Here is a 57,671-nt window from a genome sequence, read left to right as displayed (position 1 = left end):
GGAGCAGGCCGTGAAGAACGCAGCAGCCCTTGCCAAAGCCGCGGAGAAAGCCGAACAGGAACTGGAGAGAGCTGCAAACAAGAAAGCCAGGAAGGCAACGCGCAAGCGTACGGCCAGCAAACGCAAAGCTGCTCCCAAAACAGAAGCAGCGCCCGCGAAGCCCGCGAAAAAGAAGGCCGCCACCAAAAAGAAAGCAGCCGCTAAACAATCCACCCCTAAGGCGGCCGCACCCAAGAAGGCAGCCCCCAAGAAAGCAGCCCCCAAGAAGGCAGCGACGGGTGGAGCTGCAAAGAAGGCGGTCGCAAAGAAAACACCGGCAAAAGCCAGCCCGAAGAAGGAGGCTCCACGCAAAGCCGCAGCGAAGCCGACGCCCGTCGAGAAGGCTCCGGTGAAAACGGTCGCCCCCGCTACCGCACCTGAAAGGGCACCGGCCACACCCCAGCCCAGTGCGGGCCAGCAAGCCGCCCCCAGCAGTGCAACACCCGAACCGCAAACCACCAGGCCTCAGCAGGAAGCGCCGGCCATGGTAAGTGACCCGGCCATTCGCCGCGAGACTGATCGTCAGACCTTCCAGTCGCCAGCAAGCGATCTGGACCAGAACAAACCCGCGGAGACCACGCCGCCCCGTCAACCCGAGCCGAACGAAACCAGCCCTCTGGAATCCGCTACGCGGACAGCCGAAAAGCCCGAAGAGAAGGTCGAAGAGAAGCCCACCACAACCGAGCCTGCCGAACAGCGCCCGGTCTCGAGCTTCCCCTACACACCCGGTTCACTCTTCGGCAACGCCGGGTCCACAGATACCGGCTCGGACGAAAACGAGTAAGCCCATCATCACAATAGTAGGCTGTTGAAATGGCCTGGCAGCCGAACAGGGATGTTCGGCTAGCGAGGTGCGCACGCAGCTTCGCTCTCTTGGCTTTTGTGCCGCACCAAGGTCAGATCTGCCTCATCGCACTGCGCAGCAGCTCCAGCGCCGTCTCGCCCACTTTGCCCGCCCCAAGACTCTCCAGATAGAACTGCGCGTTCGCGGTCGGCCGCAGATCATGGGCCGGGACTCCCTCCACCTTGCTGAGCAATGCCAGACTGTGCCGCTCGGCGAGCAGCTCGGCCTCTTTGATCCGCGCCCGTACTTCACCGACCAGATCTTTCCCGCCCGCAGCTGGCTTCAGGCTCCGGCGCAGCTCGCGCAGAGGAAGCACGGCCAGGGCCGTCCAGTCGGCCGTCGCGCGCGCGGCATTGTGCAGGGTGGCGGACTCGAGTTTTTGCCCGCGGCTCTCCAGCCAACAGGCCCACAATAGAATCACCACGTCAGCACCATACTCATCCTGGAGCTTAAGCGCCGTTTCCTCGACGCCCGGACTGCTGTAGAGTGCGAGCGCGAATTCCCACAGGGATTCGGCCGCTTTTATTTGCTCTTTCACCAGGTCACCTATCCGTTCCGATGATTCAATTTCAATCCGTCAGTTTACACCGCGGCAGCAAGCAGCTTCTGTCCGATGCCAACCTCAGTATTCACGCCTGTGAACGGGTAGGGCTGGTGGGCTCCAACGGCAGCGGCAAATCCAGCCTTTTCCAACTGCTGTTGGGCCGGCTGGACGTGGACCAGGGCCACTGGCAGATTCCGGTCGAGTGGCGGATCGGCCACATGCGTCAGGAGATTGAAGACAGCGATCGCTCTGCTCTGGATTTTGTAATGGATGGCGACCAGGCGTTACGTCGGGTTCAGGAGGAGCTTGCCGGTCACAGCGGCGACGACGTCAAACTGGCGGAGCTCTATGGGAAGCTTGAAGACCTGGACGGCTACACGGCGGAGCCGCGCGCGGCCAGTCTGCTGCACGGGCTCGGTTTCGCGCCCGGCGACGAAAAGCGCCCCGTGGCGGATTTTTCCGGTGGCTGGCGAGTGCGCCTGGCTCTCGCCCAGGCGCTGATGACCCCCTCGGACCTCCTGCTCCTGGACGAGCCCACGAACCATCTGGACCTGAGCGCGACACTCTGGCTCGAGCAGTGGCTTAAGAGCTACCCGGGGACGCTGGTCATCGTGTCTCACGATCGGGACTTCCTCGACAATGTCATCAACCGGGTGGTACACATTGACCACACCCGACTGGAAACCTACAGCGGCAACTATTCGGATTTTGAGCGGCAGAGGGCCGAACGTCTGGCCCAACAGCAGCAGCTCTTCCTGAATCAACAGGCGCGGATCAAGGAGATCACCCGCTTTGTGGACCGCTTCCGAGCCAAGGCAACCAAGGCCCGACAGGCCCAGAGTCGACTCAAGCAACTGCAGCGAATGGAAGTCATTGCACCGGCTCATGTGGATTCACCGTTCAGTTTCAGCATCCCCTGCGCGGACAAGGTTCCGCAAAATCTAGTCACGCTTACGGACGCAGTTGTGGGATACGACAGCGAGCACCGGGTGGAGGGCATCAACCTCAGTTTGCACGACTCCTCGCGCATCGGCCTGCTCGGCGCAAACGGCGCCGGCAAGTCGACCCTGCTGAAGAGCCTCGCGGGAGAACTTCCCCTGCTCGCCGGAGAGCGGATCTGCGGGGACGGTCTGAAGATTGGCTACTTCGCCCAGCACCAACTCCAGAATCTGGATCCCGACGCCTCCGCTGCATTGCATGTGCAGCGCCTGTCGCCGACCGCATCGGAGCAGGCCGTTCGCAACTTCCTCGGTGGCTTTGATTTCCAGGGAGATCGGGCGTTTGAGCCGGTCCGGCACTTCTCCGGCGGCGAGAAAGCCCGCCTGACGCTGGCTCTGATCGCCTGGACCAGACCCAACCTCCTCATACTGGACGAACCCACCAACCACCTGGATCTGGAAATGCGCCACGCCCTGACCGTTGCGCTGCAGGGCTACGAGGGCGCCGTCGTTTTGGTGTCCCACGACAGGCACCTGATTCGCAACACGGCCGATGAGTTGCTTCTGGTGGCCAATCAACGGGTGGAAGCCTTCTCGGGCGATCTGGAGGAGTATGAAAGCTGGCTGGCCCAGCAAAGCGGAGGTGCGGCAGAAGCACCAAAGAGTGCACCGGTCGGCAGCAGGAAGGAACAGCGCCAGCGAGCGGCTGATGCCCGTGCCGCACTCAAGCCCCTCACTGATCGCCTGAAGAAGCTGGAACGGCAATTGGATAAACTCCATCAGGAGGAGGGGCGCGTGGGCGAAGCACTGCTGGACGGCACTCTCTACGAAGATGGCAACAAGGCGCGCCTGCAGGAACTCCTACAGGAACAAATCCGGATCAAACAGACCCTGAGTCAGACGGAAGAGGAGTGGCTCGAGACCCAGGAAGCCCTCGAGCAATTGCAAGTCTGACCGCCACCAGGCCCGCCAGGAAGGAGTCAGAGCATGGCCAGATCGCTGTTCGTGATCATCGATCCCACTCAGGACGAGCAACCGGCACTTTCCCGGGCCGCAGCACTGCTGGGCGAGAGCGGTGGCCACATTCACGCCTTCTGCTGCATTTACGAGGAGGACTTTTCGGCGTTCAGTTCCCGCCGTGACGGTAAGCGCGCCCTGCGGGAGCAAGCCCGGGAGCGCGTTGAAGGGATGCTCGCCCCTCTCCAGTCGGGCACGACGACCACAAAAGTTGAAATCTACTGGAACGACGACTGGTCCGACTCCGCTGTGCAGGCCTGTGCCCGAACCGGGGCGGACTTTCTGCTGAAAAGCACCTTTTCCCATCGCCGCGGATCCCACATCCTCTCCAAACGTTCGGACTACCACATCCTTCGTCATAGTCCTTGTCCGGTTCTGCTTAGCAAGACGGTCAACCACCAGCCATACCGCCGGGCGCTCGCCGCAGTGGCTTTGGAAGACAATGACGAGCGCCACGAACACCTGAACAATCGGGTTATCGCCCAGGCCCAGCGAATTTGCCGGTACAGCGGCGCCGAGTTGCATGCGGTTACGGCTCTGGAGGGCGCCCCGAATATCGCCCAGCTCCTGAAGATTACCGAGGATGAGGACGAAGAAAAGCTTTCCGGTGAGCAGATGATCAGCCAGCGCTATGGGATCGACATGAACAAGATTCACATCGACTATGGGCCGGCGAAATCGGTCATCGAAGAGACCGCGAAGGCCATCGGGGCCGACCTGCTGATAATCGGCACCATCGCCCGTCGCGGCGTATCCGGAGCGATCGTGGGCAACACGGCGGAGAAGGTGCTGGATAACCTGGGGCTCGATATTCTGGCGGTCAGCTAGCCGTGTTGGGTTACGGAGTGTTGGGTTACGGCTTCGCCTAACCCAGAATTGCTGCACCATCCCGTAGGTTGGGTTAGCGCAGCGTAACCCAACAGCAATGGCTTAACCCACCTTGCTATACAGCAGGTCCCAGACTCCGTGGCCCAGCCGCGCGCCACGCTGCTCGAACTTGGTCATGGGGCGAAAGGCGGGGCGCTCAACGAATGGCGACGTCCCGGCTTCACTGACCAGGCCTTCGCCGGCTTCCAGCACTTCCGCCATTTGCTCCGCATAGTTCTCCCAGTCGGTGGCGAAATGCAGCAACGCACCAGGTTTCAGCTTGCGGCGCAGTAACGCGAGGAACTCGGGCTGCACGATCCGGCGCTTGTGGTGTTTCTTTTTGTGCCAGGGGTCCGGGAAGTACAACTGAAAGCGATCGAGGCTTTCATCGGCGATGCAGTCTTCCAGCACATCCACCGCGTCAGCCATGTAGACCCGCAGGTTTTTCAGATCCGCTTTGCCGGCCATATTGATCAACCGGCCCACGCCCGGGGGATGCACCTCGATGCCGATGAAATCCTTGTCGGGCTCTGCTTCGGCCATGGCGAACAGTGAGTCGCCCATGCCGAATCCCACTTCCACAACCAGCGGCGCGCTGCGTCCGAATTCCCGCACGGGATCGAGAGCTCCAGCAAAGAGGCTCAGGCCCAAATGGGGCCAGTAGCGGTCAAAGGCCGTCTTCTGGGATTCGGTCATGCGGCCGCCGCGAATCACGTAGCTGCGTACCGCCTTGCGTTTGAATTCCGGCTTGATGCGGTCGGAGATAGATTCTTCAGTAGGGGACATGGAGCAACTGTTCTGTCAGGCGCGGATCGCGGCAACAAAGAAGAGCAGCCAACCCGCGAGGAAGGCGACGCCGCCTATGGGAGTAATCGGGCCGAGCCAGCGCGGTCCGCCCAGCGCCAGAACGTAAAGACTGCCACAGAAGAGCAGCAGCCCCAGGACGAATGCATACCCGCTGGCGACCAGCAGGGCCTTCTCACCCCAGCGCTGCATCAGCAAGCCGAGGCCCAACAATGCCAGTGTGTGATAGAAGTGATACTGCACCGCCGTTTCAAAGGCGGACAGCAGGGAAGTGCTCAGCTTGCCCTTGAGGCCGTGGGCTCCGAAAGCCCCGAGCGCAACAGCGACAAAGCCGTTGAGAGCGGCGACGATAAGGAAGAGTTTGGCGGTCATGGGCAAAACACAAATAAAAAGCCGCGTCGTAACGCGGCTTTGTTCAGCAGAATTGAACGGAAGCGCAATCAGGCTTCCATATGAACGCGGACCTTTTGCATGGCATTCTTTTCCAGCTGCCGGATGCGCTCCGCGGAGACCTTGTACTGGGCTGCGAGCTCGTGCAGGGTTTCCTTGTCGTCGTTCAACCACCGACGCTGCAGAATATCGCGACTGCGATCGTCCAGCGCTCCCATGGCCACCTCCAGCTTGTTCACGCTGCTGTGATGCCAGTCGGCATCTTCGAGTTGTACCGCGGGGTCGTAGCGCTTGTCTTCCAGGTAATTCACCGGCGCCTGGTAGGCGGTGTCGTCGTCATCATCGGCACCCGCATCGAAGGCCGCATCATAGGAAGACAGCCGACCTTCCATTTCCCGGACATTCTTCACATCCACATTCAGGTCGTCGGCAATCGCGCTGGCTTCGTCGTTGGTCAGCCAGGCCAGGCGCTTTTTGGCGCCGCGCAGATTAAAAAACAGCTTGCGCTGGGCCTTGGTAGTGGCGACTTTGACGATGCGCCAGTTACGCAGGATGAACTCGTGAATCTCCGCCTTGATCCAATGCACAGCAAAAGACACCAGGCGAACACCCTTCTCGGGATTGAAGCGTTTGACGGCCTTCATCAGACCAACATTGCCTTCCTGAATCAGGTCCGCCTGGGACAGGCCATAGCCCGCGTAGGATTTGGCAATGTGCACCACGAAACGCAGGTGGGCGAGAATCAGTTGCCGCGCCGCTTCCACGTCTTCGTTGTAGTAGAGATCCTCAGCCAGGCGCTTCTCTTCCTCGGCGCTCAGCACAGGGAAGCTGCTCACAACCTGCATGTAGGCGTTGAGATTGGCCCCAGGCGCCAGGCTGTCGATCGCTAAGAGGTTTTTGCCCATAGTTTGTGAACCTCCGAAATAAGCCGTGCTAGTTTAGCACGCTTGAATGCTTGACCACATACGGTCAGATTGGCGCCTTAGAGGCCGCCAGCGAGCGAAAGTTCGTCTTTTCTCAGCCATTTCAGTTATTTAGGGATTAATCACGAAATTTCAAGTGATTAGGCGCAGGCCGTGCCACCCCCAGCACAGCCAAGCCTCAATTAGGCTCTATGGTATGCAAGTGCTTACCCACGGCAAGCGCTGCCCCCGACAAGCCCAGTACACCCGAGCCCAGCAGAAGGGCGAGGCTTTCCCGTGCATCCAGCCCCTGCAGACGCACATTGCTTTGATAGAGGTCGGCCAGTCGGGCGATGGGCTCGGAGAGCCACTGCACGCCCGCCAGCAGGAGCAACCAGGCAAAAAGCCCGCCCCCGAAGCCGTACCAGAAACCGGTGTAGAGAAACGGGCGCCGAACGAAGGAGTTGGTGCCGCCCACCAGTTTGACGATGACGATTTCGTCCCTGCGGCTTTCGATGGCAAGCCCGATGGTGTTGCCGATCACCAGCAGAACGCCGAGCGCCAGCAGAGCGCCCAGCGCGGCAACCATGCGCTGACCGATGGCCATCATCTGGTGCAGCCGACGAACCCAGTCCATGTCCAGGCGGGCGTCGTCCACCAGCAGATCCTCCGCCAGGGTCGCCTGCAGTGCCTCGAGTTGCTCCGGGGCGCTGTGGTTCGGGGCGGGATGCACCACCAGCACGCCCGGGAGCGGGTTCTGATCCAGGGTCTCCAGAACGCGGCCGAGGCCCGACGTTTCCTGGAACTCCCGGATGGCCTCGTCGGGGCTGATGTAGTCAACCGCGGCAATTGCGGACATGGCCGACCAGCGCTCCCGCAATTGAGCGGCCGCTTCGTCGCGGGCGCCCATTTTGAGAAAAACGGAAATCCGCGGCTGGGTCTGCCAGTTTTCCCCCACCGCCTGGAACTGAGCGAGGGCAAGATAGAGTACCGCAGGAAGAGCGAGGGCAATGGCCACCACCAGCCAGGTCAACAGGCTCTGGACCGGGGTTCGCAACAGGCGCAGCAGACTTTCCCGGGCCACGCTGCGATGATTCGCCCAGTAGGCACGTAGCTTGTCGCCGATGCGGGTCTTGCTGTGGCTCGCCCCGGATCGCGGCTCGGCCGTCCGACGTCTAGGCGATGACACTTTCACGTTCCAGCACTCCGTCGTGGACCAGTTGACCCTCGTCCAGGGTCAGCACCCGCCGTTGCATGCGCCGGATCAGCGCGATGTCATGGCTGGCGATGAGGATGGTTACACCCACGTCGTTGAATTGCTTGAACAGACGCATGATGTCCGCGGAAAGCCCCGGGTCCAGGTTACCCGTGGGCTCGTCCGCCAAAAGAAGGGGGGGTTTGTTGACCACCGCGCGGGCAATCCCCACGCGCTGCTGTTCGCCGCCGGAGAGCACGATGGGATTCTGTTTTTCCTTGTCCAGCAGTGCGACCTTGTCCAGGGCCGCGCGCACTCGCCGGGCCAACTCACGAGGCTCATAACCAGCAATCTGCAAGGGAAGGGCGACGTTGTCGAAAACCGTGCGATCAAACAGGAGCTGGTGGTTCTGAAAGACCACCCCCACCCGGCGCCGGTGCAGCGCCACTTCCGAACCTTTGATCCGGGTCAGGTTCTTGCGGCCCACGAACACCTGACCGGTGGTGGGGCGTTCCATCAGCATGATCAGTTTGAGCAAGGTGCTCTTTCCGGCCCCGGACCGGCCGGTGAGAAACACCATCTCGCCGGCCTCGATGCCCAGGCTTAGGCCGGACAGGGCTTCATGGCCGTTGCTGTAACGTTTGCTGACTTCGTCGAACCGGATCATTCGTTATTTTGCTTCTCTGCACTGGCGAACAGCGCGTCGACAAAAGGAGCGGCCTGGAATGTCTGCAGATCCTCGACCGCTTCGCCGACGCCGATATAGCGGATCGGCAGGCCGAAGCGATCACTGAGCGCGAAAATGACGCCCCCCTTGGCTGTCCCATCGAGTTTGGTGAGGGCAATGCCGGTAACACCCACAGCTTCAATGAATTGTTCCGCCTGATTCAGGGCATTCTGGCCCGTGCCCGCGTCCAATACCAGCAGTATCTCGTGTGGGGCGCTGCTGTCCAGCTTGCCCATGACCCGCTTCACTTTGGCCAGTTCATCCATCAAATGGCTCTTGGTATGAAGCCGGCCGGCCGTGTCGGCGATCAGGATGTCGGTGCCACGGGAGCGGGCGGATTGCAGAGCGTCGTAGATGACCGAGGCGCTGTCGGAGCCGGTCGCCTGGGCGACCACCGGCACATTGTTGCGCTCACCCCAGACCTTGAGCTGCTCCACGGCGGCCGCCCGGAAGGTGTCGCCTGCGGCGAGCATGACGCTCTTGCCCTCGTCCTGAAAGCGGCGGGCAAGTTTGCCGATGGTGGTGGTTTTGCCCACGCCGTTGACACCCACCACCAGTAGTACAAAGGGCTTTTCACTGCGGCTGGTGTCCAGCGGCCCCTCAACCCTGATGAGGATGTCCGCAAGGCTTTGCCGGAGGGCCGCGTAAAGCGCCTCTCCGTCCGCAAGCTGCTTGCGGGCTACCTTCTGGGTCAGGTCATCCACGATCTTCGCGGTAGTGTCCACGCCCACGTCCGCCATAAGCAGGTGGGTTTCGATCTCCTCCAGAAGCTCGTCGTCGATCTCCTTCTTGCCGAACAGAAGGCGGCCCATGCCCTCACCGAACTGACTGCCGGTACGGGACAGGCCCTGACGAATCCGCGCGAACCACCCCCGATTGCCCTCCTGGGTTTCGGGCTCGGGTTTTGTCTCCCGGGTCGGCTGAACTTCGTCTGCTTCCGCGGCAGGGGCGTCGCTTTCCGGCTCCGGGACTGGTGGCTGCTCGCCTTCCGGCTCGAGGGCCGACGGCTGCTTCTCCGCGTCCTGAGGTTCAGGCGTTTTCTTCTTGCGTCTAAAAAACTTCATTCGCGTCCTGGTGGTGAAGTGGAAAAACGTAGGGCTGGCAGGCACAATCGCTCGCGGCGCCTGCCGGCGCGCACAGCTCCTGCACCCTGATCCAGACCTGAGGCATGAACCCTTGAAAAGCTCCCCCCGGCGACCGGCCCGCAACCAGCTGCGTATTATCGGCGGTAAATGGCGCGGGAGAAAGCTCGATTTCCCATCGCTGGAAGGATTGCGCCCCACGGGCGACCGAATCCGCGAAACATTGTTCAACTGGCTGGCGCCCACCTTGCCCGGAGCCCGTTGCCTCGATCTGTTTGCCGGCTCCGGAGCCCTGGGCCTGGAAGCCCTTTCCCGGGACGCAGAGGAGGCGGTGCTGCTGGATGCCGACCCCCGGATAGTAGCCACACTTCGCGGCCACATGGCACGTCTCGAAGCGAACAACGGCACGGTGGAGCAGGCGGATGCTCTACAATGGCTGCGGCGAGGTGGCACGGGCCCTTTCGATGTGGTGTTCATCGACCCGCCGTTTCAGGCCGGCCTGCTTGAGGACGCAGCAGAGGCGCTCAACGACAGTGGCAGTCTGGGAACGGGGGCGTTGGTGTACGTGGAACATGATCGAAAGCAGAGCTTCGCCGCACCGGTCAACTGGACCTTGCTGAAGCACAAGGCGGCAGGGCAGGTCAGCTACGCTCTCTACCAGTACGACGGCCCATCGACCGCCTGATCGGCGCGGAAATTACGCTCGCCCCCTTTTTGTACTTGCGCGTCAAATTGTTTACTATCACCGCCCCTTTTGATATTGACTCACTCGTTCTGCAATCCCCGACCAGCCGAAAAGGTCGCACCTATGCGCAAAGTTGTATATCCCGGCACATTTGATCCCATCACCAACGGTCATGTTGACCTGGTGGAGCGCGCCTGCCGACTCTTTGATCAAGTCGTGGTGGCCATCGCCGCGAGCACGAAGAAAAACCCGTTGTTCTCGCTGGAAGAACGGGTGACCATGACCCGCAAGGTGCTGAGTCATCTCGATAACGTGGAGGTGTGTGGTTTTGACATCCTGCTGGCGGACTTCGTGGACCAGCAGAAGGCGCACGGGGTTTTGCGGGGCCTGCGGGCGGTGTCGGACTTCGAGTATGAGTTTCAGCTCGCCAACATGAATCGCGCCCTGCGCCCGGAGATGGAAAGTCTCTTCCTCACCCCCTCCGAGCATCTCTCCTACATTTCCTCGTCCCTGGTCAGGGAAATCGCCTCTCTCGGTGGCGATGTAGGCAATTTCGTACCGCCCCTGGTGGAGAAAGCCCTGCGGGCCAAGTTTGCCAAGAGCTAGTCGGAAATATGGGGTAAGCGGATTAAATGGTTGATCTTACCTTTGCATGAGAGTGAGACAGACCGGCATCTCATCGGATTATCTGGTTGATGCTTCACCTACTGCTGGTGCATGTTTCCTTCGCTAATTCCAGCAAGAACCCCACACGCCTCAACTTCCCGGTCATCGTTGCAACTCGCTCTCAGTGAAACGAGTTGTTTCTCAAGCGCTTGCAGAGCGGTTATCTGCGACCGCACATGAGAGATGTGATCATCGAGCAAGGCGTTGACGGCGGTACAAGGCTGATGAGGGTCGTCCTGGTAGCTCTGTAGTTCGTGAATCTCAGCCAGTGACAGGCCCAGGATTCTGCAGCGACGGATGAAGGCCAGCCCCTCACCATGCTTCTCGGTATAGACACGGTAACCGTTGTCCTGCCGATCAGGCGGCGGCAACAAGCCCTGCTGTTCATAGAAGCGGATCGTCTGTGTTTCGACCCCTACCAACTGCGCCAACTGACCAATGCGCATCAGCCTCCTCCCCAACGGATTCTTTACTCTATTGACCTTATAGTAGCTTTATAGTTTTAAATGGTACCACAACATTGTTCAAGTGGAGTCGTATCATGAGCAAATCCTGTGGTGGCGCCTGTGGCGGTGATGCAACGTCCGCAGCGGATACCGATATACAGGCCTCCTCCGAGGCGCCAGGGAGATGGGTCAGTGTTTATGCCGTGCCGAAGATGGACTGTCCATCAGAAGAACGAATGATTCGCCTAGCCCTGAACGGCTTTGAGGAGATTCGGGCGCTGTCCTTCGACTTGTCGAACCGCCGGCTGAAGGTCGTGCATGACGGCGAGGTCGAGCCCGTCACCTCGAAACTGAAGACCTTGGGGCTAGGCGCCTCGCTTCAGGAAACCGTCGCTGCAAATCCGGAGACCATCAAGGCCGCCGAGTTTTCGGCGGCTTCTGCTAAGCAAGAATCCGGGACCCTGCGCTGGTTGCTCGGCATCAATGCACTTCTGTTCGTGGTGGAAATGACTGCCGGTCTGATCGCCCAGTCCACCGGCCTGATTGGAGAATCCCTGGACAATTTTGCCGATGCGGCGGTGTACGGGCTTGCCCTTTATGCGGTTGGACATAGCGTGAAAATGCAGGTACGTGCCGCGCATCTTGCTGGTGTACTGCAACTGATCTTGGCTGTGGGCGTGCTCGTAGAGGTGGTGAGACGCTTTGTATTCGGTAGTGAGCCTGAATCGCTGGTGATGATGGCTATCGCATTCGTCGCATTGATTGCCAATACCAGTTGTCTGCTGCTCATATCCAAACATCGGGAAGGCGGGGCGCACATGAAGGCAAGCTGGATATTCTCGGCCAACGACGTGGTGATCAACCTGGGGGTCATCACCGCCGGCGCCCTGGTCGCGTGGACCGGTTCCAATTATCCGGATCTGATTATCGGCACCATCGCGGGGGGCATTGTACTTAACGGTGCCAGACGCATTTTGGCGTTGAAGGGTTAAATAATGCTCATTATTGGCAAAAAGCTCTCGCCGTATGCCCTATTGTCCATATCGGGCCTGCTGGCAGCGTCTGATCAGGCTGTAAAGTGGCTGGTGCAGCAATCAATGGCCTATGGCGAGTATGTTTCGGTGACCCCGTTCTTTAACTGGGTGCACCTATGGAACACCGGTGCCGCATTCAGTCTTTTTGCGAATGGTGGAGGCTGGCAGCGCTACTTTTTTATCGGAATCGCGGTAGTGGTCTCGATTTTTCTGATCAAGCTGATCCTTGAAAATCGTCATAAAGGAGAAGCCATCGCTTACAGTCTTATCCTCGGTGGCGCCATGGGCAACCTGATTGACCGGGTCTTTCGCGGCTATGTTGTGGATTCCTTTGATTTCTATTGGCGAGACTGGCATTGGCCGGCCTTCAACCTGGCTGATATTGCAATTGTCCTCGGTGCCTTACTTTTCGTTTCCAGCAGCTTGTTGGGTAAAAAAGCAAACACCAATGCCGAGCCGGATGGATCTGACTGACACCTACGCCTATACAACACCATGACCGAACTTCCCGACAACATCCTTCACCTGCCGCAATACCAAGTACTGGGCTGCAAATCAACCGACGACGAAATGCACTTCCAGGTGGACGTGCCCGATCCCATCGCCTGCGAGGAATGCGGCGTGCAGGGTGAGTTCGTACGGTTCGGCAAGCGTGACGTTCCCTATCGTGATCTGCCCATCCACGGCAAGCGGGTCACTCTCTGGGTGGTCCGCCGCCGATACACCTGCCGGGCCTGCAAGACAACATTCAGGCCCCAGCTACCGGAGATGGTGGACGGATTCCGTATGACACTGCGGCTGCATGAGTACGTGGAGAAGGAATCCTTCAACCACCCCTACACCTTTGTGGCGGCACAGACTGGCCTGGACGAGAAGACGGTGCGCGACATCTTCAACGCCCGCGCCGAGTTCCTGGGGCGCTGGCACCGCTTCGAGACGCCCCGCATCCTGGGCATTGACGAGCTATACCTGAACAAGCGCTACCGCTGCATTCTGACCAACATTGAGGAGCGAACCCTGCTCGACCTGCTGGCCACCCGCCGCCAGGACGTGGTGACCAACTACCTGATGAAGCTGAAAGACCGGCAGAAGCTCGAGATCGTCAGCATGGACATGTGGAACCCCTACCGGGCAGCGGTCAAGGCTGTGCTGCCCCAGGCCCGTATCGTGGTCGATAAGTTCCATGTGGTGCGCATGGCCAACGATGCCCTAGAGAGAGTGCGCAAGGGCCTCAGAAAGGAGCTGAAACCGTCCCAGAGCCGGACTCTCAAGGGAGACCGGAAAATCCTGCTGAAACGCAGAGGTGATGCGGGCACGAATGCTCTACACCACGAAGCACAAGAAGAAGGCACCGACTGCGAAGGTCTCTCCTTTCTACAAGAAAACCATCGGTTACGGACTGCCGGACTTCGCAGAGGAACTCAACTACGGAGTCGATCTATCAACCATCTGAGGGTGGTAACAGATTGATGGGGTGAAGGTGCCCCATCAACCATTAAATCCGTATACCCGAAATATGTTGGGTTACGCTTCGCTAACCCGGAGCGCCCAATTCGACACCGCCGACGAGAATCACCTGCTTCTGCGAATCTTTTGTTGGGTTACGCTTCGCTAACCCAACCTACCCGGCAGCGCCCAATCCGTAGCTTGGGTCAGGCCGGAGGCCGTAACCCAACACCCGCCGGCTAGTCGGCGCGAATGGTCTGCTGATACCCGCTTTTGGTACAACCCAGGCAGCGCACGAAGGTGTTCTTGGCGGGGCCGACCACGAGGGTCTCGGCTGAGCTCTTGATATTGCCGCCGGCTGCGGAGAAGGGCAGACCGACCAGCCACACGGCGGAGCCAATGGCGGTAATGGTGAACATCACCGGACGCACCAGAACCAGGTCCGCGGTCATGGCGAGCGCGGACGGGTCTTCCTGGACTGCGCCGTTGCTTTGAGGTGCCGCAAAACTCCAGTGGCTCAGCACCAGTGACAGGGCGACCACCAGAATTTTAGCACTCAGTTTATTCTTCTGGCTCACTACTAAACTCCTCTCATCTCAATAATGTCGGGTACCATTCACGGCCAGGATACCGCAGCCGGTTCGCCCCCTGTTTGTTTATGGCACAGTCAGAGGTCATTTACCACCGACCGCATGGTATTTCGCCGCAGCCAAAGGCGCTCAACGTTGACATCGAGCGCAATATACCGTGGCGCGCTGACCAAGGCGCAAGGTCTTCAGGGGAGCCCGGCAGTTCAGGCAATTTTCACCCGTACGGCCATAAACAAACAACTCCTGTTTGAAATATCCCGGTTTGCCGTCGCCCCCAATGAAGTCCCGCAAGGTGGTACCACCGGCCTCGATCGCCCGGGTCAGAACCATCTTGATCTGTTCCGCCAATCTCGCTGATTCGGCCCGGGTCAGCCGTCCGGCTGCCCGACCGGGCCTGATCCCTGCCAAAAACAGGGCTTCGTTGGCGTAGATGTTACCGACACCCACCACCACCTTGCTGTCCATGATGAAGGTCTTGACCGGGATGCGCCGCTTGCGGGATTTCCGGAAGAGCAGCTCACCGGTGAACTCCGCGCTTAAGGGCTCGGGCCCGAGGTCCCGCAGGAGAGGGTGCTCTTCGGGCGGTTCGTCGGTCCAGAGGACGGCGCCGAAGCGGCGCGGGTCCATGTAGCGCAGCGTTTTGCCGGTCTCGAGCTGGAAGTCAACGTGGTCGTGTTTACCCACCGGGGCATCGGCCGGGACCAGCCTGAGGCTCCCCGACATGCCCAGGTGCACAATCATCGACCCGTGGCGGAATCCGAAGATCAGGTACTTGGCCCGGCGGCTCAGGTCCCGTACTTCCTGGCCTTCAAGCAGCGCGGGCAGGTCCGCCGGAATGGGCCAGCGCAAGCTGTGCTGCCGAATTACGACCGCACGGATACGCTGGCCCACCACATGGGGCTGAACCCCACGCCGGGTCGTTTCAACTTCTGGCAGCTCTGGCAAGGCGGATTCCCGGTCAATATAAAGGGTCCTGGTCGGGCTGACCGCATCGGGCCAGCCACAAAAAAGCCCGGGCATGCCGGGCTTTTCGGATCTGAGTCAGGTCGGGCAATTTACTTGATCTTGCCTTCCTTGTAGACCACGTGCTTGCGAACAACCGGATCATATTTCTTGATTTCCATCTTTTCCGGCATGTTGCGCTTGTTCTTGGTGGTGGTATAGAAGTGGCCGGTGCCGGCGCTTGAGTTCAGGCGGATCTTGTCACGCATGTTTTAATCTCCTGCTTCGATCTGCCGCTCATTGACCACAGATCAGTGTCGTTTGGGGCTGCTGAAATGCTAGGGTCAGACCTTTTCACCGCGCGCGCGGAGCTTGCCCAGCACGTGGTCGATGCCCTGCTTGTCTATGATGCGCATGCCCTTGGAGGAAACCTGCAGCTTCACGTAGCGCTTTTCGGATTCCACCCAGAAACGGTGGGTATGCAGATTAGGCAAAAAACGCCGGCGGGTGTGGTTTTTTGCGTGGGATACATTGTTACCGGTCATGGGTGCCTTGCCAGTAACCTGACATACTCTGGACATGGTCCTGCCTCATCTATTGAACAGTTTCGCCGCTGCCGCTGCGCAAGCGAAGTTTAGGAAAATCGGAGCGAAATGCCAGCCGGTCGGGTCGCGAGATTATGGCTGGCCGCAAAGAGCCGGGCTTTATACCAAAACAAGGCCATAATGGCAACTGCAAAGCTCCCCGGCAGGACCTCAGATCATGAGCCCCAATTGGGCGAACGATACGACTTCCGTATCCCCGACCACGAAATGATCCAGTAGGCGTACGTCCACCAGTTCCAAGGCGGAATGCAGCCGTTCGGTCAGGCGGATATCCGCTTGGCTGGGTTCTGCCACGCCCGAGGGGTGGTTGTGAGCCAGGATTACGGCCGCCGCATTCTGCGCCAGGGCTTGCTTGACCACCTCGCGAGGGTAGACACTGGCACCGTCGATAGTGCCGTAGAAGAGCTCCTTGAAGGCGAGCAGGCGGTGCTGATTGTCCAGAAAGAGGACGGCGAACACCTCCTGACGCCGATGGCGCAACTGGGCCCGGACATACTGGCGGGCCGTCTCCGCCGAGTTGAGCAGGTCGCCCTGTTGCAGGCCCTCTGACAGGTGCCGGCGAGCCATTTCCATCACCGCCTGCAGCTGGCTGTATTTGGCGAGCCCCAGCCCCATGGCCTGACAGAAGTCATTCCGGTCGGCTTCCAGCAGGGGGCGCAGGCCGCCAAAGCGGGTGATCAGATCACGGGCGAGATCCACAGCCGATTTGCCCGCGCAGCCGGTGCGCAGGAAAATGGCGAGTAGCTCTGCATCGGAGAGAGCCTGAGGGCCCCGGTCGAGGAGTTTTTCCCGCGGGCGTTCCGCCACGGGCCAGTCGCTGATTGCCATGAACATTCTCCCTGTTTCATGTGCCCGCCCGGTCCGTTCCCTGCACTTTATTGTAGAGCCCGGGCGTGTGGCGCAATCTTACCGCGCTTTTCCATGGGGACTCCAGGCGCCTGGCAGGGTAAAATCGGCGGTTTTCCGCAGCTCCCGGCGCCTGCGCAATTTATTTGACGCCTGCGCACTGTTTTCACGCACAGTGATTTTCGGACGCAATCCTATGAGCTCCCTTGCCAACAAGCAGATTATCCTCGGCGTGACCGGCGGAATCGCCGCCTACAAAAGCGCCGAACTGGTCCGCCGCCTTCAGGACCAGGGCGCAACCGTCCGCGTGGTCATGACCCGCGGCGCGCAGGAATTCATAACGCCCCTCACTCTGCAGGCGCTTTCGGGCCACCCGGTTCACCTGGACCTGCTGGACACCGAGGCGGAAGCGGCCATGGGCCACATCGAGCTTGCCCGCTGGGCGGACCTGGTGCTGATCGCACCCGCCAGCGCCAATTTCATCGCCCGACTCGCCGGCGGCCGCAGTGATGATTTGCTGACAGCTCTCTGCCTCGCCACCGCAGCGCGGATTGCCATTGCTCCGGCCATGAATCAGGGCATGTGGCACAAGCCCGGAACCCAGGACAACCTGAAGCTGCTGGGCCAGCGCGATGTTTATCAGATCGGCCCGGCCGAAGGCGGGCAGGCCTGCGGTGACGTGGGCCTCGGCCGAATGATGGAGCCGGACGATATCGTGGCCGAAGCCGCGGGCCTGTTCGAGAGCGGTGCACTGGCCGGGAAACGCGTAGTGATTACCGCTGGTCCCACCCGCGAGGCCATCGACCCGGTTCGCTACCTGAGCAATCACAGCTCGGGCAAAATGGGATATGCCATTGCCGAAGCAGCCGTGGAGGCGGGAGCAAAGGTGCTGTTGATTACCGGGCCCACTAATCTCGCCCCACCCCCACGCGCCGAGATTCGCCCGGTGACCAGTGCCGCAGAAATGCATGAGGCCAGCCTGGCTGCCTTGGCGGGCTGCGACCTTTTCATCGCCGCCGCCGCGGTGGCCGACTACCGGCCGGTGCATAAGGCGGAACAGAAAATGAAGAAGGGCAGCCAGGACACCATGACTCTTGAGCTGGTGAAGAATCCGGACATCGTGGCCAGCGTGGCTGCCGCCTCACCGGGGCCGTTCACAGTGGGATTTTCCGCCGAGACGGAGAACCTGCTGGCCAACGCGCGCGGTAAGTTGGAGCGCAAGGGGCTGGACGGGATCGTCGCCAACGATGTGTCCGATACCAGCATCGGCTTTAACAGCGAGGACAACGCAGCCACCCTGATCTGGCCGGATGGGGAGGAAGAGCTGGGCAAGCGCAGCAAACATCAGCTGGCCCGGGATCTGGTTGCCCGCATTGCCGCGCGGTTACAGCCCTAGCCCACGCAAATATCGAATAACATTTACAGGACACCGTCCGGGAAACAGGAAACCTATTCGTGTCACGCTCCAGACCATCCTGGCTCACATTGAGCAAGCAGAGCCCTTTTTTTAAGGCTCTGCTTGCCAGCGGGGCTTTGCTTCTGGCGCTCAACGGAGCACTCGCCTGGTGGCTGGAGCAAAGGAGCAGCGCGAGCGAAGAGCGGGCCATCGCCGCCGCAGCCGAACGCCGGGCCAAGTCCGTAGCCACGACTCTCTCGGAACAACTTGAGCAACTGCACACGGTGCTGACCGATGCTGCGCGGCGAGAGGATCTTGCCGAAGCGGTGCGGGCGGGGGACGAAGGCATTCTGGAGCCTCTGAAACAGGATCTTTACGATCAACTGGAGGGCCTGCACGCCGTGCATTTGTTTCCGGCCGATCAGGTTCGAGGCGGTATCGACGAGACCGGTCCGGCACTTCGCTTTGCGGAACTGGACATGATGAACCGGGCCGAGCAGCGCGAGGAGGTCTTCCCTGAGGCGGTGCGTACGGATGACGAGTGGCGCCTCAGCCTTGTGCAACCCATCCCCCTTGCTCAGGAACAGGACGACGCCGCCCCGGTGTCGGCCCTGCTGCTCGCCAGCGTCGCCGCCCAGGATTACCTGAAACCCGCCCGGGAGCTCACTCCGGACCAAGGTACTGTGCAAGTGCTTCAACAGTACCCAGGGCAGGCCGCACAAGCGGTGTTGGGACCGCAACTGAACCCGAACGACGCGGCAGAGGCAGCCGTTGCGGGCAGCTATCTTCGGGTTCGCTTCGTTCCATCGCAGGCTCTGATCGGGGTACAGAGAGTTTCCCGGACTCCCAATTATCTTGTGCTCGGCCTTACCTCGATTTTGAGTGTTGCGCTGGCCTGGTGGCTCGCCAACCTCGCCGCCCGCCGGTTCGGAACACGCGACGAAGAGCAGCCGCGCGAGATGGAAGTGGACGACCTGCTCAGCCTGGAAGTGACCAAGGAAGATTCGGACCTGCTGGGCCTGTCCGGTTTTCGACCGAAACCGAAGCCGGACCCTCTCGACATCCGCGAGCCGGCGCGGCCCGGTGAGATTCCCGGCGAGGTGTTTCGCTCCTACGATATTCGCGGTCGTGTGCCGGATCAGCTCGGCCCCGAGCAGGTGGTGCTTATCGGTCGCGCCCTGGGCAGTGCCACGCTCGCGGCTGGCGACTCCATTATGGTCGTTGCACGGGACGGGCGCACACACGGTTCCGAGGTGACCGAGCAACTGGTCAAAGGCATTCTTGCTACCGGTTGCGACGTTATCAATATCGGACTGGTCCCCACACCGGTTCTGTACTTCGCCTGCCAGGAACTGCAAAACACCAGTAGTGGCGTGATGGTAACCGCAAGCCATAACCCCGCCGAGTACAACGGCTTCAAAATGGTGGTGGCCGGTAAAACCCTCAAAGACGAAGATATCAAGCGTTTGCAGGCCCGCATTGAGGCGGCAGATTTCGAGCAGGGGGCCGGCAAGGAGAGCTTCTCGGACCTCAGCCTCCAATACATCGATCGGATTTTTGCAGACATTGCACTGGCGGGAGAAATCTCGCTGGTGGTGGATGCCGGCAACGGCGCGGCCGGTAAGATTGCGCCACGTTTGTTCGAGGAGCTGGGCTGCACCGTGACGCCCCTTTTCTGCGAAATCGACGGCACCTTCCCAAATCACCCGCCGGACCCTTCCGTACCCGAAAACCTGCGCGCTCTACAGGACAAGGTAAAGGAAACGGGTGCTGACCTGGGCGTTGCACTGGACGGAGACGGAGACCGGGTCTGCGTGGTCACGGGCAGCGGCCAGATTGTCTCGTCCGACCGGCTACTCATGGTTTTGGCCAAGGACCTCGTGGCTCGCAACCCCGGCGCGGATGTTGTGTTTGATGTAAAATGCAGCCGCGAATTGAACAGGGTCATCAGCGCCTATGGCGGTCGGCCGATCATGTGGAAGGCGGGCCATTCCCATATCAAGGCGAAGATGGAAGAGACCGGTGCCCTGCTTGGGGGCGAACTGTCCGGGCACATCTTCATCAAGGAGCGCTGGTACGGTTTCGACGACGGGCTCTATGCGGCGGCGCGCCTGCTTGAGATCATAAGCCTGCGGGACGAGGGGCTCGACAGTATTCTCGAGAATTTCCCCGTTCCACCCGCTACGCCGGAAATCCGTATTCAGGTTCCCGAACAGGAAAAATTTGCCCTGATTCAGCGCCTGACCCTGCGGGGCGATTTCGGTTCCGGCCGGCTTAGCACCATCGACGGAATACGAGTGGACTACCCGGAAGGCTGGGGCCTGGTGCGAGCCTCCAACACCGCAGCGGAACTGACCCTGCGCTTCGAAGGAGAGAACGCAGACGCGCTTAAAACAGTGGCGGATCGTTTTCGCGAACAGCTCCTCAAGGTAGACCCGCAACTCTCATTCGAACTCTGACGGCGCTCCCGTCACCTCACCCCATAGAAAGGTTCAGGACGATATGGCTCTTGGTCGCGACGACGCTATGAACATCGCCAAGGTTCTCACCGAGGCCTTGCCCTACATTCAACGCTTCACCGGCAAAACTGTGGTCATCAAATATGGTGGCAACGCCATGACCGACGAGCAACTGCAGAACAGCTTTGCACGGGATGTAGTTCTGATGAAACTGGTGGGCATGAATCCCGTTGTCGTCCATGGCGGCGGACCACAGATCGGCCAGTTGCTGGAACGCCTGAACATCCAATCGGAATTTGTGGACGGCATGCGCGTTACCGACAGCCAGACCATGGACGTTGTGGAGATGGTTCTGGGTGCGACGGTGAACAAGCAGATCGTCAGCCTGATCAATGGCAATGGTGGTCACGCCATCGGCGTCACCGGCAAGGACGGGCAGCTGATCCGGGCGCGCAAATTGAAAGTCACCCGCAACGCGCCGCAAATGCAGGTTCCGGAGATTATCGACATCGGCCAGGTGGGGGAGGTTGAGACCATCAACCGCCAGGTCATCGATGTGCTGATCAACAGCGATTTCATTCCCGTCATTGCGCCGATCGGTGTCGGCCCGGAGGGGGAGTCCTACAATATCAATGCGGACCTGGTTGCGGGAAAGATCGCCGAAGTGCTGGGAGCGGAAAAGCTGATGCTGCTCACCAACGTGGCGGGGCTGCAGAACAAGGAGGGCAATGTACTCACCGGACTCACCCCCAGCCAGGTGGATGACCTGATTGCCGATGGCACCATCTACGGCGGCATGCTGCCCAAGATTACCTGTGCGCTCGATGCAGTCAAAATGGGAGTGAACAGCGCCCACATCGTGGACGGCCGGGTCATGCACGCGGTGCTCCTGGAGATCTTTACTGACGCCGGAGTCGGGACACTGATCAGCAACCAGCCCTGAGAACAGATACGCGCTTTGTATTGAAGCGGGCCGCCTATAAGGCTAGGATACGCGAGTGCTCATTTACATGCTGTCGCACGGACGGCTGACAATTGGGGCAGTTTTGGGGCATAAAGATAATGCGAACGGCGAGACCCGAGCTACGGTCGCCGCGGGTTATCCGCCGGACAATTTTCAATCGTGTGCATGTATGAATGAGTTTCAAAACCATGCTCTCATCCGAATATAAAAAACCATGAGCAGATCGAATCAAAAATCATCCCGTCGCCAGCAAATTCTGGAGGCCCTGGCCTTCATGCTTTCCGACTCGCCGGGAGCACGAATTACGACAGCGGCGCTTGCGAAAGAGGTCGGGGTTTCCGAAGCGGCCCTCTACCGTCATTTTCCCAGCAAGACGAAAATGTTCGAGGGGTTGATCGAATTTATCGAGGAGACCATCTTCTCGCGAATCACCCTGATCGTTTCCGAAGAGGCAACCGCCCTTAAACGATGCGAACGGATCCTTCTGCTGCTTCTCACGTTCGCCGAACGCAATCCGGGCATTTCGCGCATACTCACAGGCGATGCCCTCGCGGGGGAAACGGACCGGCTGCGCCTGCGCATCGTGCAGTTCTTCGAGCGCCTGGAAACCCAGATCAAACAGATCCTCCGGGAGGCGGAAGTACGGGAGGATTTGCGTCTGAATCTGCCCATTACTGCGGCGGCCAACCTGATGATGGCAGCGGCTGAAGGGCGCATCGCCCAGTTCGTTCGCAGCGAGTTCAAACGTTCACCCACCGAGAACTGGCCGGTTCAATGGCCCGTGCTGGTCCACGGCTTTGCCCGGGAGCAGGTGCAGGCTTGAATTTGAATGCCAGGGGACTTGGCTGGATCGAAGAGGAATAGGGAGTTCTGAGGCGGGGACGCGAGAGAGAAACATTCCAGCGAGAGAGAAACATTCCAGCGAGAGAGAAACAGCAATAAGGAAAAAGCCGGAGCGATCCGGCCCGGGAATTCAGGAATCTCGCTGAATCGCCGCAAACCGCTCCTTTTCCCTTTCGAAGCGTTCGCCCATTTCTTGCTTCTCGACTTCCCGCTGATCGACCTGATCCTGAATGACTTTCAGCTCTTTGCGTAATTTACGCAGACTCTCCAGAAAGCTTTCCGGCACCTTCCGCCCGGCGCGTTCGGCATTGGCCGCACGGCCCTGAACGTCCTCGATCTGCGCCTGGATGCTGACGGTGTTAGCGCGCAGAATCGCCAGGCTCGCCTCCAGGTCCGCCAGTTTTCGGTCCTTTGCTGCGTCAATGTCGTCCACGCTGGTATAGCGGCGCTTCAGGTAGCGGTCCCATTCCGCCAGTTCCATCTCCTGCTGACGCTGTGCAGCGCGGGCCGCCCGTTCGGCTTCCGTCGGAGCCGGAGGTACCACTTCCAATACGCGGCCAGCTGGAGTGACCACCTCGTACCCGTTTTTTACGTATTGCGGCGGAATTCTGCTGTCCATCACCGTCACCCCGTGTTCATCCACGTAACGGAAATAGCGCTCCACGGCCAGGGCCGTGCTCGCCAGAGAGATCAGCAGCAGACAACAGAGTTGTTTAGCTGTTTTGGTCGCCATCGTTCGCGTTCACACCGTATTCCGCCCGGTACTGGCGGACTTGTTGAAGGAGAGCCTCATCACCGGCCTGCTCCTCAAGATAGGCGATAATGTGCTCCAGTGCCGCAATACTGATCACAGGGATGGAAAATTCCTGCTCCACCTCCTGGAGGGCGGATAACTGGCCGCGTCCGCGCTCCTGACGGTTCAGGCCGATGATGACACCGGCCGGTTCCGCCCCATAGGACCGAATCAGGTCGATCACTTCCCTGACGGCCGTGCCGGCGGTAATCACGTCGTCCACGATCAGAACCTTGCCCGCCAGCGGCGCGCCCACCAGGTTGCCGCCTTCGCCGTGGTCCTTGGTCTCTTTGCGGTTAAAGGCGAAGGGTCGGTCAATGCCGTGCTGGTCCGCCAGGGCAACGGCCGTCGTCGCCGCGAGCGGGATGCCTTTGTAGGCGGGGCCGAAGATCATGTCGAAATCCAGGCCCGACTCCACCAGCGCCGCCGCGTAGTGGCGCCCGAGTTCCGCGAGGGAGCGTCCGCTGTTGAAGAGCCCCGCGTTGAAGAAGTAGGGACTGGCGCGCCCGGACTTGAGAGCGAACAGTCCAAAGCGCAGTGCCTGGCACTGAATGGCGAGACGAATAAAGTCCCGTTGGTAGCTTTGCATGAACACGTTCCAATAATTTGTGTTGATCGGAATCGATGCCAATTTGGCCTCTTCCAGATCGGCACCTGAATGGGTTCAGATATTGCGCATCAATGAGCGCTGCGGGCAAGGTTTCTGACGCTGAATCGGGGCAAAACCGGGATTGAGCAAATAGTGTATTTAGTCTACGACAGAACCCGAGTATCATACACAGTCCGTTGAAAAGGGGCGAACATGAGAATCATCAATCTGAGCGTCGACGGCATCAGGCAGGCGGCGGAACGGGGGCTATTCGATTGGCTGGAGCAGCAGGACGCGGACGTGATCTGTCTGCAGGATCTGCGTTTGCCGGCACCCGAACTCGAGGACGGCCCCTATCAGGTCTCAGGCTACCACGCGTACTTTTTTGATTCGGGGATCGACGATGCGTATGGCGTCGGCATCTATACCCGCGAACAACCCAAGGCCCTCATCTATGGTCTGGGCTTCTCTTCGGGTGTCGACATGCAGGGCCGATACATCCAGGCGGATTTTGAACGGCTGAGCATCGGCTCCCTGCTGGCACCGCAGATTACGGATGACCCGGACTCGGCCCAGGTGAAGCAGAAGTTCTTTGACGATCTCCAGGCCCACCTGCACAAGATCACCCGCAAACGTCGCGAGTTCATCTTCTGCGGCAACTGGGGAATGGCTCATCAGGCCATCGATGTGCAGAACGCAAAAGACAATGAAGCGCGACCCGGCTTCATGGCCGGCGAGCGCATGTGGATGGACCAGCTCTACAGCGAGCTGGGCTACGTGGACGCCTTCCGGCAAGTCAATAAGGACAAGGACGAATTCACCTGGTGGCCCAGCGGGGTTCCTTTCGAGGGCGACGGCTGGCGCACAGACCTCCAGGTCATTTCCGGTGAACTGCGCAACCGGGTTGAATACGCGGCCATCTACAAGACCCAGACATTCTCCAGCCACCTTCCGGTCATCATGGACTACGATCTGGAGCTGCCCAGCGCCTTCTGATTCGGGCTCGCGGTGCGAGCCCTTTCCGGCTTTAAACCTCCTCCGCCAGCGCCTGCTTCTGGAGCCCGTGCAGTTCGCTGATGCCCTGCTTCGCCAGGCTCAGCATGGCGTCGAACTGGTCCTGGGTAAATGGTTCGCCTTCAGCGGTCCCCTGGATCTCAATGATTCCCCCGTCCTCCGCCATGACGATGTTCATGTCCGTGTCCGCAGTGGAATCTTCGGGATAGTCCAGATCCAGTACCGGTACGCCCTGATACAACCCTACGGAAACTGACGCCACCATCCGGCGCAAGGGGTTGACCGTCAGGCTGGGATCCTTTTCCTGCAGGTGACGAATGGCGTCGGCGAGCGCAACACAGGCGCCGGTAATGGAGGCGGTGCGGGTGCCGCCGTCCGCCTGAATGACGTCGCAATCCAGGACGATGGTGTTCTCGCCCAGGGCGGACAGGTCCACCGCGGCGCGCAGGGAGCGCCCGATCAAGCGCTGAATCTCAACGGTTCGCCCACCCTGCTTGCCGCGCGCCGCTTCCCGCTGCATGCGGCTGCCCGTGGAGCGGGGCAGCATGCCGTACTCGGCGGTGATCCAGCCGCGCCCTTCGCCACGGAGGAAGCGCGGTACGCCCGGCTCGGCACTGGCGGTACAGATGACCTGGGTATCGCCAAACTCCACCAGCACCGAGCCTTCGGCGTGCCGGGTGAATCGACGGGTGATCTTGACGGCTCGCAATTGTTCGGGGCTTCGGCCGCTGGGTCTTTGCATGGTGGATCCTTATAAAGCTGGTACATGTGGAGCACCCCTGAACAGCGCCCGCGGAGTGCCCGCGCGTGGAAATTTGCGGGCGCGGCATTATACCCGATCGACTGTGCCCCCGCGGGCCTGTGTTACCATATGCGTGAGACACTGCTTCCTTTCCATTCGCGAAGGCCCGCAACCGCAACCTATTTGCACAACCAGGCCAGAGTGCCTGCCGCAGCCGAGGTAACCGAGATGGTCCGCAGCATGACCGGCTTCGCCCGTAAAGAGGCTGTCCACCCATGGGGCACGCTGGCGTGGGAAATCCGCAGCGTCAACCACCGCTATCTCGAACCGCACTTCCGTCTTCCCGAAGCACTGCGCGCCATTGAGCCGGAGCTACGCAACCGTCTGCGCAAGGCCGTTCATCGGGGCAAGGTCGAGCTCGGGCTATATCTCAACCTGGAAGAGGGGCGCAACGAGGCGATCAAGGTCAACATGGAAACGGTGGAGAAACTCGCCCAGGCCATCCGCCAGGTGAACGCCGTCGTCGACTCCGCCGCGCCGGTCAACGCACTGGACCTTCTTCGCTGGCCGGGGGTACTCAACTCCAGCGCCCTGGACAACGAGGTGCTGCAGGATGCGGCGCTGGAGCTGTTTGATGAAAGCCTGAAGCAGCTGAGCGCCCACCGGGAGCGCGAGGGCGCCGAGCTGGCCCAGTTGATTGAGCAGCGACTCGTCAGCGTGAGCGACGAAGCGGACAAGGTCCGTGAACAACTCCCCGCCATCATGCAGGCGCAACGGGACAAACTGCTGGAACGCCTGGCGGCGGCGAAGGAGGAGGTCAACCCGGAGCGGTTGGAGCAGGAGCTGCTCTTCTACGCCCACAAATCGGACGTGGCCGAGGAGCTGGACCGACTGGTAACCCACGTGGCGGAAGTGCGCCACACCCTCAAGCAAAAGGGCGCCATCGGTCGACGCCTGGATTTCCTGATGCAGGAGCTTAACCGGGAAGCCAACACCCTCTCCTCCAAGTCCAGCGCCACCGACACCACCCAAAGCGCAATCGAGCTCAAAATCCTCATCGAGCAGATGCGTGAGCAGATCCAGAATATCGAGTAGCGTCGATCTTTTGTTGGGTTACGGCTGCGCCTAACCCAACCTATACTGAGACCGCTCCAAACGCGAGATTCCCCGACCACGTAGGTTGGGTTAGCGAAGCGTAACCCAACAATCTGCCGACCCCGCGCGAACAGATGCAGGCTCCATGTTGGGTTACGGCTGCGCCTAACCCAACCTACACTGAGACCGATCCAACCGCGAGACTCCCCGAATGCGTAGGTTGGGTTAGCGAAGCGTAACCCAACAACCTCGCCAACCCTCCCGGCAATCCCGATCATTTCCCTGTGAATTCGCGCAATACATCGCCACAGCGTCTACAATTACTCTTTCTCTAACTCTACTGAATTGGCCCCGCCCCTCCAGGACAGTCTGCATCAATGGTCAGCGCAGCACCTACTCCCACCGTGGCCGTCACCGGCGCCAGCGGTTTTGTCGGCAGTCATATTGTCCGGTTTCTGTTGTCCCGCGGTTGGCACGTAGTACCTCTTTCCAGGTCCGGTCGGAACGGCACCATCGCCCTCGACCTGTGCCAGCCCACTGAACTCGACACCCATCTGGTCGGAGTGGACGTACTCATTCATTGTGCCGCGGAGGCCCACCAGGCGCCGCAAGCCGGCGAGAGCCCCGCTGACTTCCGAAAGCGGATTTTTCGCCTGAACCGCGACGCCATAGCTCCGCTTGCCGAGGCCTGCCGGGGAGCCGGGGTAGGGCGGTTCCTCTTCCTGAGCAGCGCCAAGGTTTACGGGGAGCAGTCCGTGGCTCCTTTCGCCGAAGACGACCCTCTGCAGCCCGTCGACCCTTATGGCACCAGCAAGATGGCCGCCGAGGAAATTCTGAACACCTTCGCTCCGCACCTGGAAGCCTGCAGCCTTCGGCTCCCGCTCATTTATGGTCCGAGCCCCAAAGCCAATCTGGCACGCCTGCTCCGGCTGGCCGGGAGCGGCGCTCCGCTTCCCTTTGCCAGCATCCGCAACCGCCGCAGTTTGCTCGGCCTCAACAATCTGAACCGGGTAATTGCCGCGATGCTCGAGGCCGACCGCTGGCCCCACCGGGTACTGAATGTCGCTGATCCCGAGCCCATCTCAACGTCGGACCTGATTCGGGCACTGGCCCACTCCTGTGGCAAACGGGCGCGCCTGCTGCCCTTTCCGCCCCGACTGCTGGGCGGACTGCTGGCAAGCCTTGGCCGAGGCGAAGATTTTGTCCGGCTCGCAGGGGACTTGGAGCTCTCTACCGCACGCCTCGCCCACTGGTTGCCTCACCTCCGGCTCGAATCCACGCCGGACGCTCTGGTACAGATGCTGGCCCCTGCCGCGGAGCACGCGGCCTGATGCGAGTTTTGCAGTTTTACCGTACCTACCTGCCCGAGACTCAGGGCGGCCTCGAAGAAGCCATTCGGCAAATCTGCCTGGCCACCCGCAAGCATGGTGTTGAGCACAGGGTGCTGACCCTGGCGCGCGTGGATCGGGAGGAGCGCCTCGTTCGCGAGGAGGCGGAAGTGATCCGCGTTCCCCTGCAAATCGACCCCGCCTCGTGCTCCATGGGCGTAAAAACGTTTCGCGCCTTCCGGGAACAGGCCGAGTGGGCGGACATCATCCACATTCACTACCCGTGGCCCTTCGCAGATTTGGTACACTTGCTGTCCGGCACAAAAAAGCCGGTGGTACTGACCTACCATTCGGATATCATCCGCCAGCGCGCACTCGAGAAGCTTTACGCTCCGCTGCGGTCGGTGTTTTTCCGCAAAGTCGATCGGGTCGTGGCAACCTCGCCCAACTACGTGAGAACAAGCCCGCTCCTCCAACACCTTCGCAGGGCTCCCGAGGTCATTCCCCTGGGGCTCGACCCGGAAAGTTATCCGGCAGCCGATGCGGAGACCATAAAAACGGTGGAGCGCAATTTCGGGCGCGATTTCTTTCTGTTCGTAGGTGTGCTGCGCTATTACAAAGGGCTTCACACTTTGATCAGTGCGGCGGCGAAAACCGGCTTGCCCGTGGTCATTGCAGGGGACGGACCGGAGGCACCCAGACTTCGCGCACAGATTCGCGCTCTGGGCGGGCCCGATGTCTACCTGGCCGGCCGCGTGAGTGACCCCGTCAAAGCAGCTCTTATGGAATGCTGCCGCGCGGTGGTCTTTCCGTCCTGCGAACGCTCCGAAGCCTTTGGAGTCACATTACTGGAAGGTCAGCTACACCAAAAGGCGCTGATAAGCACGGAAATCGGCACCGGCACCAGTTTTGTCAATGTGGACGGGGAAACCGGGCTGATCGTGCCCCCCAACGACCCGGACGCCCTGGCCGCGGCCATGCAGCGACTGAACGACGACGCACAACTTGCGAATCGCCTGGGGCTGGCGGGGCGCCAGCGGCTTGAAGCACTGTTTTCCGGCGAGCACATTGGCCGCCAATACCTGCAGCTTTATCAGGAGCTGCTTGAAGAACGACGAACGGCAAATAATTAACCTCAGGATCAAGGTAATGACATCTTCCATTCTGCCCGTGCTACTGGCCGGCGGGAGCGGCTCCAGACTATGGCCACTATCGCGAACCCTGCTACCCAAGCAGTTCATCCGCCTGACAGGCGAGTCCACCATGCTGCAACAGACTCTCGGCCGAACCGTAGGCCTGGACTCTCTGCCCCCGGTGGTGGTTTGCAGCGAAGACCACCGTTTTATCGTAGCCGAACAGGCGCGCCAGGCCGGCATCACTCTGGATCAGGTGATGCTCGAACCCTTTGGCCGCAATACGGCACCGGCCATTGCCATGGTCGCCATGCAGCAACGGGCCCGCGGCGAGGACCCTCTGTTGCTGGTGCTGCCCTCGGATCACCTGATCGACGACACCGCGCGTTTCCACGCCCTCGTAAACAAAGCCGCTGAAGTAGCCAACCGTGACCAACTGGTGACATTCGGCATCGTGCCCGCCCACCCGGAGACGGGTTTCGGGTATATCGAGGCAGGCTCGGCGCTGGAGTGGGCGGAGGACGCCTTCAAGGTCAACCGCTTTGTGGAGAAGCCCGATCAGGCCACGGCCGAGGAGTTCCTGAAAGCCGGCAACTTCTACTGGAACAGCGGCATGTTCATGTTCCGCGCATCCGCCTACCTCGCCGAACTCGAGCGCTCCCGGCCCGACATCTACGAGGTCTGCCAAAAAGCGGTGGACGGCATCACGCCGGACCTGGAGTTTGCCCGTATTCCCGCCGACATCTTTGAGACCTGCCCGGACGAATCCATCGACTACGCAGTGATGGAAAAAACCAGCGCCGCCGCCGTGGTGCCCTTCGATGCCGGCTGGAACGACCTGGGCTCCTGGTCCGCCTTGTGGGACGTGGAAGGCAAGGACGGCAACTCCAACGTCTGCGTTGGCGACGTAGTCACCCACGATACCCGCAACTCCTACGTGCGCGCCGAAAGCCGCCTGGTGGCGGCCGTGGGCCTGGAAGACGTTGTTGTCGTCGAGACCAAAGATGCCGTACTGGTCACCCATAAAGACCGGGTCCAGGACGTAAAAAAGGTGGTGGAAGAAATTCGCAACAACGACCGCACCGAGCACCACGCCCACGTCCGCGTCTACCGCCCCTGGGGTGACTACGAATGCATCGATGAGGGCCACCGCTTTCAGGTCAAGCGCATTTGCGTCAAGCCGGGGGAGAAGCTCTCCCTGCAGATGCACTATCATCGAGCCGAGCACTGGGTCGTGGTGAAGGGCACCGCCCTCGTGGAATGCAACGGTGAGGAAAAGCTCCTGACCGAGAACCAGTCCACCTACATCCCCATCGGCTCCACCCACCGCCTGACCAATCCCGGTAAAATGCCGCTGGAACTTGTGGAAGTGCAATCCGGCGGCTATGTTGGCGAGGATGATATCGTCCGCTTCGAAGACACTTACGGACGGGTTTCGCCCAAGGGATAAATTCGCGTGCTAGCTCTACTCCGAAGTGCCTGGGCCTACAGGCACTTTATCGTTTCGTCCATTCGCAATGATCTGGTCTCGCAGTTCGCCCGCAGCAAGCTGGGCGGGCTGTGGATGATCATCAATCCGTTGGTGATGGTGGCCATCTACGCCTTCGTCCTGTCCGCCGTGCTCTCCGCCAAGCTCCCCGGGATCGACAACAAATACGCCTACGCCATCTACCTCACCGCGGGCATTCTGGGCTGGAACCTGTTCAACGACATGATCACCCGCTGCCTGAATCTGTTCATTCAGAACGGCAACCTCCTCAAGAAGATGGTCCTGCCCAAGATCGCGCTGCCCCTGATCGCCACCGGCACCGCGCTGATCAACAACCTGCTCCTGTTCGGAGCCATCATTGGCATCTTCGCCCTGCTGGGGCACCCGCCCTCCTGGCAAATGCTGTGGATTCCACTCATTACGGTGGTGCTGGTGGTATTTTCCCTCGGGATCGGCCTCATCGTGGGGGTGATCAACGTTTTCATTCGAGACCTGGGCCAACTGATTCCCATCCTGCTTCAGTTCCTCTTCTGGTTTACCCCCATTGTTTACCCGGCCTCCATCATCCCGGAGCATATGCGGCACTACCTGCTCCTTAATCCAATGTACCCCGTAGTCAACGCCTACCACGACGTGCTCGCCTTCCGGCAAGCGCCGGACGTGGGGCATCTGCTGATGATCGGAGCCAGCGGCCTGGTTCTGCTGGCCGTGGGCCTGATCATCGTGCGGCGGGCCAGCGCAGAAATGGTGGACGTGCTATGAGCCTCATGAACGTTCAGGGCGTGAGCAAAGCGTTTCGCAACTACTCCTCGGAGTGGAAGCGCATCGCCAGCTGGTTTGGGCTACCCTTTAAACCATCAGAAGAAACCTGGGTTCTGAAGGACGTCAGCTTCAGCGTCCGCCCCGGGGAGGCCATCGGCATCGTCGGACAGAACGGCGCCGGCAAAAGCACCCTGCTTAAAATCGTCACCGGCACCCTGCTGCCGTCCAGCGGCAGCGTGACCGTAAACGGGCGCATCGCCGCCATTCTGGAACTGGGCATGGGCTTCAACCCGGACCTGACCGGCCGGCAGAACGTGTATCATTCCGCCTCCATCATGGGCTTTGGCCAGGAGCAGGTGGACGCCGTCGTCGACGAGATCGAAGCGTTTGCCGAGATCGGCCACTACTTCGATGAACCCGTGCGCACCTACTCCAGCGGCATGCAGGTGCGGGTTGCGTTTGCGGTGGCGACGGCATGGCGACCGGAGATCCTCATTGTGGATGAGGCGCTTTCCGTTGGGGATACCTATTTCTCCCACAAAAGCTTCCGGCGCATCCGCGAATTTCAGGAGCAGGGAACGACTTTGCTGATTGTTTCCCACGATCGCAGCGCGATTCAGGCCCTTTGCGATCGGGCGCTTTTGCTGGAGAAAGGGACCGTCATCAAGGACGGCAACCCTGAAGAAGTGATGGATTTTTATAACGCGCTGATTGCGGAGAAGGAAAACAACACGGTTAAGGTACGTAAGACCGAGAGCGGCAAGGTTCAGACGTCTTCAGGTACTGGCGAGGCGCGGGTCGAGGAGATTGCGCTTTTTAACGTCAAGGGCGAGGTGGTGGATCACGTTGCTGTTGGAGAATCAGTGATTTTGCGGGTGAAGGTGAGGGTCTATCGGAGTATAGACAGTCTCGTCCTGGGATATGCGATCAAGGACCGACTAGGGCAGACCATGTATGGAACCAACACATGGCACACTGGCCAAGTCCTCGAAAATCCTGAACCCGGCAGCCTCCATGAGTTCGAGATCGCATTTCAGAGCAACCTGGGGGTGGGAGCTTACTCTGTGTGCACAGCTTTACATGCGAACGACACGCACATCAAAAGCAATTATGAGTGGTGCGACTTAGCCTTGGTCTTTAATGTTATCAACCTAAATAAGACTGAGTTCCAGGGTTGCAACTGGCTCGAACCGACGATTTCCTTATGAGTGAATACAACGATTTTTATCGAGCTTTCGAAGAGAGACATCGCGGGCCGCGCGAGCTGATTAAATCGAGACTAGAAGTTTACCGTCCGTTTGTGGAACCACTTCTCAATGTACTATCTACGAAGCGCGCTGCGGACTTAGGCTGCGGCCGTGGGGAGTGGCTAGAGGTGGCGCAAGAAATCGGTTTCGAAGCGTACGGAACGGATCTAGACGAAGGCATGCTCCGCGCAGCGCGACAACTTGGACTGGGGGTCGAACAGAAAGATGCTCTTCAATTCCTGAAGGCTCAAGAAGTTGAAAGCCTTGCGGTGGTTTCTGGCTTTCACATCGCGGAACACATCTCTTTTTCCGATCTTCAGGAACTCATTCGGCAAGCATTTCGCGTTCTTACCCCGGGTGGGGTGCTAATTCTAGAAACACCGAATCCAGAGAATCTGGTGGTAGGTAGCCACACCTTTTATCTCGATCCTACTCACGGACGCCCCATCCCGCCAGATCTACTGTCGTTCGTCCCAGAGTACTACGGATTCGAACGTGCAAAGATTGTACGGCTTCAGGAAGATCCACGTTTAGATAGTAGGGTCATAAACCTTCTCGACGTACTGGGCGGGGTGAGCCCAGATTACGCGGTCATCGCTCAGAAACCCGGCTTGCCGGCCGCCCTGCAAGCCACACAGCAGGCATTTGAAACGCAGTTTGGAACGAATCTTACAAAACTCGCAGTTCGCCACGATAAACAAATGAGCGCCCAAATCGGCGGCATGGAAAATCGACTGAACGCATTAAGTAGGCATATTGATCGTAGTATGCAAACTTTGGATCGTAGTGTTGAGCGCGCGCTTCAGAGGGCGCAAGCTGCAGAATCGATAGCAAGCTCAGCGTACGCTGAGCTTGAGGCCATACACAACAGTCGATCTTGGCGGGTAACCGCACCACTTCGATGGTTTTTCCTGCAGTTTACGCTGCTACGGGAGTTGGGATTCAGGTCGAGGGTGCGGAGCGCAGCTGAGAAAGCTGTCCGTTCCGTGCGTCGACGAACCGTCGCACCAGTCACGGATGTCGAAGGGTTGAAAGGAACGCTCGAACGAGTACGAGAGGACAATCAGCCGGAGCAAAGGTTGACGGCTCGCGCGAAAGAGATCCATGCCCTGTTGAAAGATGCTCGAGACAGAAACGAGGAGCATCCTCCGTGCGCATAGTCATTGATATGCAGGCATTGCAGGGTGAGAATGGAACGAGAGGTATCGGTCGGTACGTCCGTGAATTGGTGCGGTCTCTCGTTTTGAATAGCGGTGATCACGAAGTCATTCTGGCGCTCAATGACGCCATGCCTGAAAGCGTTCAATCGATTCGGCAAGAGTTTTCCGACGTTCTGCCATCTGACCAAGTCTACATCTGGAAAGGGCTGAGTCCGGTTGCAGCAAACGATCCGGCCAACAGATCCCGACAGACTTGTTCGGAGCTAATTCGAGAAGCGTTCCTTAGAAGCTTGCATCCGTCTGTAGTGGTGGTGCCAAGTCTTTTCGAGGGTTTCTACAGTGAATGCGTCACTAGCGTAAAACGCTTCGATGACGACACTCCTCAAGTAGTACTCCTGCACGACCTCATCCCCCTCATCTATCGAACACATTACCTGAAAGCCCCTTACATCGAAGAGTGGTATAGCCGCAAATTGTACCACCTCAAACAAGCAGATTTGTGGCTAGCCAACTCTGATTCCACCTTACGGGAAGCATGTGAGTACGCTCAAATACCTGCCTCCTCAATTGTGAACATTGCGGCCGCTGCCGGCTGCCGTTTCCGACCAACTACTGTAACCGATGCGGACAGGCGAGCATTATGGGATAGGACAGGCATACGCCGGCCGTTTTTGATGTATACCGGCGGTGTGGATTGGCGAAAGAACTTAGAAGGGCTGATAGAGGCTTACTCTCTGCTTTCATCGAGAACTCGCGAAGTTCACCAGCTTGCGATCGTCTGTTCGATCGAACCCAACGACCAGGCTCGTCTTATTGAACTGGCACGAAATTTCGGACTTCAAGATGACGAAGTGGTTTTTACCGGTTTTGTCTCAGAACAAGACTTGATCGGACTTTACAACACCTCCGAAGCTTTCGTGTTTCCTTCTCTTCATGAAGGCTTCGGTTTGCCGGCTCTTGAAGCGATGAGCTGTGGTCGAGCAGTGATCGGTGCCAACAGGTCGAGCCTCCCAGAAGTAATTGGAAGACCAGATGCTCTTTTCGACCCGTACTGTGTAAAAGACATCGCTCGATCCATTGATAAGGTGCTTACAGATAGCAGTTTCAGAGAGTCGCTCGAGGAGCACTCGATCGTGCAAGCGCGACGTTTTTCCTGGGAAGCGACTGCTAAGAAGGCGCTAGGCGCCATCGAAGAACTGGTCTCGAATAGGGGAGAAACTCATCGCCAGAGGATCCCCACTCGCCCACGACTTGCTTACATCTCTCCGCTGCCTCCCGAACGAACCGGTATCAGCGGGTATAGCTCCGTGCTGATCCCCGAACTCCAACAGTTTTACGATATCGACGTCATCGTAGCGCAGGACTCGGTGGAAGACCCCTGGATAGAAGCAAACTGCTCAATTCGCGGGGCTGATTGGTTCGTAAGTAACAGCTCGCTGTTCGACCGGGTAATTTATCATTTCGGCAACTCGGCTTTTCATGGACATATGTTTGATTTGTTAAAGCGTGTGCCGGGAATCGTAGTTTTGCACGACTTCTTCCTATCTGGGCTTATTTCAGACCTAGAGAATCGAGGATACGAAGACTTCTGGACGCACGCTCTATACAACAGTCATGGTTATCCAGCATTGCGGTCCCGTTTCTGCGGCGGTGATCCCGCCGCAACCGTATGGAGGTATCCCTGCAACTTGGAGGTGCTGCAAAGGGCAGACGGTGTGATCGTCCATTCAGAGTATTCTCGACAGTTGGCCAGAACATGGTACGGAGAACCAGCTGGAAGAGATTGGGAGCTGATTCCCCTGTTGCGTCCGCTAATCGCGGCAAGCCCTGAACGACGAAACGTCGCGCGGGCTGCTCTTAATATTGACGAGTCCGAGTTTTTAGTCTGCAGCTTTGGAATGATTGGCGCGAACAAGATGACTGATCGACTCTTGGAAGCTTGGTTTTCGTCATCGCTCGCCGCGGATAGAAGCTGCCGCCTCTTGTTTGTCGGTGAAAATGATTCCGGCGATTTCGGTCAATCGGTACTCGAACGTATTCAGCAAGCAGAAGAGCGGGCGGAAGGGATTTGCATTACAGGATGGACTGACCAAAAAACTTTCGAACACTACCTAGCGGCTGCCGATGTTGCCGTTCAGCTAAGGACGCGGTCTCGAGGCGAGACATCTGCGGCTGTGCTCGATTGCATGAATTGGGGCTTGCCCACAATCATCAATGCGAATGGGAGCATGGTAGAGCTGCCAATAGACAGCGTTTGGCAGCTTGAAGATAGTTTCCAAGTAAGCGACCTTGCCGACGCTATCGAATCACTGAAAGCTTCGCCTAATCAGCGGAAAGCGTTGAGTACTCGTTCGGTGGATTACCTCCACCGTAATCATCGGCCCTCGACTTGCGCTCATCAGTATTTCGAGGCAATCGAAAGGGTTCACAGAAACACTAGGCGTAGTTTCGGTGATCTCGCAAGATGCATGAGCAGTGAGGCGCCTGGGCTCAACAACGAGGATCTGATCACAGCTGCACAAGCGATCGACAGCTCTATTCCAGCGCGACCCGCGCGCAAACAGATCTTGGTGGACGTATCCGAACTTATTCAGCGAGACGCGGGGACCGGCATTCAACGGGTAGTCAGGCAGATCATCGAGCGATGGCTCGCGGAGGAAGTGGAAGGTTACCGTGTGGAGCCCGTATACGCGCTTACGGACGCCGAGGGATATAGGTACGCCAAAGAGTTCACGCTTCAGTTCATCGGCTGTCCGGACGTTCTAACCGATGATCCGGTTTCTTACCGCTCCGGTGACGTTTTTGTCGGCCTTGATTTACAACCCAACGTCATTCCGGCACAAAGCGCCTACCTTCAACGCATGCGACGAGCAGGCGTTAGAGTTCTGTTCGTAGTATACGACCTGCTTTGCACAACCCTTCCTCATACGTTTCCGGTTGGCGCGCAAGAGCAGTTTACACGCTGGCTTCGGAGCGTCGCAGCTTGCGATGGAGTGATTTGCATTTCTCGGTCAGTTGCAGATGAGTTTAGAAGCTGGCTAGAACAGGACCAGGTGCCAGTTGAGCCCGGATTTTCGATTGAGTGGTTTCACCTGGGAGCCGATTTTAGTCCCTTAACTATGGGGTCGGACTTGCCTCATACAGTGAAGTTGACCGGCGAGCTTGAACGGATCCGCGCCTCTACCAGTTTCTTAATGGTCGGGACAATCGAACCTAGGAAAGGCCACAAGGCAACATTGGAGGCCTTCGAGCGCTTGTGGTCGGAGGGCCGCCCCGTGACTCTGGTAATAGTGGGCAAGCAAGGCTGGCTGGTCGAGGCCCTCGTGGAAAGGCTGATGTGTCACCCGGAGCTCGGGAAGCGCCTATTCTGGTTTGACGCGGCAGACGACGCCTTCTTGCGGGAAATCTACCAAGGATGCTCCTGTTTGATCGCAGCCTCTTACGGCGAAGGGTTTGGATTGCCGCTGCTTGAAGCGGCGCACCACGGACTGCCTATCATGGCGCGAGATATTCCGGTTTTTCGGGAAGTTGCCGGATGCGGCGCCTCCTATTTCGCCGACGATACGGAACTCGCTTCGAGACTCCTTCAATGGACCGCACTATACGAGACCAATCAGCATCCAAGTTTCGGAGAGATCAATGTGCTTAGCTGGGACGAAAGCGCCTCGTGGCTTCTAGGGCTCGCGGTGAACCAGCAGACCGCCTCTCGAGCTCGAACTAATGAACGCAACCAAAAACGTTTGGAGAAGTTAGTTGAAACTGATCATACAGATCCCGTGCTATAACGAAGCTGAAACCTTGACCGTTGCACTAGCTGCGCTTCCGCGGGATGTACCGGGTTTCGATATCGTTGAGTGGTTAGTTATCGACGACGGAAGCACGGACGGTACCGTAGATGTCGCACAGAGAAACGGAGTCGATCATATCGTCCGTCATACTCATAATCAAGGGCTTGCACGAGGATTTATGACCGGCCTTAACGCTTGCCTTGAGCTCGGCGCGGATGTCGTTGTTAATACCGACGCGGATAACCAGTATAGGGCGGAGGATATTCCTACCCTAACCACGCCGATACTCGATGGTAACGCGGATATAGTCGTCGGTGCACGGCCAATCGAAGCGATAGAGCATTTTTCAGCTTCAAAAAAACTGCTGCAGAAGCTTGGGAGCTGGGTCGTCAGAATGGCCAGCAATACCGATATTCCTGACGCTCCAAGCGGATTTCGAGCTTTCAGTCGTACAGCCGCGCAACACCTGGTGGTCTTTAACGATTACACGTACACCCTCGAGACCATCATCCAAGCTGGACAGAAGAATATGGCAGTGACATCGGTCCCCATCTCGGTAAATGAGGACCTGCGACCGTCACGCTTGTTGAAAAGCATACCGTCGTACATAAAGAAGAGCATTTTTACGATTATACGAATCTTCGTGATATACCGCCCTTTCCGAATATTCGGTTCCGTTGGGGCGGCTCTGTTTATCGCGGGATTATTGGTGGGAATTCGCTTTCTGTCGTTCTACGTTCAGGGCGACGGAGACGGACATATCCAGTCGCTCATTTTGGGAGGTGTACTACTCAACATGGGCTTTATCACTCTTCTTTTTGCTTTTTTAGCCGATCTCATGTCTGCCAACCGGAAGCTGCTTGAAGATATTCGCGTGCAATTACGGAAAAACACTCCGCCTTCCCCCAGCCAGTCGATAGAGCGAGCACGTACAAGAAAGGGGCTGGAAGTATGAAAATTTCGCACGGCATCGAAGAAGACGGAGTCGTTGTGGGCAACGCCTACGATAAGTACGGCTCGGAGAATCCGCTCGTTAAGTGGATCATGGACGGGTTCGAATCAACGCTGGCGGGTTTTGTTTCTCAAGTGAACCCACGAACGATTCACGAGGTAGGTTGTGGAGAAGGGTATTGGGTGCTGGATTGGCTTGATAAAGGGGTGGAGGCTAGGGGAAGCGATTTCTCAGAGAGAGTAATTTCATTGGCGAAATCCAACGCGACCACGAAAGGCGTTAACTCCTCCGCATTTTCAGTTAAGAGCGTGTATGACCTAGGGAAGGACGATTCCGCGGACCTCGTCGTCTGTTGTGAGGTGCTTGAACACCTCGATTCGCCGGAAGCCGGACTCGAGGCACTTCAGCGCTGCACGCCCCATCATCTGATTCTCAGCGTTCCCCGCGAACCGTTGTGGAGAGTGCTTAACCTAGCGCGTGCCAAGTACATTTGCGAGCTCGGCAATACGCCGGGACACGTTCAGCATTGGTCCACGAAAAAATTTGTAGGATTAGTTAGTCGTTATTTCGAGGTGACAGAGATACGACGACCTTTGCCGTGGACCATGCTATTGTGCCGTCAGAAGCAGCAGCCTTCGTGACATGAATATTGGGACAAAACAATTGTTACGCTTTGGAGGTGGCGTACTCGGGCTAATCGGCATTATCTTTTTGATGTTGCGATTGCGCCAGTACGGCCACTCCATCGAGCGTAGCCATATTGGCTTTTCGAGTTGGCTGATCTTTTTTGGGCTGGCGGCTGTATACGGTTGCTCAAACTGTCTGCTTTCCAACGCTTGGAAGTCGCTTCTCGAGTTTCGTCGTGTTTATGTGTCGACCTTCTGGGCATTCAAAGCGTACGGTATGTCTCAGCTCGCCAAGTACATTCCTGGGAATGTGTTCCATGTCGCCAGCCGCCAAGCCATTGGAATGGGAGCCGATATTCCCGCACGTCCTCTTGCAGAATCAGCGTTTTATGAGCTGGCGCTTTTGGCCATAGCCGGGGCTAGTTTTACCCCTCTGGTCTTGTCAGCTCTTTGGCCGGGTTTCCCCATTTGGCTTGCCGCATCGTTGTTTGCTTTACTCCTTCCCTTTTTCTTCGTTGTTGTCCGGAAAGTACTAGACGATACGGGCGGGCGCGCTTTTGCGGCTCACTTGATCTTTCTATCAATTTCTGGGGCAATTTTTCTGCTCGTGATGCTAACTATCTCGGATGTGGATCAACCAAGTGTCTCTATTTTGTTGATGTCAGGCTACATCATAGCTTGGCTTTTGGGGTTCGCGACACCTGGTGCTCCAGCCGGACTCGGCGTGCGCGAGAGCGTACTATTGATACTAGTCGGCCAGCACGTTGATGAGGCTAGCTTACTGCTTGCCATCGTCCTTACTCGTGCAATAACCGTCGCTGGAGATTTGATTTTTTATATAGCCGCGACCTCAGTGGCGAGGGAGAGGCACAAGAGCTAATGAAAGATAACGCGCTAGTGTTTGCTTCAACGATTCTCCTATCGCTAGGATTGGTCCTTGTGGTATACGCGGCCATCCCCGGGCTCGCCATACCCACGCTGGGGCAAGCCGTGTGGTCGACCGGTTTTTCCCAATCATTTATCAATGGCTCGTTATCTATCTACGCCGACAACATAGGGGCCCCTGAACCAGCTCCAATTGCATTCGGTCTTTCGGGAGCTATTGTAGCGGCCCTTTTTATGAAGCTTGGAGCCGCCGCCGCTGATGCATACGCCGGGATGGTAGCGTTTTGGTCCATGATCTCCTTTTTCGGCAGTTATTTTGTTGCGCGGCACTTCCAAGCGCCGCGTTGGCACTCGCTGGTGGCTGCCCTTGCTTGGATGCTACTGCCGATCACGTGGGCTCATGCTAGCTATTCAATGCTCTCTATCGGAATCGGGCTCCTGCCATTTTATTTTTTGTTTACTCTGAAGGTTTTCGCCGACGAACCGGTCGAAAAGGCACGAGTAGGATGGTACGCCCTGTACCCACTTATTTGCTCGATCTCTGTTTTCATGGATGGTTATAGCTTCATTTTTTTTGCAGCCGGTTCTTCACTGTTTGTAGGGTGGACATGGGTTTCATCCGACGGAAAGTATCGTGCTCATACACTTCGTAGATCACTCCCAATTCATGTGGCGTCGTTCGCTTTCGCGTACATGCTGTATGCGAGCTACATCGGGAAGGTGGCATTTGCACCCGCACCTCTCGATTTCTTCCGCGGCTGGGGCCTGGATTTGTCGTTCTTTGTTTTGCCAACCAAGGGGATACTTCTAGTTCCGGATTTGTTCGGATTTAGTGTGGCTAGGTCACCAACGGTTTTGTTTGGCGATGCTTCGGTTTGGAACACCACCTTTCTGTTGCCACTGGCTATTGCCGCTGTCGCGGCAGCAAAAACGATTCGAAAACGTAAAACCGTAGTAGTGGGACTCGCGGTGATCAGTGTGTTTGGATTTTACATGGCGCTAGGTCCCTCTCTCAAGATCAACTCTGAGAAACCGCCGGAACAAGAAAGTCCCATGATGAAAGCTGACCAGGCGATAGCTCCAACGGGATCAGCCGTTCTTTCGAGTAGGTTGCCTGGGTTCAATAATATGCGAGCAAGCTATAGGTGGATGGCTTTGTGTAGCCTTGGCTTATGGATGCTTCTTGTTCTTGCCTTGGGTTACGGAGAACGAAGAATCAGCGTTGCGCTGTTGTTGTTCGTCGCTTTATTGAGCCTTCCTGATCCAGTAACTCAGCTAAAAAAGGGAATATCCAATAGGAAAATGTTTTTCGATATCGAGGCCGAGCTTGTCGAGAGCCTGAAAACATTAGTTTCGCCTGGTGAGCTAGTTGCATTTCTTCCCTGGAGAAATGATTTTCTAGTGAACTACTGGGCTTCGCGGCTCGATGTAGTCACGTACAACATCGGGGGAGACAAGAACCTGGCGAAGGCAAGAGCACATTGGCCAACGTACATGCGCCAGTTTCCGATGTCGAGCGTAGACGCCAAGTTCTCGGAGCGTATTGTTGCACTTCTCGCTGCAGGCGAGGCCGAATCGGTTGTGCTTCCGTATATTGATACGCTCTCAGGGGCGCACGCTTGGCCAGGATCTACTCAGTTTCGACGCGTGTTAGGACCAGCAATTGAGGAGCTTGAACTGTCAGGCCATGTTCAGATCGCGAAGCGCCAGTTTTACGCTGTGGTTCGACTCAAGCCGGAATTGTCCGCACTTGAACCCGAGATTCGGCTTCGACGGATTGCCAGTACGTTTTGTCTCCCTCCTTACTGCCTCGATATACCGGCGATTACCCGCCAGTCGTCTAGCCAAGTGGGCGTCTGGGCAGATGGCACGCTAAATAGCAGCGGTGCTGCCGGATTTCTTCATTTTGGTCCCTACGTCCATATGCGGGCCGGTGCTTACAGGCTAATCGTCGATGGCGAAATCGGCTCATCCTCCGCCAGCTGGCTAGACCTCGCGTCGAGCAGCGGAACGGTGCAGCACGCGAGATTCGAGTTGAGTCCACAGAAAAGTGAACGAATCGTAGAGTCCACCATACATTTGCCTGTGGATGTACTCGATTTGGAAATCAGGTTATTTGTCGGCCCAAGCGACGAGGTTGTGTTACGAGGATACAAGCTCGTACCAGTTGCTGAAGCGGACGGAGCATAGCTCCTATGGGCGTTCTTTGGGTTTCTGACGTTCACAAGCTGGTTACAGAATAAATTGGGGAGTTGTATGAAAGCAATCATCACAGGTATTACGGGCCAAGACGGCGCCTACTTGGCTGAAATGCTGCTGGACAAGGGCTACACAGTCTACGGCGCCTATCGCCGCACCAGCTCCGTTAACTTCTGGCGCATCCAGGAGCTGGGAATAGAGGATCACGAGAATCTTCACCTCGTCGAGTACGACCTGACGGATCTGTCCGCTAGTATTAGGCTGCTGCAAAGCACCGGAGCGACGGAGGTGTATAACCTCGCCGCGCAGAGCTTTGTGGGTGTGTCTTTTGATCAACCGATTACGACTGGAGAGATCACCGGCCTTGGTGCGGTCAACCTGCTGGAGGCTATTCGCATCGTTAATCCTGCTATCCGGTACTACCAGGCTTCCACTTCCGAGATGTTTGGTAAGGTGCAGTCGATACCGCAGACTGAAGAAACTCGGTTCTACCCACGCAGCCCCTATGGGGTCGCAAAACTGTATGCCCACTGGATGACGGTGAACTACCGCGAGTCCCACGGGATTTTCGGCAGCAGCGGGATCTTGTTTAACCATGAGTCGCCACTTCGCGGTCGTGAGTTTGTCACGCGCAAGATTACGGACGGCATCGCCCGTATAAAGCTGGGGCAACTTGATTGTCTGGAACTGGGTAACCTTGATGCCAAACGGGACTGGGGCTATGCCAAAGAGTATGTAGAAGGAATGTGGCGTATTCTGCAGGCGGATCAGCCCGATACCTATGTACTCGCCACAAACCGAACAGAGACCGTGCGGGATTTCGTGAGCATGGCTGCGAAAGCCGCCGACATCAACATCGATTGGCAAGGTAGTGGCGAGGACGAGAAGGGCCTCGACGCGGACACGGGCAAAACAATCGTGCGCATCAATCCCGCCTTTTACCGACCTGCCGAAGTGGACCTGCTGATTGGCGATCCAAGCAAGGCGCGCAAGGAGCTTGGCTGGGAGCCGAAAACAAGCCTGGAAGAACTCTGTCGGATGATGGTGGAATCCGATCTGAAGCGCGTCGATCGCGGCTTCTCGTTCTGACGGTGTCCTGGATGAAGAAGGTATTGATTACCGGCGCAAACGGCTTTACCGGTCGTTACCTGGTCTCGGCGCTGGAACGGGAAGGCTGCGTGGTCGTTGGGCTTGGCCACTCTGTGGAGAGCGGAGACCAGACCATCGCCTGCGACCTGCGTGATGCGGAGGAAACCCGGAAAATGGTGGCCGATATTGCGCCTGACTGGGTTGTGCATTTGGCGGCACTTTCCTTTGTAGCCCATGGCAGCCCCGAAGAGTTTTACGGTGTTAATGTGCTGGGGACCATGAATCTGCTGGATGCCCTGGCTCAGTGTCCGAAGCGACCCTCCAGGATTTTGGTCGCGAGCAGCGCGAACGTGTACGGCACTCCAAGTGTTTCCCGGGTAACGGAAGATTATTGTCCCGCACCAGTAAACCATTATGCATGCAGCAAGTTGGCGATGGAGCATATGGTGGCGACCCGGTTTTCCGATCTGCCCATTGTCATTACCCGCCCGTTCAACTACACGGGGCCGGGCCAGCACTCCCGGTTTTTGATTCCGAAAATCGTCGGTCACTTTCGCGATGGAAAACGCGAGATTGAACTCGGGAATCTGGATGTCAGCCGGGATTTTTCGGATGTCCGAGATGTGGTTGCAGCCTACATGGGGCTGCTTCAATCGGATGTTATCGGCCAAAGAGTTAACGTGTGTTCGGGCAAACCCGTCGCCCTCCGCGCGGTTCTCGACATGATGTCCAATATCGCTGGTTATGAAATCGATGTTTCCGTGAACCCCGCTTTCGTGCGAGCCAACGAAATCCCGGTACTTGCCGGGGACCCTTCGCGTTTGGAGAAGATATTGGGCCCGATTGGCCGCATTCCATTCGGCCAAACCCTCCACGACATGTTTACCGGGGCTGCTTAGCCGCTCGTTCCTCTACTGAAGTTTTACCAATGAAGTTATTGATTAGACTGGATTCATTGATCCACCCGCGCACTGGAATCGGCTATTACACCGAGCACCTGTTGCGCGAACTCTACCGATCCCATCCGAAGGTCGAAATTGGCGGTGCCTGGTATCACGGGAGGGCGCTGCGTGGTGACGCCATCCACACCTTGTTGGAAGAGGGAGAGGTTCGGGAAGAGGCAAGCGTGCCCAGCGGACCTATCTTTGGCACTGGCATTGTGGCGAGGCTAAAACCGTTCTTGCGGAGCGTGCCGGGCGTTTATCGGGGGCGGCAGGCTTATCTCGAGTGGCAGGCATCAAGAAAGAGCCGGTTGCCGCCTGCGGACCTGTACCACGAACCCAATTATATTCCGTTGCCTTACAAGGGGCCGAACGTTCTGACTGTTCACGATATGTCTCATGTTCGTTTTCCTCAGTACCACCCTCAGGAAAGGGTTGCCTTTCTTGATCGTTGTCTGCCGGAGGCGGTAAAGAAGGCAAGCCATATCATCACGGTCAGCGAGTTTGCCCGACAGGAGCTCTGCGAGATTCATCCGGAAGCCGAGGGCAAAACCACCGCCGTCCACAATGGGGTCGACGATGACTTTCGGCCCCGAGATTCGGCGGAAACCGCTCCCACGCTTGAACAGTGGGGCCTGGTACACGGGAGTTATATTCTCTCAGTGGCAACCCTGGAACCGCGCAAAAACCTTCCCGCTCTGGTCCGGGCTTACCGTGCACTGCCCACCTCTCTGCGACGGGACGTACCGTTGGTTCTCGCCGGCGGGAAGGGCTGGAAGAATCGGGAACTGGAGCAACTGGTTTCGGGACTGGACGAAGCGCGGGTGATATTGACCGGCCGGGTGTCAAAAACGGATCTGGTGCGGCTTGTGTCCGGCGCAAAGCTGTTTGCCTATCCGTCCTTCTACGAAGGTTTTGGACTGCCGGTTGCGGAGGCTCGTGCCTCGGGCGTCCCTGTATTGACCAGCGACCGAGGCGCCACAAAGGAGATCGCTGGGAGCGACACGTTTCTGGTGAATCCGGAATCGGATTTTTCAGACGAGCTGCGAGCCGCTTTGGAGTGGTCGGATAGCCATATACCGGAAATTCACCGGTTTAGCTGGAGCGACACGGCCGCTCGCACCGTGGACGTTTACAATAGAATCATTTGAGTCTGACTATCCGAGCGGGGCGAAGTTTTCGCTCAGCTTCCGTATGATATTCAAACTTAGTTTCCAGTCGTCCTACAGAATTCCTGACGGAGAGCCTGGAGTAATAATGAACAATAAGCGGAACGACCATATCGACAACATCAAAGGCATACTTATTTTCTGTGTTGTAGTGGGGCATGCCATCGAACCATTGATCGCACGTTCCGATTTGTCTGCGTGGCTTTACTGGTTCCTTTACATTTTTCACATGCCCTTGTTCATCGCCGTTTCCGGATATCTGTCGGCCTCACACCATGGCGAAAAGGAACACATTGGTATTCTCAGCGGGCTGGTCATTCCGTATATCGTCTTCGAGCTCGCCTATACGACGCTGGACTCAGTACTGACGGGCGGCTCCTGGAAGCTATTGTGTTCAGGCCTTACTGGCTTCTCTGGTATTTTTTTGCGCTAATCATCTGGCGAATGATACTACCCATTTGGTTGCAGCTTCGCTGGCCTCTGGCAACCGCGGTTGTCGTCGGGCTACTCGCTGGGGTTACCAATCACATCGGTTATTATTTTTCTCTTTCCCGCATCCTCGTGTTTTTGCCATTCTTCGTGGCCGGCGCGCTTGCACGTCAAGGCAAGCTTTGTTTGCCTTCCATTCAGTATTCGAAAGTCATCGCCATTTCTATCTTGATAGCCGCCGGATTTTTTGCGTGGTATGGATCTGAGCAAGCGTCCGTTAGATGGCTGTATGGCAGTTATCATTATGGCCATTTCGATAAGGAGTGGATTGACGGGATTGCAATCCGATTCGGCATCTACCTTGTCAGCGCAGCGAGTTGCCTCAGCGTTATAGTGCTTGCTCCAAAGCGTTGGACTATTTGGGCCTGGGTCGGAATCTACAGTTTGTACCCCTACGTGCTTCACGGAATGGTGGTTAGGTTTGCAGAATCCAAACACGTTTACCGCCTGGTGGAGGGCGACCTGCAGGTTATGATACTCGTCTCGCTGGCAGTGGGAGCGACATTTCTGCTTGCTTTGCGACCAGCTCGCGCGTGCGTGGATGGGGTGTTGGCGGTTTTCCGAGGGGTGTTGATCAAAGGCCCGAAAGGAACGGTAGGTCAAGCGCGCGGTGGGCGCTCCGGAAGCGCAGTTGTGCAAAGCCAGGGGTGACATGTTCACCAAAGCAATCGACCCCACGCAGCCCGGAATCGAATTGTACAAACAGCCCTTTGACCGGCGATTGTTCCAACCCGGGAGGAATTCCCTCCCGGCTTCCGTATAATGAACGCCACACTCACCACCCGCTCAGATCCTACAATCCATGACCGCAGCGAAGAGCTCAGCAGCACCGCAGGGCACCCTCTTTACGATCTCTGCCCCGTCCGGCGCCGGGAAGACCAGCCTGGTCAAGGCGCTAGTCGACAGTACCCGGGGCCTCCGTGTTTCCGTGTCCCACACAACCCGCGCAATCCGTCCCGGAGAGGTGGACGGGGTCAATTATCACTTTGTGACGCGCCAGGCCTTCGAGGATATGCTCCTGAACAATGCCTTCCTGGAACACGCGGACGTGTTCGGCAACCTGTATGGAACCTCCCAGGGCTGGGTGGAGCAGACCCTGGCGGAAGGGTCGGATGTGATTCTCGAGATCGACTGGCAGGGCGCCGCCCAGATCCGCCGGTTGATGCCGGAAACCGTCAGCATCTTCATACTGCCGCCCTCGCGGGAGACCCTCCGGGGCCGCCTGACAGGGCGCGGCCAGGATGACGCCTCGGTAATCGAGCGCAGGCTCGCGGAGGCTCGGGAGGAGATGAGCCACTATGCCGAGTGCCAGTATCTGGTCATCAACGACGTGTTCGAAGAAGCGCTGGCCGACCTCCAGTCCATCGTACGTTCCGTACGGCTGAGGTTGAGCAGCCAGAGTCAGCGGCAGGAGCAGTTGATCAGGGATTTGCTGACCTGAGGCCGCGCCCGCCTAGGCACTCCTTGTCCCGGAGAGTCCTTTTGGCGTAAACTGGTCGGTCCCCGAACTCCGGCCCCGGCGCCGGATTCTCGCGCGCTCCCGTCCCGGCGCGGCTAACCACACAGTACAACATTTGACCGGTTTGACTGTCACAAATGACAGGCTGGACCGCCACAGCAGGAACCACATCATGGCACGCATCACTGTAGAAGATTGTCTGGAACACGTAGATAACCGTTTTGAACTGGTGATCGTGGGCAGCAAGCGAGCCCGTCAATTGGCGGTCGGCGGCAAGGACCCGATGGTCCCCCGCGAGAATGACAAACCGACCGTGATCGCGCTGCGCGAGATCAGCGAAGGTTTGATCGATGAGGCCGTCCTGAGTCAACCGGACGAAGTGGAAGAAATTGTTGAGGTCCCCAATCCCGAACCCGAAGCAGAGTAAGTTCCAGGCACGCCTCGCGCCGAGCGCGCGGGGCTGCAGGAGAGGAGGAAGCGTTGCAAACCATTGACGCGCTGGGTCACAGACTCTCCTCCTATCTTGAGCCCTCCCAGATCGACCAGGTCCGCCGCGCGTACTATTACGCGGAGCAGGCCCACGATGGCCAGTACCGTCGCAGCGGCGAGCCCTACATAACCCACCCCCTGGCTGTCGCCAACATCCTCTCCGCCATTCACATGGATCACCAGAGTCTGGTGGCGGCGCTGTTGCACGATGTCATTGAAGACACCGGCGTTAGCAAAAGAGCCCTGTCCGAGCAGTTCGGCGTGACGGTCGCCAATCTGGTAGACGGCGTCAGTAAGCTGACCCAGTTCGAGAGCGAATCCCAGGCCGAGAAGCAGGCCGAGAACTTCCAGAAGATGGCATTGGCCATGGCCAAGGACATCCGCGTGATCCTGGTCAAGCTGGCCGACCGCCTGCACAACATGCGCACCCTCAACTCCCTGAGCCCGGACAAGAAGCGCCGCATCGCCAAGGAAACCATCGAAATCTATGCGCCCATCGCCCACCGGCTGGGCATGAATGACATGCGCGTCGAGTACGAGGACCGGGGATTCAGCGCCATGTACCCCTTGCGTGCCCGCCGCTTGCAGGCGGCGCTGAACACGGTGCGCGGCAACCGCAAGGAGCTGGTGGAGAAGATCCAGAAAGCCATCGAGTTCCGACTGGAGCGGGACGGAATCAACGCGCTGGTGATCGGCCGCGAGAAGCACCTGTACAGCATCTATCAGAAGATGCGCGCCAAGAAAAAGTCCTTCAAGGAGATCATGGACGTCTACGCCTTCCGCATCATCGTGGACTCCGTGGACAACTGCTACCGGGTGCTGGGCGCCATTCACAACCTGTACAAGCCGGTAATCAACGAGTTCAAGGACTACATCGCCATCCCCAAGGCCAACGGCTACCAGTCCCTGCACACGGTGCTGGTGGGCATGCACGGCGTGCCCATCGAGGTGCAGATCCGCACCAAGGAGATGGACGAGATGGCCAACAGCGGGATCGCCGCTCACTGGCTTTACAAATCCCAGGACAGTGACGTGGTTGCGGGCAGCCAGGCCCGGGCCCGGCAATGGGTGCAGGGCCTGCTGGAAATGCAGCAGCGCGCCGGCAATTCCCTCGAATTCATCGAGAACGTGAAGATCGACCTTTTCCCCGACGAGGTGTACGTCTTCACCCCCAAGGGCAAGATCGTGGAGCTGCCAGCAGGTGCGACGCCGGTGGACTTCGCCTATGCCGTGCACACCGATATCGGCAACCACTGTGTGGCCTGCCGGATCAACGACCGGCTGGCGCCCCTGTCCCAGCCGCTGGAGAGCGGGCAGCGGGTCACCATCATTACCTCGCCCGGCGCCCAGCCCAACCACAATTGGCTCAACTTTGTGGTATCCGGCAAGGCCCGCAGCGGCATTCGCCACTTTCTGAAGAATCAGCTGCACACTCAGTCCATCGAGCTGGGCCACCGCATCCTCAACCGCGCCTTGGCCAATGCGGGAAGCAGTATCGAGAAGCTCACTGACGAGCAGGTGCAGAAGCTGCTGAAGGAAACCCACGCCCGCTCCCTGGACGAGATTCTGGAAGACATTGGCCTGGGCAACCGCATTGCCTTCCCCATCGCCAAGATGCTGGTGCCCCAGGCCAGCACCGAACAGGAAAAGGCCGCCAACATCTACTCACCGCTGACCATCGATTCCACCGAAGGAATGGTGGTGAGCTTTGCCCGTTGCTGCCGGCCCATACCCGGGGACCCGATCCTCGGCCACATCAGCACCGGCCGGGGGCTGGTGATCCACCAGGAGAACTGCCACAACATCGCCGAGATCCGCCACAACCCGGAAAAAATCAGCCACGTGAACTGGGCTCCCTCCGTGAGCGGGGAGTTCCTGGTGGACATCCGGGTGGAGGTGGAATCGGAACGGGGCATCATCGCCTCCCTGGCCACCCGCATCAGCGAGCAGAAGGCGAGCATCGAACAGATCAAGGTGGACGAGCGGGACGCGCACAACAGCGTGATTACTCTCTGCCTGGGCGTTCGCAACCGGATTCACCTGGCCAACGTAATGCGCCGGGTGCGGATCATGGGTCCGGTGATCCGGATCAACCGCATTAAAAATTAACTATACTGAAGACTTGTCTGTCGCCAGTTCACGCCCGTGGGCTGGCGGCTTTCTTTTTAGCCCAGGGGCACTGCTATGACCAACAAAGCCATAATCAACACGGAAAACGCACCGGAAGCGATCGGGACTTACTCCCAGGCAGTGAAGGTAAACAACACGGTTTACCTCTCCGGACAAATCCCTCTGAATCCCCAATCCATGACCCTGGTGGAAGGCTCCTTTGCCGATCAGGCCCATCAGGTGTTCAAGAATCTGCGCGCCGTCTGCGAGGCCGCCAATGGCACCCTGCAGGACATCGTGAAGCTGAATATCTATCTGACGGATCTCGGCAACTTCGCTACGGTGAACGAGGTGATGGCCGAGTACTTCCAGGCACCGTACCCGGCCCGGGCGGCAGTGGGCGTCAAGGAGTTGCCCAAAGGTGCCCAGGTAGAGGCTGATGGGGTGATGGTGATCTGAATGCCCGCTCCCCAGGCGGTTTCGCTCTGAAGGCGTTCCTGCGCTCTCGTCGGATTCGGTCTCATGCGCCGGGTCGCGCGGCAAAATCAACAACCTTTAATTCTCGCGTGCGGTAATGGATAACGTTTTTCTCGTTCTTTCTGCGGTTTTGGCCGCAGCAGTGGTATATGTCTGCAAAAAAAAATGGTCCCGGAAGAGTACGGCTCTCGGCGCCGCCTTGTTGTTTGTGTCCATTTTGCTCCTTGACGGCGCTTATGTCGCCGCCAGTGTGTTCACGGGTCACGGCATAGACGAATCGGTGATTTATCACCTCAAGGTTGGTTTGGAAGGTGCCGGCTTTTCGGCATACCTCCCCCAAATGATGCTCACCGGCATTTACGTCGCCACCGTCTTGGCAGCCGCCTTTCTGGTCTATCGGACGATCACCCGCCAGCGTAGTCCGGGCACCCTGTATTCATGGTCTTTGGTGGGCTCTTTGGCCGTGGCGGCGGTGGTCAGCAATCCGGCTGCGCAGGATTTCTACACCCTGTTTGGCCAATCTTCGGGAGCGGCGCAGCCGGTGCAGGCTCCACAAGATTTCCGGATGCCCCAGCTGGCGCTTGAGAACAAAAAGAACCTGGTTTTCGTGTATCTCGAAAGCCTCGAAAGAACCTATCTCGATCAGGACCTGTTCCCAGGTCTCGCACCCAACATCGCAGCGCTGGAGGAGCAGGGGCTGAGCTTCACGGACATTCGCCAGGTCGGCCCCACCGGGTGGACCATTGCCGGAATGGTTGCCAACCAGTGTGGACTGCCCCTGCTCACATCCTCACACGGCAATGCGATGTCGGGCCTGGACCGCTTTCTTCCCAATGCTACCTGCCTCGGAGATCTGCTGAGCGAGCAGGGTTATTCCCTGTCTTATATGGGTGGGGCATCCTTGCAGTTTTCCGGCAAGGGGGCCTTCTACAACTCTCACGGTTTCCACAAGGTACGCGGAAAAAATGCGCTCCTTCAGGAAAGTGGCGAGAAGGACTACACCTCGCACTGGGGCGTCTATGACGACACCCTGTTCCGGCTGGCGAAGGAGGAATTTTCGGCGCTGGCATCCCGGGATGAACCCTTCGGCTTGTTCATGCTGACTCTGGATACCCACAGCCCCGAAGGGCACGTGTCGCGGGAATGTGAAGGAGTGGTATACGGCAATGGCGACAACCCCATGCTCAATGCGGTCCACTGTGCTGACAAACAGATTGCGGATTTTGTCGACTACGTTCGCAATAGTAAACATGGCCAGAACACGCTGGTTGTCGTGGCCTCCGATCACCTGGCTATGGGGAACACGGCCTCAAACATGCTGCAACAGCGCGAGCGTCGTAACCTGCTGGTAATTCTTGATCCCGAAAATAAAACCCCCGCCAGGATTCACAAGCCAGGGTCGGCCCTGGATAACGGCGCAACAGTCCTCGATGTCATGGGTGTGGAGCGCCCGTCGCTCGGCTTCGGCCGAAGCCTCCTGGACGACGAGCCGACGCTTGCATCAAGCAAAGGCGATTTTGCGGCCTTCCTCAGGAATCAAAAGGGTTTCGTCGACCAGTTGTGGAGTTACCCGCAGCTCGATTACGGTATGGCATTCAATGCCGAAGCGGGAGCGGTGGTGCTCGGAACCGGATCTATCAAGCTTCCGGCGCTCTTTACTCTCGATCGCGACGGCGTGGTCGATGAAGTACTGTTCGAGTTTACCGGCTCCAAAACTCTGGAGGATCACATTGAGGCGGGCAATTATGACCGCCCCATTCTGTGGGCAGACCGGTGTGCGAAGATTCGTGCGTTTGCCAACCCACATCGGGAACCAGCAACGACCAGGTCGCGCTGGTGTTTTACCACGGGCAGTCCGGGTGCTGCGGATCTTCCGGTTTGGGACTTGACGGAGGGCTTTCTGATTTCCAAAGCGGAACTCCTGAAGAGCATGGGTGACGACTCGGCAGATAAGGATTTAGTGGTCGCAAGGCTCAGTGCGGCGCGGACGGTTTCGAAGTATGGAATGATTGAAGTACCGCAATTGGTTGTCGATGATTCCCAGAGCTGGAGTGGCGACATCATAATGCGTTCCTCCGGGCAGTTCGCGGGCCCATCATTCGTCGAGTACGTCCAGGAAGGCAAGGTCGAACGCCTGAAGTTCCGGCGAGGGCTGACGCTGGTCGGGTTCGCTACCCAAACCGCTCCAGTCAAGCTGAAACACGTCGATACTTGTGAGCCGCAGGCGCCGCACGTGGATCCCGAGGCCCTCGACCTTGGTTCCTCTTTCGGTGAGATTGCCGAAACTAGTCGTGGTGAGTATGGAGCATTCGCCGTCGTTGCTTTCGATAGCGCCTGGTGTGACCGCGAAGTTGATTACGATTCGCTATTTGCAGGATTGAAGCTGGAAAAATGGCAGGAGATTGGGTTTCGACAGCCCTATATTGCGTTCCTTTCACCGGACGGGACTAAAAGTGAATGGCTGGGAGTTTCAGAGTCCACCTTGGCCGTGCGGGTCAAAAACTTCCTCCCGCCGCGGCCAGCCGCCGACCTGGTCATGACCGCCCGGTGATGCCCGAGTTTTCGAGCATATCCTTGTAGCCTTCACGAAAGGTGGGGTAGCGGAACTCATATCCGCTCTCCAGCAAAGCGTGATTCCTGCACCGCTTGCCGCCCGCCGACTGCGCGGTGACAGCGGGAAGCTGAACCTGCATCCGCTCCGCGAGCCAGTCTTCGACCACCGCCAATGGCACCGGCTCGCAGTCGCTGGCCAGGTAGGTCGCCGCGGTGTCCTGCCCCGCAAGGGTGCGCCTGATAATGTGGGCCAGAAATCCCGCACAATCCTCGCTGTGAATGCGGTTGCTGAACTCGTTCGCCCTGGGGCTGCGCTTGCCTTGGGCCACCTGCCCCAGAAGCCGCTCGCGCCCGGGACCATAAATACCTGAGAAGCGGACGACGCAGTGGGGGAGGGTGCTGCGGCGCAGGATCTCTTCACCTGCCAGTATCAGTTTGCCTCTGAAATTTACGGGTTCAGTGGTCGAGCCTTCATCGATCCACTCGCCCTGACTCTGACCGTAGACACTGGTGCTGGAGACGAAGATCACCTGTCTGGGCTTGCGCGGGGACGCTTCCAGCGCGGCGAGGATTGCTCTTAAGTTCTCCACATAGGTGCGCCGGTAACCGGCCTCGTCGCGGCTGCCAGGTACCAGAGTGATCACCACCACATCAAAGCCCCCGATCCGCTCGGCCAAACCCTCGTGTTGATCCAGGTCCCAGGCAATGGGCCGGATGGTCGGAGGCAGCTTGTCCGTGTGACGGCGCAGACCGTGGCAGGCGTAGTCATCGCCGAGTTGGTCTGCCAGACGAATGGCCACGTCGCCGCATCCAATTAACAGAATCTTTGTTATCATCGCGATCAATAGGTTTTGACTAATGGTAGAGTTATGACTCTGACAGAACTCCGTTATATTGTCACTCTTGCCCGGGAGCAGCACTTCGGCCGCGCCGCCGAGCGCTGCTTCGTTTCCCAGCCCACACTGAGCATTGCGGTGAAAAAGCTCGAGGAAGAGCTGGGCGTGCCCATCTTCGAGCGCAGCAAGTCCCGGGTGCATCCGACACCGCTGGGTGAGCGCATCGTCCAGCAGGCGCAATTGGTACTGGAGCAAACCGCCGCCATCAAGGACATCGCCAGTTCCGGTCGCGACCAACTCAGCAGCCCGCTCCATGTGGGCGCAATTTTCACCATCGGCCCCTACTTGTTCCCCCAGTTCATTCCGGTACTGCAAAACCTCGCAACAGACATGCCCTTGTACGTGGAGGAAAGCTATACCGCCACCTTGCGGGCGCGACTGCGCAACGGCGAACTGGACGCAATCATCATTTCCCTGCCGTTCACCGAGGCGGACGTGGTGACCCAGCCACTGTACGACGAACCCTTTGTGGTGCTGATGCCCCACAATCATCCGCTCACGAAACAAGACGAAATCAAACCCGGCGATCTGAACCCCTACAACGTGCTACTGCTGGGGGAGGGACACTGCTTCCGGGATCAGGTGCTGGAGGCCTGTCCTAACCTTGAACCTTCCCGCGAGTCTGCCCACCAGGTGCGGACCGCAGCGGAAGGCAGCTCCCTCGAAACACTTAAGCACATGGTGGTGTCAGGTCTCGGGATTACGATTCTGCCCCTGAGCGCGGCGGTCACCAGCCAGTACGCGGACAATCTGCTGGCCACGCGGCCCTTCGCCGAACCCGGACCGTCGCGCACGGTCGCTCTGGCGTGGCGCGCCAGCTATCCGCGGTTGAAGGCCATCGACGTGGTGCGCGAAGCAATTCAGCAGTGCCGCAAACCCGTGGAGTCCGTTCAGGGCGACTGACCATGGAGAGCGCGACCGGTACCCGCAAACTGCTGCAGGACGTTCCCGTTAACCTTCTCAAGGGGGTGGGAGACAGCCTGGCCGGCAAACTGGCGAAGCTCGAGCTTTTCAGCGTGCAGGATCTGGTCTTTCACTTACCCCTTCGTTACCAGGACCGTACCCGGATCACGCCATTGGGATCGCTTCAGCCCAACATGGAGGCGGTGGTCGAGGGGGAGGTGCGCGGTTGCGAGGTGGTCTACCGCGGTCGTCGCAGTCTGTTGTGTGTAATCCAGGACGGCACGGGCTCGGTGGCCCTGCGCTTTTACCACTTCAGCAACGCCCAGAAGGAGGGCCTGAAAACCGGCCGCCGCCTGCGCTGTTATGGCGAGGCCCGGCGGGGTGCGGCGGGCCTGGAGTTCTATCATCCCGAGTACACCTTCCTGGACGGCGGCAGCGCGGAAGAAAGTCTGGAACAGACTCTGACCCCGGTGTATCCGACCACCGAGGGACTCGGCCAGCAACGCCTGCGCAAGCTGATTCAGCAGGCCCTGGGAATGGCCAATGAAGAGAACGTCCCGGAGCTGTTGAGCGACTTTACCGAGAAGCGCCCCAAGGCCATCAGCCTTCTGGAAGCGCTGCATTTTCTGCACGCGCCGCCCCGGGACGCACCGCTCAATGAATTGCTGGAAGGCCAGCACCCCTGTCAGCAGCGGCTGGCATTTGAGGAACTGCTGGCTCACCACCTGAGCTTGCTGAAGGTGCGCGCCCGCATTCAACGCCACCGCTCTCAGCCCTTGCAGCGAGATCACCTGCGCGAAACCTTTCTGAAATCGCTGCCCTTTCCGCTGACCGGAGCCCAACTTCGCGTCGCTTCCGAAATTGCCGAGGACCTTGCCCGACCATTTCCCATGCTGCGACTGGTGCAAGGCGATGTGGGCTCCGGTAAAACGCTGGTCGCCGCCCTGGCGGCATTGCAGGCGGTGGCCAGCGGGACTCAGGCGGCCCTGATGGCGCCCACGGAAATCCTGGCGGAGCAGCACCGTCTGAACTTTGACAATTGGCTGAGCCCTTTGGGCATTGAAGTGGCGGCGCTAACGGGCCGGCAAAAGGCGGCGGAAAAACGCCGCCAGCTGGCCCGGGTCGCAGACGATGAGGCGAAAGTCGTTATTGGCACCCACGCGCTGATTCAAAGCGATGTGGCCTTCGCCAACCTGGGCCTGATCATTATCGATGAGCAGCACCGCTTTGGCGTCCAGCAACGTCTGAGCCTGCGCAACGCCCGCCAGCAGGAAGGCGAGAGTTTATTGCCCCACCAATTGATCATGACCGCCACCCCCATACCCCGCACTTTGGCCATGAGCGCGTACGCGGATCTGGATTGTTCGGTGATCGACGAACTTCCGCCCGGCCGCAGCCCGGTGGAGACCGTGGTGATCAGCAATGAACGACGCGCGCAGGTGGTGGAACGGGTGAGTGAAGCCTGCCGGCACAAACGCCAGGCCTATTGGGTGTGCACCTTGATCGAAGAATCCGAAGTGCTGGAAGCCCAGGCCGCCGAGGCGACGGCGGAGGAGTTGAGTGCGGCCCTGCCCCATTTGCGGGTGGCACTGTTGCACGGGCGGGTGAAGCCCCAGGAAAAAGAGCGGATCATGGACGCCTTCAAAGACGGGGCCATAGATTTGCTAGTGGCGACCACGGTGATCGAAGTCGGGGTCGATGTGCCCAACGCGAGTTTGATGATTATCGAGAACCCCGAGCGATTGGGCCTGGCCCAGTTGCACCAGCTTCGCGGCAGGGTGGGGCGCGGTTCGGCGGCCAGTCATTGTGTGCTGCTGTACGGTTCGCCCCTGTCCACCACGGCGAAGGCGCGCCTGCAGGTGATGCGCAGCAGCAATGATGGATTCGTGATTGCGGAGAAGGATCTGGAGATTCGCGGGCCCGGGGAAGTACTGGGAACCCGGCAAACCGGGCAGTTGCAGTTCAAGGTGGCGGACCTGCAAAGGGACGCGCACCTGCTCGGGAAGGTTAGGGCGCTCGCGGTGGAGTTGCAGCAGCGGCCTGAGCTGAGCAATGCGCTGACCCGTCGCTGGGTGGGACGGGGGCAGGAGTATGGTGGGGTTTGAATCGGGTGCGGAACTCGTGTGAAGCACGGATTGTTGGGTTACGCTTCGCTAACCCAACCTACGTAGGTATCGGGCTTTGGTGCGGGTTGCGTTTTTGTTGGGTTACGCTGCGCTAACCCAACCAACGTAGGTATCGGGTTTCGGAGCGGGTTTATGTTTTTGTTGGGTTACGCTTCGCTAACCCAACCTACGGGGCGTCGGGATGGGCGGGCTTCGGGTAGATACCATCTGCCCTAACTTCCCGCAACGGGCTATGTTGCCCAATGCGGGTCGTATGCGGTTTGGTGTTTCAAAACACCAAAGGCGATCTGCACCAGTTTACGCATGGCGGCACCAAGAGCGCTCATTTTGGCCTTTCCTCGTGCGAGCAAGCGTTCGTACTGCTGCTGGATGAGCGGGTTGTGGCGAATCGCGACGACGGCCCCCATGTACAGTTTGCTGCGTAGTCGACCGGCCCCCGCTTTGCTCAAGCGTGGCCGCTGATCGACCGATGTGCCTGACTGGACCATGATCGGTACCAGGCCGACGAAGGCAGCGCTCTGGCCCGCGCTGTTGAAGTCGCGGCTGCGCAGCATGGCCAGCAATTCGGTCGACAGGACGACACCGATCCCCGGGATGCTCTCCAGCAGCTGCCGGTCCTGTTTTAGGCCGGGACTGCCGTCAATGTGGTCGTCGATCTCGCGTTTCAGTCGTTTTCGCTCTTCGGTCAGCGCTTGGATCATGCCGCGAATCGATTCTTCCACCCGGGCGGACACGTTCTGGATCTCTGCCTTCTCTAATCGATTCTGTTCCCGCTGAAGGTCCGTATCTAACGCGTGTAGACGCACTAGCATGGCCTTCAGATGGCGGATCTCCGGCGCTTCCGGCTGCCACGGTTGATGCTGGCGGTCGGCCAAAAAGCGGGCAATTACAACGCTAT

Annotated in this window: 54 protein-coding genes and 1 pseudogene (1 of these 55 running past the window's edge); 37 read left to right on the top strand and 18 right to left on the bottom strand. The window is 58.5% G+C overall.

The genetic code is table 11. The features are described 5' to 3' along the window. Positions 1-823, top strand: the 3' portion of a protein-coding gene (locus ACURWW_RS13910; protein WP_445617604.1) for a hypothetical protein. It extends 428 nt beyond the left edge of the window; only the last 823 of its 1,251 coding nucleotides appear in the window; the start codon falls outside the window, past its left edge; its stop codon occupies positions 821-823. A 112-nt stretch (positions 824-935) separates the two neighbouring features. Here ACURWW_RS13910 and ACURWW_RS13905 read toward each other — a convergent pair whose 3' ends face one another. Beyond that, entirely contained in the window at positions 936-1,421 is a 486-nt protein-coding gene (locus ACURWW_RS13905; RefSeq protein ID WP_445617603.1) for a TIGR02444 family protein, read from the bottom strand. Between the two features lie 20 nt (positions 1,422-1,441). On the opposite strand from ACURWW_RS13905, the gene ACURWW_RS13900 reads away from it, so the two are divergent. Both ACURWW_RS13900 and ACURWW_RS13895 read left to right on the top strand, forming a co-directional pair. Further along, positions 1,442-3,319 (top strand): ATP-binding cassette domain-containing protein, encoded by a 1,878-nt coding sequence (locus ACURWW_RS13900; protein WP_445617602.1) that lies wholly within the window; start codon positions 1,442-1,444, stop codon positions 3,317-3,319. 33 nt (positions 3,320-3,352) lie between these two features. After that, complete coding sequence (locus ACURWW_RS13895) at positions 3,353-4,210, top strand: universal stress protein (RefSeq protein WP_445617601.1); 858 nt, start codon at positions 3,353-3,355, stop codon at positions 4,208-4,210. Between the two features lie 102 nt (positions 4,211-4,312). Here ACURWW_RS13895 and trmB read toward each other — a convergent pair whose 3' ends face one another. The 6 genes from trmB to ftsY all read right to left on the bottom strand — a co-directional run bounded on the left by trmB (position 4,313) and on the right by ftsY (position 9,331). After that, complete coding sequence (gene trmB / locus ACURWW_RS13890; protein ID WP_445617644.1) at positions 4,313-5,002, bottom strand: tRNA (guanosine(46)-N7)-methyltransferase TrmB; 690 nt, start codon at positions 5,000-5,002, stop codon at positions 4,313-4,315. A gap of 48 nt (positions 5,003-5,050) precedes the next feature. Further along, complete coding sequence (locus ACURWW_RS13885; RefSeq protein ID WP_445617600.1) at positions 5,051-5,425, bottom strand: DUF423 domain-containing protein; 375 nt, start codon at positions 5,423-5,425, stop codon at positions 5,051-5,053. A gap of 68 nt (positions 5,426-5,493) precedes the next feature. Beyond that, positions 5,494-6,348 (bottom strand): RNA polymerase sigma factor RpoH, encoded by an 855-nt coding sequence (gene rpoH / locus ACURWW_RS13880; protein ID WP_445617599.1) that lies wholly within the window; start codon positions 6,346-6,348, stop codon positions 5,494-5,496. A 196-nt stretch (positions 6,349-6,544) separates the two neighbouring features. Next, positions 6,545-7,534 (bottom strand): permease-like cell division protein FtsX, encoded by a 990-nt coding sequence (gene ftsX / locus ACURWW_RS13875; RefSeq protein ID WP_445617598.1) that lies wholly within the window; start codon positions 7,532-7,534, stop codon positions 6,545-6,547. Continuing rightward, a complete protein-coding gene (ftsE, locus tag ACURWW_RS13870; protein ID WP_445617597.1) occupies positions 7,521-8,207 on the bottom strand; it encodes a cell division ATP-binding protein FtsE in 687 nt (228 codons plus the stop codon). The genes ftsX and ftsE overlap by 14 nt, the downstream gene beginning before the upstream one ends. Beyond that, positions 8,204-9,331, bottom strand: coding sequence for a signal recognition particle-docking protein FtsY (ftsY, locus tag ACURWW_RS13865; RefSeq protein WP_445617596.1), 1,128 nt, complete (start codon positions 9,329-9,331; stop codon positions 8,204-8,206). Before ftsY ends, ftsE begins: the two co-directional genes overlap by 4 nt. A 112-nt stretch (positions 9,332-9,443) precedes the next feature. Here ftsY and rsmD point away from each other — a divergent pair, with 112 nt between their 5' ends. After that, positions 9,444-10,034 (top strand): 16S rRNA (guanine(966)-N(2))-methyltransferase RsmD, encoded by a 591-nt coding sequence (gene rsmD / locus ACURWW_RS13860; RefSeq protein ID WP_445617595.1) that lies wholly within the window; start codon positions 9,444-9,446, stop codon positions 10,032-10,034. A gap of 123 nt (positions 10,035-10,157) precedes the next feature. Further along, complete coding sequence (gene coaD / locus ACURWW_RS13855) at positions 10,158-10,640, top strand: pantetheine-phosphate adenylyltransferase (protein WP_445617594.1); 483 nt, start codon at positions 10,158-10,160, stop codon at positions 10,638-10,640. A gap of 98 nt (positions 10,641-10,738) precedes the next feature. On the opposite strand, the gene cadR is transcribed toward coaD, so the two are convergent. Continuing rightward, complete coding sequence (cadR, locus tag ACURWW_RS13850) at positions 10,739-11,146, bottom strand: Cd(II)/Pb(II)-responsive transcriptional regulator (RefSeq protein WP_004364961.1); 408 nt, start codon at positions 11,144-11,146, stop codon at positions 10,739-10,741. A 95-nt stretch (positions 11,147-11,241) separates the two neighbouring features. Here cadR and ACURWW_RS13845 point away from each other — a divergent pair, with 95 nt between their 5' ends. From ACURWW_RS13845 to ACURWW_RS13835, 3 genes and pseudogenes are all read left to right on the top strand, one after another. Beyond that, positions 11,242-12,138, top strand: a complete 897-nt coding sequence (locus tag ACURWW_RS13845) for a cation transporter (protein ID WP_004574643.1) — start codon at positions 11,242-11,244, stop codon at positions 12,136-12,138. A 3-nt stretch (positions 12,139-12,141) separates the two neighbouring features. Then, positions 12,142-12,654: a signal peptidase II gene (gene lspA, locus ACURWW_RS13840; protein ID WP_004863699.1), complete on the top strand. Its 513-nt coding sequence runs from the start codon at positions 12,142-12,144 to the stop codon at positions 12,652-12,654. Between the two features lie 21 nt (positions 12,655-12,675). Continuing rightward, positions 12,676-13,633 (top strand): annotated as a pseudogene (locus tag ACURWW_RS13835) (ISL3 family transposase). A 232-nt stretch (positions 13,634-13,865) separates the two neighbouring features. Here ACURWW_RS13835 and ACURWW_RS13830 read toward each other — a convergent pair. The 5 genes from ACURWW_RS13830 to radC form a co-directional block, all read right to left on the bottom strand. Further along, positions 13,866-14,204, bottom strand: a complete 339-nt coding sequence (locus ACURWW_RS13830) for a hypothetical protein (RefSeq protein ID WP_445617593.1) — start codon at positions 14,202-14,204, stop codon at positions 13,866-13,868. Positions 14,205-14,345: 141 nt separating this feature from the next. Next, positions 14,346-15,161, bottom strand: a complete 816-nt coding sequence (mutM, locus tag ACURWW_RS13825) for a bifunctional DNA-formamidopyrimidine glycosylase/DNA-(apurinic or apyrimidinic site) lyase (protein ID WP_445617592.1) — start codon at positions 15,159-15,161, stop codon at positions 14,346-14,348. Between the two features lie 110 nt (positions 15,162-15,271). Next, positions 15,272-15,427, bottom strand: a complete 156-nt coding sequence (gene rpmG / locus ACURWW_RS13820; protein WP_445617591.1) for a 50S ribosomal protein L33 — start codon at positions 15,425-15,427, stop codon at positions 15,272-15,274. A 75-nt stretch (positions 15,428-15,502) separates the two neighbouring features. Further along, the gene (gene rpmB / locus ACURWW_RS13815) at positions 15,503-15,739 is read right to left on the bottom strand and encodes a 50S ribosomal protein L28 (RefSeq protein ID WP_445617590.1); all 237 of its coding nucleotides are present in this window, start codon (positions 15,737-15,739) and stop codon (positions 15,503-15,505) included. A 174-nt stretch (positions 15,740-15,913) separates the two neighbouring features. Beyond that, positions 15,914-16,591: a RadC family protein gene (radC, locus tag ACURWW_RS13810; protein ID WP_445617589.1), complete on the bottom strand. Its 678-nt coding sequence runs from the start codon at positions 16,589-16,591 to the stop codon at positions 15,914-15,916. 214 nt (positions 16,592-16,805) lie between these two features. Between radC and coaBC the strand changes: the two genes are divergently transcribed. From coaBC to slmA, 4 genes are all read left to right on the top strand, one after another. Then, the gene (gene coaBC / locus ACURWW_RS13805) at positions 16,806-18,005 is read left to right on the top strand and encodes a bifunctional phosphopantothenoylcysteine decarboxylase/phosphopantothenate--cysteine ligase CoaBC (protein ID WP_445617588.1); all 1,200 of its coding nucleotides are present in this window, start codon (positions 16,806-16,808) and stop codon (positions 18,003-18,005) included. A gap of 59 nt (positions 18,006-18,064) precedes the next feature. Then, positions 18,065-20,464, top strand: coding sequence for a phosphomannomutase/phosphoglucomutase (locus ACURWW_RS13800; protein WP_445617587.1), 2,400 nt, complete (start codon positions 18,065-18,067; stop codon positions 20,462-20,464). Positions 20,465-20,507: 43 nt separating this feature from the next. Next, a complete protein-coding gene (argB, locus tag ACURWW_RS13795) occupies positions 20,508-21,407 on the top strand; it encodes an acetylglutamate kinase (protein WP_445617586.1) in 900 nt (299 codons plus the stop codon). A gap of 235 nt (positions 21,408-21,642) precedes the next feature. Then, the gene (slmA, locus tag ACURWW_RS13790) at positions 21,643-22,251 is read left to right on the top strand and encodes a nucleoid occlusion factor SlmA (RefSeq protein ID WP_445617585.1); all 609 of its coding nucleotides are present in this window, start codon (positions 21,643-21,645) and stop codon (positions 22,249-22,251) included. Positions 22,252-22,401: 150 nt separating this feature from the next. Here the strand turns inward: slmA and ACURWW_RS13785 are convergent, their stop codons facing one another. After that, on the bottom strand, positions 22,402-23,004 hold the full coding sequence (locus ACURWW_RS13785) for a hypothetical protein (RefSeq protein WP_445617584.1): 603 nt from the start codon (positions 23,002-23,004) through the stop codon (positions 22,402-22,404). Beyond that, a complete protein-coding gene (gene pyrE, locus ACURWW_RS13780) occupies positions 22,985-23,653 on the bottom strand; it encodes an orotate phosphoribosyltransferase (RefSeq protein ID WP_445617583.1) in 669 nt (222 codons plus the stop codon). Before pyrE ends, ACURWW_RS13785 begins: the two co-directional genes overlap by 20 nt. Before the next feature lie 213 nt (positions 23,654-23,866). Here pyrE and ACURWW_RS13775 point away from each other — a divergent pair, with 213 nt between their 5' ends. Beyond that, positions 23,867-24,649, top strand: coding sequence for an exodeoxyribonuclease III (locus ACURWW_RS13775; RefSeq protein ID WP_445617582.1), 783 nt, complete (start codon positions 23,867-23,869; stop codon positions 24,647-24,649). Between the two features lie 31 nt (positions 24,650-24,680). On the opposite strand, the gene rph is transcribed toward ACURWW_RS13775, so the two are convergent. Beyond that, complete coding sequence (gene rph / locus ACURWW_RS13770) at positions 24,681-25,409, bottom strand: ribonuclease PH (RefSeq protein ID WP_445617581.1); 729 nt, start codon at positions 25,407-25,409, stop codon at positions 24,681-24,683. A 228-nt stretch (positions 25,410-25,637) separates the two neighbouring features. On the opposite strand from rph, the gene ACURWW_RS13765 reads away from it, so the two are divergent. The 22 genes from ACURWW_RS13765 to ACURWW_RS13660 all read left to right on the top strand — a co-directional run bounded on the left by ACURWW_RS13765 (position 25,638) and on the right by ACURWW_RS13660 (position 52,846). After that, a complete protein-coding gene (locus tag ACURWW_RS13765) occupies positions 25,638-26,504 on the top strand; it encodes a YicC/YloC family endoribonuclease (protein ID WP_445617643.1) in 867 nt (288 codons plus the stop codon). 377 nt (positions 26,505-26,881) lie between these two features. Then, positions 26,882-27,835 (top strand): NAD-dependent epimerase/dehydratase family protein, encoded by a 954-nt coding sequence (locus ACURWW_RS13760; RefSeq protein WP_445617580.1) that lies wholly within the window; start codon positions 26,882-26,884, stop codon positions 27,833-27,835. After that, a complete protein-coding gene (locus ACURWW_RS13755) occupies positions 27,835-28,965 on the top strand; it encodes a glycosyltransferase (RefSeq protein ID WP_445617579.1) in 1,131 nt (376 codons plus the stop codon). The genes ACURWW_RS13760 and ACURWW_RS13755 overlap by 1 nt, the downstream gene beginning before the upstream one ends. A gap of 16 nt (positions 28,966-28,981) precedes the next feature. Then, positions 28,982-30,415 carry a mannose-1-phosphate guanylyltransferase/mannose-6-phosphate isomerase gene (locus ACURWW_RS13750; protein ID WP_445617578.1) on the top strand — a complete coding sequence of 478 codons (1,434 nt, stop codon included), beginning with the start codon at positions 28,982-28,984 and terminating at the stop codon, positions 30,413-30,415. A 6-nt stretch (positions 30,416-30,421) separates the two neighbouring features. After that, complete coding sequence (locus ACURWW_RS13745; RefSeq protein WP_445617577.1) at positions 30,422-31,216, top strand: ABC transporter permease; 795 nt, start codon at positions 30,422-30,424, stop codon at positions 31,214-31,216. Between the two features lie 5 nt (positions 31,217-31,221). Continuing rightward, on the top strand, positions 31,222-32,424 hold the full coding sequence (locus tag ACURWW_RS13740; protein WP_445617576.1) for an ABC transporter ATP-binding protein: 1,203 nt from the start codon (positions 31,222-31,224) through the stop codon (positions 32,422-32,424). After that, positions 32,421-33,623, top strand: a complete 1,203-nt coding sequence (locus ACURWW_RS13735; RefSeq protein WP_445617575.1) for a class I SAM-dependent methyltransferase — start codon at positions 32,421-32,423, stop codon at positions 33,621-33,623. The genes ACURWW_RS13740 and ACURWW_RS13735 overlap by 4 nt, the downstream gene beginning before the upstream one ends. Beyond that, positions 33,614-37,408 (top strand): glycosyltransferase, encoded by a 3,795-nt coding sequence (locus tag ACURWW_RS13730; RefSeq protein WP_445617574.1) that lies wholly within the window; start codon positions 33,614-33,616, stop codon positions 37,406-37,408. The genes ACURWW_RS13735 and ACURWW_RS13730 overlap by 10 nt, the downstream gene beginning before the upstream one ends. Beyond that, positions 37,377-38,366 carry a glycosyltransferase family 2 protein gene (locus tag ACURWW_RS13725; RefSeq protein ID WP_445617573.1) on the top strand — a complete coding sequence of 330 codons (990 nt, stop codon included), beginning with the start codon at positions 37,377-37,379 and terminating at the stop codon, positions 38,364-38,366. Before ACURWW_RS13730 ends, ACURWW_RS13725 begins: the two co-directional genes overlap by 32 nt. Next, positions 38,363-39,004, top strand: coding sequence for a class I SAM-dependent methyltransferase (locus ACURWW_RS13720; protein WP_445617572.1), 642 nt, complete (start codon positions 38,363-38,365; stop codon positions 39,002-39,004). Before ACURWW_RS13725 ends, ACURWW_RS13720 begins: the two co-directional genes overlap by 4 nt. 1 nt (position 39,005) lies before the next feature. Beyond that, positions 39,006-39,869, top strand: a complete 864-nt coding sequence (locus tag ACURWW_RS13715; RefSeq protein WP_445617571.1) for a hypothetical protein — start codon at positions 39,006-39,008, stop codon at positions 39,867-39,869. Next, positions 39,869-42,064: a hypothetical protein gene (locus tag ACURWW_RS13710; RefSeq protein ID WP_445617570.1), complete on the top strand. Its 2,196-nt coding sequence runs from the start codon at positions 39,869-39,871 to the stop codon at positions 42,062-42,064. Before ACURWW_RS13715 ends, ACURWW_RS13710 begins: the two co-directional genes overlap by 1 nt. A gap of 66 nt (positions 42,065-42,130) precedes the next feature. Next, positions 42,131-43,162 carry a GDP-mannose 4,6-dehydratase gene (gene gmd, locus ACURWW_RS13705; RefSeq protein ID WP_445617569.1) on the top strand — a complete coding sequence of 344 codons (1,032 nt, stop codon included), beginning with the start codon at positions 42,131-42,133 and terminating at the stop codon, positions 43,160-43,162. An 11-nt stretch (positions 43,163-43,173) separates the two neighbouring features. Next, complete coding sequence (locus ACURWW_RS13700; RefSeq protein WP_445617568.1) at positions 43,174-44,061, top strand: GDP-mannose 4,6-dehydratase; 888 nt, start codon at positions 43,174-43,176, stop codon at positions 44,059-44,061. Positions 44,062-44,090: 29 nt separating this feature from the next. Next, on the top strand, positions 44,091-45,254 hold the full coding sequence (locus ACURWW_RS13695; RefSeq protein WP_445617567.1) for a glycosyltransferase family 4 protein: 1,164 nt from the start codon (positions 44,091-44,093) through the stop codon (positions 45,252-45,254). A 106-nt stretch (positions 45,255-45,360) separates the two neighbouring features. Further along, positions 45,361-45,705: an acyltransferase family protein gene (locus ACURWW_RS13690; protein WP_445617566.1), complete on the top strand. Its 345-nt coding sequence runs from the start codon at positions 45,361-45,363 to the stop codon at positions 45,703-45,705. Continuing rightward, a complete protein-coding gene (locus tag ACURWW_RS13685; protein WP_445617565.1) occupies positions 45,663-46,412 on the top strand; it encodes an acyltransferase family protein in 750 nt (249 codons plus the stop codon). Before ACURWW_RS13690 ends, ACURWW_RS13685 begins: the two co-directional genes overlap by 43 nt. Positions 46,413-46,563: 151 nt before the next feature. Beyond that, on the top strand, positions 46,564-47,202 hold the full coding sequence (gmk, locus tag ACURWW_RS13680) for a guanylate kinase (protein ID WP_445617564.1): 639 nt from the start codon (positions 46,564-46,566) through the stop codon (positions 47,200-47,202). A 190-nt stretch (positions 47,203-47,392) separates the two neighbouring features. After that, positions 47,393-47,647: a DNA-directed RNA polymerase subunit omega gene (gene rpoZ, locus ACURWW_RS13675; RefSeq protein WP_445617563.1), complete on the top strand. Its 255-nt coding sequence runs from the start codon at positions 47,393-47,395 to the stop codon at positions 47,645-47,647. A gap of 53 nt (positions 47,648-47,700) precedes the next feature. Then, complete coding sequence (spoT, locus tag ACURWW_RS13670) at positions 47,701-49,818, top strand: bifunctional GTP diphosphokinase/guanosine-3',5'-bis pyrophosphate 3'-pyrophosphohydrolase (protein WP_445617562.1); 2,118 nt, start codon at positions 47,701-47,703, stop codon at positions 49,816-49,818. A gap of 75 nt (positions 49,819-49,893) precedes the next feature. Beyond that, the gene (locus tag ACURWW_RS13665; protein WP_445617561.1) at positions 49,894-50,277 is read left to right on the top strand and encodes a RidA family protein; all 384 of its coding nucleotides are present in this window, start codon (positions 49,894-49,896) and stop codon (positions 50,275-50,277) included. 115 nt (positions 50,278-50,392) lie between these two features. Beyond that, positions 50,393-52,846: a sulfatase-like hydrolase/transferase gene (locus ACURWW_RS13660; RefSeq protein WP_445617560.1), complete on the top strand. Its 2,454-nt coding sequence runs from the start codon at positions 50,393-50,395 to the stop codon at positions 52,844-52,846. Here the strand turns inward: ACURWW_RS13660 and ACURWW_RS13655 are convergent. After that, positions 52,830-53,648 carry an NAD(P)H-binding protein gene (locus tag ACURWW_RS13655; protein WP_458618501.1) on the bottom strand — a complete coding sequence of 273 codons (819 nt, stop codon included), beginning with the start codon at positions 53,646-53,648 and terminating at the stop codon, positions 52,830-52,832. The two genes, ACURWW_RS13660 and ACURWW_RS13655, sit on opposite strands and share 17 nt — an antisense overlap. 69 nt (positions 53,649-53,717) lie before the next feature. Here ACURWW_RS13655 and ACURWW_RS13650 point away from each other — a divergent pair, with 69 nt between their 5' ends. Further along, entirely contained in the window at positions 53,718-54,647 is a 930-nt protein-coding gene (locus ACURWW_RS13650; RefSeq protein ID WP_445617558.1) for a hydrogen peroxide-inducible genes activator, read from the top strand. Between the two features lie 2 nt (positions 54,648-54,649). Continuing rightward, a complete protein-coding gene (gene recG / locus ACURWW_RS13645) occupies positions 54,650-56,752 on the top strand; it encodes an ATP-dependent DNA helicase RecG (RefSeq protein ID WP_445617557.1) in 2,103 nt (700 codons plus the stop codon). A gap of 251 nt (positions 56,753-57,003) precedes the next feature. Here recG and ACURWW_RS13640 read toward each other — a convergent pair. After that, a partial coding sequence (locus ACURWW_RS13640; RefSeq protein ID WP_458618500.1) for an IS110 family transposase occupies positions 57,004-57,671 on the bottom strand: 668 nt, incomplete at its 5' end.

It is taken from the genome of Gilvimarinus sp. F26214L (assembly GCF_054401055.1).
The sequence above is the reverse complement of the archived record's forward strand: the minus strand, read 5'-3'. Positions and strand labels throughout refer to the sequence as shown.

Bases quoted from the DNA above. Each gene is read 5' to 3' on its own strand.
- rpmB (WP_445617590.1), bottom strand. From the start codon at position 15,739: ATGTCCAGAGTATGTCAGGTTACTGGCAAGGCACCCATGACCGGTAAC.
- ACURWW_RS13710 (WP_445617570.1), top strand. From the start codon at position 39,869: ATGAAAGATAACGCGCTAGTGTTTGCTTCAACGATTCTCCTATCGCTA.
- ACURWW_RS13690 (WP_445617566.1), top strand. From the start codon at position 45,361: ATGAACAATAAGCGGAACGACCATATCGACAACATCAAAGGCATACTT.
- coaBC (WP_445617588.1), top strand. From the start codon at position 16,806: ATGAGCTCCCTTGCCAACAAGCAGATTATCCTCGGCGTGACCGGCGGA.
- ACURWW_RS13740 (WP_445617576.1), top strand. From the start codon at position 31,222: ATGAACGTTCAGGGCGTGAGCAAAGCGTTTCGCAACTACTCCTCGGAG.
- ACURWW_RS13775 (WP_445617582.1), top strand. From the start codon at position 23,867: ATGAGAATCATCAATCTGAGCGTCGACGGCATCAGGCAGGCGGCGGAA.
- slmA (WP_445617585.1), top strand. From the start codon at position 21,643: ATGAGCAGATCGAATCAAAAATCATCCCGTCGCCAGCAAATTCTGGAG.
- ACURWW_RS13660 (WP_445617560.1), top strand. From the start codon at position 50,393: ATGGATAACGTTTTTCTCGTTCTTTCTGCGGTTTTGGCCGCAGCAGTG.
- pyrE (WP_445617583.1), bottom strand. From the start codon at position 23,653: ATGCAAAGCTACCAACGGGACTTTATTCGTCTCGCCATTCAGTGCCAG.
- argB (WP_445617586.1), top strand. From the start codon at position 20,508: ATGGCTCTTGGTCGCGACGACGCTATGAACATCGCCAAGGTTCTCACC.
- ACURWW_RS13735 (WP_445617575.1), top strand. From the start codon at position 32,421: ATGAGTGAATACAACGATTTTTATCGAGCTTTCGAAGAGAGACATCGC.
- ACURWW_RS13895 (WP_445617601.1), top strand. From the start codon at position 3,353: ATGGCCAGATCGCTGTTCGTGATCATCGATCCCACTCAGGACGAGCAA.
- ACURWW_RS13760 (WP_445617580.1), top strand. From the start codon at position 26,882: ATGGTCAGCGCAGCACCTACTCCCACCGTGGCCGTCACCGGCGCCAGC.
- ACURWW_RS13720 (WP_445617572.1), top strand. From the start codon at position 38,363: ATGAAAATTTCGCACGGCATCGAAGAAGACGGAGTCGTTGTGGGCAAC.
- ACURWW_RS13785 (WP_445617584.1), bottom strand. From the start codon at position 23,004: ATGGCGACCAAAACAGCTAAACAACTCTGTTGTCTGCTGCTGATCTCT.
- cadR (WP_004364961.1), bottom strand. From the start codon at position 11,146: ATGCGCATTGGTCAGTTGGCGCAGTTGGTAGGGGTCGAAACACAGACG.
- rpmG (WP_445617591.1), bottom strand. From the start codon at position 15,427: ATGCGTGACAAGATCCGCCTGAACTCAAGCGCCGGCACCGGCCACTTC.
- rpoZ (WP_445617563.1), top strand. From the start codon at position 47,393: ATGGCACGCATCACTGTAGAAGATTGTCTGGAACACGTAGATAACCGT.
- ACURWW_RS13845 (WP_004574643.1), top strand. From the start codon at position 11,242: ATGAGCAAATCCTGTGGTGGCGCCTGTGGCGGTGATGCAACGTCCGCA.
- rpoH (WP_445617599.1), bottom strand. From the start codon at position 6,348: ATGGGCAAAAACCTCTTAGCGATCGACAGCCTGGCGCCTGGGGCCAAT.
- ACURWW_RS13765 (WP_445617643.1), top strand. From the start codon at position 25,638: ATGGTCCGCAGCATGACCGGCTTCGCCCGTAAAGAGGCTGTCCACCCA.
- ftsE (WP_445617597.1), bottom strand. From the start codon at position 8,207: ATGATCCGGTTCGACGAAGTCAGCAAACGTTACAGCAACGGCCATGAA.
- ACURWW_RS13715 (WP_445617571.1), top strand. From the start codon at position 39,006: ATGAATATTGGGACAAAACAATTGTTACGCTTTGGAGGTGGCGTACTC.
- ACURWW_RS13650 (WP_445617558.1), top strand. From the start codon at position 53,718: ATGACTCTGACAGAACTCCGTTATATTGTCACTCTTGCCCGGGAGCAG.
- rph (WP_445617581.1), bottom strand. From the start codon at position 25,409: ATGCAAAGACCCAGCGGCCGAAGCCCCGAACAATTGCGAGCCGTCAAG.
- gmk (WP_445617564.1), top strand. From the start codon at position 46,564: ATGACCGCAGCGAAGAGCTCAGCAGCACCGCAGGGCACCCTCTTTACG.
- ACURWW_RS13700 (WP_445617568.1), top strand. From the start codon at position 43,174: ATGAAGAAGGTATTGATTACCGGCGCAAACGGCTTTACCGGTCGTTAC.
- ACURWW_RS13900 (WP_445617602.1), top strand. From the start codon at position 1,442: ATGATTCAATTTCAATCCGTCAGTTTACACCGCGGCAGCAAGCAGCTT.
- ftsY (WP_445617596.1), bottom strand. From the start codon at position 9,331: ATGAAGTTTTTTAGACGCAAGAAGAAAACGCCTGAACCTCAGGACGCG.
- ACURWW_RS13665 (WP_445617561.1), top strand. From the start codon at position 49,894: ATGACCAACAAAGCCATAATCAACACGGAAAACGCACCGGAAGCGATC.
- lspA (WP_004863699.1), top strand. From the start codon at position 12,142: ATGCTCATTATTGGCAAAAAGCTCTCGCCGTATGCCCTATTGTCCATA.
- recG (WP_445617557.1), top strand. From the start codon at position 54,650: ATGGAGAGCGCGACCGGTACCCGCAAACTGCTGCAGGACGTTCCCGTT.
- gmd (WP_445617569.1), top strand. From the start codon at position 42,131: ATGAAAGCAATCATCACAGGTATTACGGGCCAAGACGGCGCCTACTTG.
- radC (WP_445617589.1), bottom strand. From the start codon at position 16,591: ATGGCAATCAGCGACTGGCCCGTGGCGGAACGCCCGCGGGAAAAACTC.
- ACURWW_RS13885 (WP_445617600.1), bottom strand. From the start codon at position 5,425: ATGACCGCCAAACTCTTCCTTATCGTCGCCGCTCTCAACGGCTTTGTC.
- ACURWW_RS13695 (WP_445617567.1), top strand. From the start codon at position 44,091: ATGAAGTTATTGATTAGACTGGATTCATTGATCCACCCGCGCACTGGA.
- ACURWW_RS13750 (WP_445617578.1), top strand. From the start codon at position 28,982: ATGACATCTTCCATTCTGCCCGTGCTACTGGCCGGCGGGAGCGGCTCC.
- coaD (WP_445617594.1), top strand. From the start codon at position 10,158: ATGCGCAAAGTTGTATATCCCGGCACATTTGATCCCATCACCAACGGT.
- ACURWW_RS13755 (WP_445617579.1), top strand. From the start codon at position 27,835: ATGCGAGTTTTGCAGTTTTACCGTACCTACCTGCCCGAGACTCAGGGC.